The 56269-nt window shown below is 68.3% G+C and carries 51 protein-coding genes and 5 pseudogenes; 23 read left to right on the forward strand and 33 right to left on the reverse strand.

The genetic code is table 11. The features are described from left to right. Window positions 1-204: 204 nt before the first annotated feature. The 3 genes from ACZ4EG_RS43095 to ACZ4EG_RS43105 form a co-directional block, all read right to left on the reverse strand. Window positions 205-1740 (reverse strand): DUF1254 domain-containing protein, encoded by a 1536-nt coding sequence (locus ACZ4EG_RS43095; RefSeq protein ID WP_467794528.1) that lies wholly within the window; start codon window positions 1738-1740, stop codon window positions 205-207. A 971-nt stretch (window positions 1741-2711) separates the two neighbouring features. Beyond that, window positions 2712-3836 (reverse strand): ATP-grasp domain-containing protein, encoded by a 1125-nt coding sequence (locus ACZ4EG_RS43100; protein ID WP_467794529.1) that lies wholly within the window; start codon window positions 3834-3836, stop codon window positions 2712-2714. Window positions 3837-3957: 121 nt separating this feature from the next. Next, window positions 3958-4197: an aldo/keto reductase gene (locus tag ACZ4EG_RS43105; protein WP_467794575.1), complete on the reverse strand. Its 240-nt coding sequence runs from the start codon at window positions 4195-4197 to the stop codon at window positions 3958-3960. Between the two features lie 224 nt (window positions 4198-4421). Here ACZ4EG_RS43105 and ACZ4EG_RS43110 point away from each other — a divergent pair, with 224 nt between their 5' ends. From ACZ4EG_RS43110 to ACZ4EG_RS43140, 7 genes are all read left to right on the forward strand, one after another. Further along, on the forward strand, window positions 4422-4670 hold the full coding sequence (locus tag ACZ4EG_RS43110) for a DUF6207 family protein (RefSeq protein ID WP_467794530.1): 249 nt from the start codon (window positions 4422-4424) through the stop codon (window positions 4668-4670). A gap of 315 nt (window positions 4671-4985) precedes the next feature. After that, window positions 4986-5735 carry a hypothetical protein gene (locus ACZ4EG_RS43115; protein ID WP_467794531.1) on the forward strand — a complete coding sequence of 250 codons (750 nt, stop codon included), beginning with the start codon at window positions 4986-4988 and terminating at the stop codon, window positions 5733-5735. A 477-nt stretch (window positions 5736-6212) separates the two neighbouring features. After that, entirely contained in the window at window positions 6213-6593 is a 381-nt protein-coding gene (locus tag ACZ4EG_RS43120; protein WP_467794532.1) for a helicase associated domain-containing protein, read from the forward strand. A 230-nt stretch (window positions 6594-6823) separates the two neighbouring features. Next, window positions 6824-7054, forward strand: a complete 231-nt coding sequence (locus ACZ4EG_RS43125; RefSeq protein WP_467794533.1) for a hypothetical protein — start codon at window positions 6824-6826, stop codon at window positions 7052-7054. Window positions 7055-7574: 520 nt separating this feature from the next. After that, on the forward strand, window positions 7575-8945 hold the full coding sequence (locus ACZ4EG_RS43130) for a helicase associated domain-containing protein (RefSeq protein WP_467794534.1): 1371 nt from the start codon (window positions 7575-7577) through the stop codon (window positions 8943-8945). A gap of 371 nt (window positions 8946-9316) precedes the next feature. Next, entirely contained in the window at window positions 9317-9628 is a 312-nt protein-coding gene (locus tag ACZ4EG_RS43135; protein WP_467794535.1) for an STAS domain-containing protein, read from the forward strand. 133 nt (window positions 9629-9761) lie between these two features. Further along, entirely contained in the window at window positions 9762-10091 is a 330-nt protein-coding gene (locus tag ACZ4EG_RS43140) for a WhiB family transcriptional regulator (RefSeq protein WP_467794536.1), read from the forward strand. On the opposite strand, the gene ACZ4EG_RS43145 is transcribed toward ACZ4EG_RS43140, so the two are convergent. The 3 genes from ACZ4EG_RS43145 to ACZ4EG_RS43155 form a co-directional block, all read right to left on the reverse strand. After that, a complete protein-coding gene (locus tag ACZ4EG_RS43145; RefSeq protein ID WP_467794537.1) occupies window positions 10054-10266 on the reverse strand; it encodes a pyridoxamine 5'-phosphate oxidase family protein in 213 nt (70 codons plus the stop codon). The two genes, ACZ4EG_RS43140 and ACZ4EG_RS43145, sit on opposite strands and share 38 nt — an antisense overlap. A 540-nt stretch (window positions 10267-10806) precedes the next feature. After that, window positions 10807-11538 carry an HAD family hydrolase gene (locus ACZ4EG_RS43150; RefSeq protein ID WP_467794538.1) on the reverse strand — a complete coding sequence of 244 codons (732 nt, stop codon included), beginning with the start codon at window positions 11536-11538 and terminating at the stop codon, window positions 10807-10809. Window positions 11539-11635: 97 nt separating this feature from the next. Beyond that, complete coding sequence (locus tag ACZ4EG_RS43155) at window positions 11636-11845, reverse strand: hypothetical protein (protein ID WP_467794539.1); 210 nt, start codon at window positions 11843-11845, stop codon at window positions 11636-11638. A gap of 71 nt (window positions 11846-11916) precedes the next feature. Between ACZ4EG_RS43155 and ACZ4EG_RS43160 the strand changes: the two genes are divergently transcribed. From ACZ4EG_RS43160 to ACZ4EG_RS43170, 3 genes are all read left to right on the forward strand, one after another. Beyond that, window positions 11917-12378, forward strand: a complete 462-nt coding sequence (locus ACZ4EG_RS43160; protein WP_467794576.1) for a recombinase family protein — start codon at window positions 11917-11919, stop codon at window positions 12376-12378. Further along, the gene (locus ACZ4EG_RS43165; protein WP_467794540.1) at window positions 12375-12689 is read left to right on the forward strand and encodes a helix-turn-helix domain-containing protein; all 315 of its coding nucleotides are present in this window, start codon (window positions 12375-12377) and stop codon (window positions 12687-12689) included. The genes ACZ4EG_RS43160 and ACZ4EG_RS43165 overlap by 4 nt, the downstream gene beginning before the upstream one ends. Window positions 12690-13089: 400 nt before the next feature. Beyond that, window positions 13090-13275 carry a hypothetical protein gene (locus ACZ4EG_RS43170; RefSeq protein ID WP_467794541.1) on the forward strand — a complete coding sequence of 62 codons (186 nt, stop codon included), beginning with the start codon at window positions 13090-13092 and terminating at the stop codon, window positions 13273-13275. A 433-nt stretch (window positions 13276-13708) separates the two neighbouring features. Here ACZ4EG_RS43170 and ACZ4EG_RS43175 read toward each other — a convergent pair whose 3' ends face one another. Genes ACZ4EG_RS43175 through ACZ4EG_RS43185 form a run of 3 tightly spaced genes read right to left on the reverse strand, consistent with a single transcriptional unit; the run spans window position 13709 to window position 14836 of the window. Further along, the gene (locus ACZ4EG_RS43175; protein ID WP_467794542.1) at window positions 13709-14029 is read right to left on the reverse strand and encodes a hypothetical protein; all 321 of its coding nucleotides are present in this window, start codon (window positions 14027-14029) and stop codon (window positions 13709-13711) included. Between the two features lie 31 nt (window positions 14030-14060). Further along, window positions 14061-14486 carry an IS3 family transposase gene (locus ACZ4EG_RS43180; RefSeq protein ID WP_467794543.1) on the reverse strand — a complete coding sequence of 142 codons (426 nt, stop codon included), beginning with the start codon at window positions 14484-14486 and terminating at the stop codon, window positions 14061-14063. Beyond that, on the reverse strand, window positions 14483-14836 hold the full coding sequence (locus tag ACZ4EG_RS43185; RefSeq protein ID WP_467794544.1) for a transposase: 354 nt from the start codon (window positions 14834-14836) through the stop codon (window positions 14483-14485). The genes ACZ4EG_RS43180 and ACZ4EG_RS43185 overlap by 4 nt, the downstream gene beginning before the upstream one ends. A 179-nt stretch (window positions 14837-15015) precedes the next feature. Here ACZ4EG_RS43185 and ACZ4EG_RS43190 point away from each other — a divergent pair, with 179 nt between their 5' ends. The 3 genes from ACZ4EG_RS43190 (at window position 15016) to ACZ4EG_RS43200 (ending at window position 19421) form a co-directional block, all read left to right on the forward strand. Continuing rightward, the gene (locus tag ACZ4EG_RS43190; protein WP_467794545.1) at window positions 15016-16434 is read left to right on the forward strand and encodes an aldehyde dehydrogenase family protein; all 1419 of its coding nucleotides are present in this window, start codon (window positions 15016-15018) and stop codon (window positions 16432-16434) included. 34 nt (window positions 16435-16468) lie between these two features. After that, window positions 16469-18028: a GMC family oxidoreductase gene (locus ACZ4EG_RS43195; protein ID WP_467794546.1), complete on the forward strand. Its 1560-nt coding sequence runs from the start codon at window positions 16469-16471 to the stop codon at window positions 18026-18028. Window positions 18029-18176: 148 nt separating this feature from the next. Next, window positions 18177-19421: a PucR family transcriptional regulator gene (locus ACZ4EG_RS43200; RefSeq protein WP_467794547.1), complete on the forward strand. Its 1245-nt coding sequence runs from the start codon at window positions 18177-18179 to the stop codon at window positions 19419-19421. A 1358-nt stretch (window positions 19422-20779) separates the two neighbouring features. Here ACZ4EG_RS43200 and ACZ4EG_RS43205 read toward each other — a convergent pair. Together ACZ4EG_RS43205 and ACZ4EG_RS43210 are read right to left on the reverse strand one after the other, a co-directional pair. Further along, window positions 20780-21550 (reverse strand): ZIP family metal transporter, encoded by a 771-nt coding sequence (locus ACZ4EG_RS43205; RefSeq protein ID WP_467794548.1) that lies wholly within the window; start codon window positions 21548-21550, stop codon window positions 20780-20782. 1 nt (window position 21551) lies between these two features. Next, complete coding sequence (locus ACZ4EG_RS43210; RefSeq protein ID WP_467794549.1) at window positions 21552-22982, reverse strand: selenium-binding protein SBP56-related protein; 1431 nt, start codon at window positions 22980-22982, stop codon at window positions 21552-21554. Between the two features lie 536 nt (window positions 22983-23518). On the opposite strand from ACZ4EG_RS43210, the pseudogene ACZ4EG_RS43215 reads away from it, so the two are divergent. Together ACZ4EG_RS43215 and ACZ4EG_RS43220 are read left to right on the forward strand one after the other, a co-directional pair. After that, a pseudogene (locus tag ACZ4EG_RS43215) lies at window positions 23519-23798 on the forward strand (transposase); the annotation flags it as partial. Window positions 23799-24465: 667 nt separating this feature from the next. Continuing rightward, complete coding sequence (locus ACZ4EG_RS43220) at window positions 24466-25197, forward strand: dienelactone hydrolase family protein (protein ID WP_453562078.1); 732 nt, start codon at window positions 24466-24468, stop codon at window positions 25195-25197. Window positions 25198-25620: 423 nt separating this feature from the next. Here ACZ4EG_RS43220 and ACZ4EG_RS43225 read toward each other — a convergent pair whose 3' ends face one another. The 5 genes and pseudogenes from ACZ4EG_RS43225 to ACZ4EG_RS43245 all read right to left on the reverse strand — a co-directional run bounded on the left by ACZ4EG_RS43225 (window position 25621) and on the right by ACZ4EG_RS43245 (window position 33509). Beyond that, the gene (locus tag ACZ4EG_RS43225) at window positions 25621-26820 is read right to left on the reverse strand and encodes a hypothetical protein (protein ID WP_467794550.1); all 1200 of its coding nucleotides are present in this window, start codon (window positions 26818-26820) and stop codon (window positions 25621-25623) included. 14 nt (window positions 26821-26834) lie between these two features. Continuing rightward, a complete protein-coding gene (locus ACZ4EG_RS43230) occupies window positions 26835-30242 on the reverse strand; it encodes a CHAT domain-containing protein (protein WP_467794551.1) in 3408 nt (1135 codons plus the stop codon). A gap of 481 nt (window positions 30243-30723) precedes the next feature. Further along, window positions 30724-31090, reverse strand: a pseudogene (locus ACZ4EG_RS43235) (helix-turn-helix domain-containing protein); the annotation flags it as partial. A gap of 42 nt (window positions 31091-31132) precedes the next feature. Further along, window positions 31133-31981 carry a fibronectin type III domain-containing protein gene (locus ACZ4EG_RS43240; RefSeq protein WP_467794552.1) on the reverse strand — a complete coding sequence of 283 codons (849 nt, stop codon included), beginning with the start codon at window positions 31979-31981 and terminating at the stop codon, window positions 31133-31135. Window positions 31982-32432: 451 nt separating this feature from the next. Further along, the gene (locus ACZ4EG_RS43245; RefSeq protein WP_467794553.1) at window positions 32433-33509 is read right to left on the reverse strand and encodes a PP2C family protein-serine/threonine phosphatase; all 1077 of its coding nucleotides are present in this window, start codon (window positions 33507-33509) and stop codon (window positions 32433-32435) included. Window positions 33510-33640: 131 nt separating this feature from the next. Here ACZ4EG_RS43245 and ACZ4EG_RS43250 point away from each other — a divergent pair. Further along, window positions 33641-34128: pseudogene (locus ACZ4EG_RS43250) on the forward strand (glycoside hydrolase family 65 protein); the annotation flags it as partial. Between the two features lie 719 nt (window positions 34129-34847). Here ACZ4EG_RS43250 and ACZ4EG_RS43255 read toward each other — a convergent pair. Continuing rightward, a complete protein-coding gene (locus ACZ4EG_RS43255; protein ID WP_467794554.1) occupies window positions 34848-35588 on the reverse strand; it encodes a hypothetical protein in 741 nt (246 codons plus the stop codon). Window positions 35589-36262: 674 nt separating this feature from the next. On the opposite strand from ACZ4EG_RS43255, the gene ACZ4EG_RS43260 reads away from it, so the two are divergent. Next, window positions 36263-36622 (forward strand): hypothetical protein, encoded by a 360-nt coding sequence (locus tag ACZ4EG_RS43260; RefSeq protein WP_453561405.1) that lies wholly within the window; start codon window positions 36263-36265, stop codon window positions 36620-36622. Between the two features lie 199 nt (window positions 36623-36821). Further along, window positions 36822-37746 (forward strand): annotated as a pseudogene (locus ACZ4EG_RS43265) (IS5 family transposase). A gap of 9 nt (window positions 37747-37755) precedes the next feature. On the opposite strand, the gene ACZ4EG_RS43270 reads toward ACZ4EG_RS43265, so the two are convergent. The 15 genes and pseudogenes from ACZ4EG_RS43270 to ACZ4EG_RS43340 form a co-directional block, all read right to left on the reverse strand. Then, window positions 37756-37986 carry an e9imm peptide gene (locus ACZ4EG_RS43270; protein WP_467794555.1) on the reverse strand — a complete coding sequence of 77 codons (231 nt, stop codon included), beginning with the start codon at window positions 37984-37986 and terminating at the stop codon, window positions 37756-37758. A 43-nt stretch (window positions 37987-38029) separates the two neighbouring features. Next, window positions 38030-38203 (reverse strand): annotated as a pseudogene (locus ACZ4EG_RS43275) (IS5/IS1182 family transposase); the annotation flags it as partial. Between the two features lie 223 nt (window positions 38204-38426). Beyond that, window positions 38427-39491 (reverse strand): LLM class F420-dependent oxidoreductase, encoded by a 1065-nt coding sequence (locus ACZ4EG_RS43280; RefSeq protein ID WP_467794556.1) that lies wholly within the window; start codon window positions 39489-39491, stop codon window positions 38427-38429. Continuing rightward, the gene (locus tag ACZ4EG_RS43285; RefSeq protein ID WP_467794557.1) at window positions 39488-40465 is read right to left on the reverse strand and encodes an alpha/beta hydrolase; all 978 of its coding nucleotides are present in this window, start codon (window positions 40463-40465) and stop codon (window positions 39488-39490) included. The genes ACZ4EG_RS43280 and ACZ4EG_RS43285 overlap by 4 nt, the downstream gene beginning before the upstream one ends. Beyond that, entirely contained in the window at window positions 40462-41145 is a 684-nt protein-coding gene (locus ACZ4EG_RS43290) for an SDR family oxidoreductase (protein WP_467794558.1), read from the reverse strand. Before ACZ4EG_RS43290 ends, ACZ4EG_RS43285 begins: the two co-directional genes overlap by 4 nt. A 102-nt stretch (window positions 41146-41247) precedes the next feature. Next, window positions 41248-41517, reverse strand: a complete 270-nt coding sequence (locus tag ACZ4EG_RS43295; protein ID WP_453561415.1) for an acyl carrier protein — start codon at window positions 41515-41517, stop codon at window positions 41248-41250. Window positions 41518-41812: 295 nt separating this feature from the next. Then, window positions 41813-43246, reverse strand: a complete 1434-nt coding sequence (locus ACZ4EG_RS43300; protein WP_467794559.1) for a cytochrome P450 — start codon at window positions 43244-43246, stop codon at window positions 41813-41815. A gap of 65 nt (window positions 43247-43311) precedes the next feature. Beyond that, entirely contained in the window at window positions 43312-43710 is a 399-nt protein-coding gene (locus ACZ4EG_RS43305; RefSeq protein WP_467794560.1) for a hypothetical protein, read from the reverse strand. Further along, window positions 43707-44957 (reverse strand): beta-ketoacyl-ACP synthase II, encoded by a 1251-nt coding sequence (fabF, locus tag ACZ4EG_RS43310; protein ID WP_467794561.1) that lies wholly within the window; start codon window positions 44955-44957, stop codon window positions 43707-43709. Before fabF ends, ACZ4EG_RS43305 begins: the two co-directional genes overlap by 4 nt. Continuing rightward, window positions 44954-45433, reverse strand: a complete 480-nt coding sequence (locus tag ACZ4EG_RS43315) for an SCP2 sterol-binding domain-containing protein (RefSeq protein ID WP_467794562.1) — start codon at window positions 45431-45433, stop codon at window positions 44954-44956. Before ACZ4EG_RS43315 ends, fabF begins: the two co-directional genes overlap by 4 nt. After that, window positions 45430-47124 (reverse strand): FAD-dependent oxidoreductase, encoded by a 1695-nt coding sequence (locus tag ACZ4EG_RS43320; RefSeq protein ID WP_467794563.1) that lies wholly within the window; start codon window positions 47122-47124, stop codon window positions 45430-45432. The genes ACZ4EG_RS43315 and ACZ4EG_RS43320 overlap by 4 nt, the downstream gene beginning before the upstream one ends. After that, window positions 47121-48110, reverse strand: a complete 990-nt coding sequence (locus ACZ4EG_RS43325) for a hypothetical protein (protein ID WP_467794564.1) — start codon at window positions 48108-48110, stop codon at window positions 47121-47123. Before ACZ4EG_RS43325 ends, ACZ4EG_RS43320 begins: the two co-directional genes overlap by 4 nt. A gap of 4 nt (window positions 48111-48114) precedes the next feature. Then, the gene (locus tag ACZ4EG_RS43330; RefSeq protein ID WP_467794565.1) at window positions 48115-49230 is read right to left on the reverse strand and encodes a 3-oxoacyl-[acyl-carrier-protein] synthase III C-terminal domain-containing protein; all 1116 of its coding nucleotides are present in this window, start codon (window positions 49228-49230) and stop codon (window positions 48115-48117) included. A 40-nt stretch (window positions 49231-49270) separates the two neighbouring features. Further along, window positions 49271-49534, reverse strand: a complete 264-nt coding sequence (locus ACZ4EG_RS43335; RefSeq protein ID WP_453561430.1) for an acyl carrier protein — start codon at window positions 49532-49534, stop codon at window positions 49271-49273. Between the two features lie 1138 nt (window positions 49535-50672). Further along, window positions 50673-50867, reverse strand: a complete 195-nt coding sequence (locus tag ACZ4EG_RS43340) for a hypothetical protein (RefSeq protein ID WP_467794566.1) — start codon at window positions 50865-50867, stop codon at window positions 50673-50675. A gap of 331 nt (window positions 50868-51198) precedes the next feature. On the opposite strand from ACZ4EG_RS43340, the gene ACZ4EG_RS43345 reads away from it, so the two are divergent. The 5 genes from ACZ4EG_RS43345 to ACZ4EG_RS43365 all read left to right on the forward strand — a co-directional run bounded on the left by ACZ4EG_RS43345 (window position 51199) and on the right by ACZ4EG_RS43365 (window position 55063). Next, on the forward strand, window positions 51199-52014 hold the full coding sequence (locus tag ACZ4EG_RS43345; protein ID WP_467794577.1) for a class I SAM-dependent methyltransferase: 816 nt from the start codon (window positions 51199-51201) through the stop codon (window positions 52012-52014). 165 nt (window positions 52015-52179) lie between these two features. Further along, on the forward strand, window positions 52180-52590 hold the full coding sequence (locus ACZ4EG_RS43350) for a transposase family protein (protein ID WP_467794567.1): 411 nt from the start codon (window positions 52180-52182) through the stop codon (window positions 52588-52590). A 92-nt stretch (window positions 52591-52682) separates the two neighbouring features. Next, window positions 52683-53099 carry a transposase gene (locus ACZ4EG_RS43355; RefSeq protein ID WP_467794578.1) on the forward strand — a complete coding sequence of 139 codons (417 nt, stop codon included), beginning with the start codon at window positions 52683-52685 and terminating at the stop codon, window positions 53097-53099. Between the two features lie 48 nt (window positions 53100-53147). Continuing rightward, on the forward strand, window positions 53148-53747 hold the full coding sequence (locus tag ACZ4EG_RS43360) for an ISL3 family transposase (RefSeq protein WP_467794568.1): 600 nt from the start codon (window positions 53148-53150) through the stop codon (window positions 53745-53747). A 437-nt stretch (window positions 53748-54184) separates the two neighbouring features. After that, a complete protein-coding gene (locus tag ACZ4EG_RS43365) occupies window positions 54185-55063 on the forward strand; it encodes a universal stress protein (protein ID WP_467794569.1) in 879 nt (292 codons plus the stop codon). A gap of 268 nt (window positions 55064-55331) precedes the next feature. Here ACZ4EG_RS43365 and ACZ4EG_RS43370 read toward each other — a convergent pair whose 3' ends face one another. Beyond that, entirely contained in the window at window positions 55332-55766 is a 435-nt protein-coding gene (locus ACZ4EG_RS43370) for a hypothetical protein (RefSeq protein WP_467794570.1), read from the reverse strand. Between the last annotated feature and the right edge of the window lie 503 nt (window positions 55767-56269).

Here is a 56269-nt window from a genome sequence, read left to right on the forward strand (position 1 = left end):
GGGGCCCTGCCTTCATGCGCGTACACCGGGAAGATCACCCCGGCGGGAAACCTGTTCGACCTGCACGTTCCATGATCGGTTGAGATACGGCTTCTAAAGCCACACTCGACACCCCTGGGTGATCCAGCCCTACGAATGGCTCGCTCTGCACGATCAAGAAGGTAGGACGGTCTTAAGACGGCGCCAGGGGATTCCGCAGCGTCGTCAGGCGACGCGGCGGATCGGCGGGCACTCCCATCGTGCGTCGATGACTTCGGCGCGTGGCAGGTACATGCGCAAAGCGATGAACCAGATGCTCTGTTCCGGTGTGGGCAGCCAGTTGGGCTCCCGGGCGGGACCTGGAGACTCGGGCTGTAGATGGATGGTCAGGCTTCCATCGGCGTCCGTGCCCAGCCCCGGGGTACGGTCGCCGATGGAGTAGCGGTCGATCGGGTTGGGGACCAGGTTCCTGTCCTCCCCGTAGACGGTCAGGGACCAGAACGCGTCGACGGGAGGCAGGTCCCCCGGTTCGAAGCGCAGTTCGTAGCGGCCCGTGGACAGCTTGCCGCCATCCGCGTCATGGAAGGCGGCCAGGTAGACCGCTTCCTCGGGATCGTTGGCGGCGACACCGACCAGGGACTGCTCCGCGGCTCGCCTCAGGAAATCGTCCCCGAACCTTCCCAACTGTGGTGGCGGGTAGCGCCAGCCGTTGATGACATGGGCCCATTCACCACTGAGCAGTTGTTGTTCGAGCATCGGTGCGCCGGTGGCCGCGGCCCGGATCAGGCTCTGCTTGACGGATTCGGGCTGGGCTTCGACGTCGAGACCGGGTCCGATGCCGATCTCCGCGAACTGCTTGAGCAGGACCTCGTGGTGTCGCGGTGGCGGATTCTCGGCCAGCATCGAGTTGAGAGTCTTCCACGGCCCAAGACGATCCTCTGCCGCGTCGATCGGTTCCAGCACGTCGCGGCGTTCCGGGACGTGCGTTCCCTCCTTGCCGAAAAGGTGGAGCGGGGTCAGCCGGTACCGGCGCTGAAGCGCATGAACGTTCGGGAGGTCGCGCTCGCCTGCGACAAGGGTCCGGCCGACGATCACGATCCAGGGACTGGGTGCGGTCTCCGTGCGGCGGATCCCTTGGGGGAGGTCTCCCGTCCACCCCGGCCCGACCAGGGCGAAGTCTCCGGCGTGCGGTCCGGTGGCGCGCTGTCCCACGTAGTCGTAGTTGTCGGAGGTGATGCCGACCAGTTCGAAGGTGAAGTAGCGGTCGCCCATGTCCGGGTGCGAGAGAATGATGGGTTCCTCGCTCAGGTCGACCCAGGCGAACGAGTACAACGTGTCGTTGTTGGGGGTCAGGCCCTCCCGGTCGGAGGCGTCGAAAAGCCTGCCGGCGTGCCAGAAGTGGTTGACGGCGGCATACGGTGTCGCGTCGGTGTCGGGCTTCTGGGTCACCCACCGGTGGCGGAGCCGGGCGTTGTAGATGTACGGGAAGCCATAGACAAAGGCCTGTTCCCCGAGGGTGTAGGCGTATTCTCGTCGCCAGTCGCTCACACGGCCCGTCAGCACCGGCTTCACCGACTGCCACATCAGCGGCAGCACCTGCGATGCCTCGCGGGCGCGGCCAACAGTTGCTCCTGGGTGGCGCACGGCGTCCGCCGTGGCCCTGCCTGTCGCCATCGCCGCTTGGCCGATGCCCGACGCCACTTCCGTGAGTTGGTGGCCCAGTCGCTGCACGGGACGGCTGCTCGTGGATGCAGAGGCCATCACTGCGCTCCTCTCCAGCACGGCCTCCCACATCTCCGGCCGGACACCGAACACCGTCGGCGACGCGATCCCGGCTCCTCGTTGTGGGCCGACAGGCTGCGTCGTTCGCCGTGCCACGTCGAGTATCGGGCAGGTTTCTTCATGCGGCATGACCTGCCAACTCGAGTAGATCACCGCAGCCGGAGCCCGGCAACCGCACTCGGCCTCACGGCAGCATGTCGTCGTCAAGATCAGCAGCGAGGCGTTCGCCGAGGCCGCCGAGCAAGGGACAAATCCGGTCTGTCCGCCCCGATGGGCGGACGAGGTCGCCTCGGTTCACGATCTCGGCGTCCAGCTCGCCGTGGTCGTCGGGCGGCAACTTTGTCCGGGGACGGAGGCGGGGAACGGGGGCATCGGGCGGCCCGAGGCGGATGACATCGGCATGCTCGGGACGGTGATGAGCGCCTGATGCTGTGCGGTGCGCTCACCGCACGGAGTGCGCCGGACGTGCGGGGCGTGACGCCCATGGCGCTGGAGGGCATGGCTGAGCCGTTGATTCGCCTGCGTGCGGACCGGCACCTGTGGCGACGCCGGATGGTCTTGCTGACCGGGGCACGCAGCAGCCGTCTGCGACCGACTACGCCCGCGGTGCAGCGATCCCTGGAGCTGTCGGCCGATGCACTTGTGGTCACCAAGTGCCGTGTTGACGGCGTCTACGACAGTGACTTCAAGACCGATCCGGACGCGAAGCGGTTACACCACCCGAACGACCGCCATGCACTGGAACGGCAGGTGGAGATGATGGACACCAGCGCCTTCGTTCTGTCCGAAAGGAAGGGGCTTGTCATGCGTGTCTTCGACGTCACGGCGGTGGGAGCCTCTGCAGGCGCTCTGCGAAGGATGCGACTTCGGCACGAACAACATCACCTGCTGTTGACCGCCCCGCGGAAGGGGGCCGGGAACCGCTCGCTGCGTCGCCTCGCTTCGGGACGTCAGACGCCACCGGTGAATCCGTCCGCGTCACGGACAGTGGTCCGGCCCTGGCGGGCACGTGTGAGGACACCGGGACGGTGCCTCGTCAAGTCGCGGACGAGTGCAAAGAGTTCGTAGCCGAGCGAGCGCTCCGCGGCAGCGAAAAGATCGGGGTAGAGCCCCGGGTAGGTGTTCTCGTCCACGATGATGGGTCGGCCCTCGCACACAATCAGGTCGAAGCCGACCAACGGCAGGCCCAGAGCCAGCTGGGCGCGCTGGACGAGCCGGGCGTGCGTCGGGGGGACGTGGCAGCCGTCGACATCGCCGCCGATCCCCTCGGGGTCGTACACCTTCCAGGCGTCGGCGGACAAACGGGTGAAGCGGTGGCCGCGCTTGCGATAGCCGTACATCAGGGTGCCGTTGATGAGGGTCGTACCGATCCAGTCGGCAGGGCTGTTGGGATAGAAGCGCTCAAGGAGGAAGGTGCTCTCCGTCGTCCGCGCGAGCGTGCTGTTCAGGTAGTCCGCCAGGTCCCGCAAAGTCGCGAAGTCCTCGATCAGCAGGACCCCCTGTCCAAAGGAGCCGAGCCTGGGTTTCAGCAGGGCGCGGCCCCATTCCGCGAGTACGGATGCGGCGGCGGCCGTGTCACGGTGGTCGAGCAGGACAGTGTCGGGGACGGGGAGGCCGGCCCGGGACAGCCGCAGGTGAGCCCGGTACTTGTCGAGGCCGGTCGAGAAACGTGTGGGGTCCGGGACAACGGGTATGTCCAGGCTGAGCGTGCGCAGGGCCTCCAGGGAGTAGCTGCCGGGGTCCCGGGGCAAGTTGGCATGCCAGACGAAGAGGTCGAGGTCGTTGAGGCAGACCTCACCGCAGTGCACCTTGCCGTCGCGGACCCAGGTGCGACGGATGTCCAGGTCGTGCAGGAACTCGACGTCGGTGAGATCCGCCAGCAGCCTCATCAACAGCGCGTGGTCCTGGGGCGGAATCTTGCCGACCTCCGACTGCGCGCGCACACCCGGCGCCGCCATCGTCGAGTCGCAGGCGGCGGGCGGCAGGAAGGTCCCTACTCTCAGCGTGGGGCGGTGCCATCCCGGCAAGGGGCCGATGGGTGCCCGCGACGGGCTCGACCGAAGACTCTCGCTCATGCGTGGTGTCGCCTTCAACACGGAAAACGGCGCTCTCTCCACCCCAGCACATCTCGTCGAGAGGCGCACTTCGGTGACACGGACGACGATCGGCTCCAGACTGGCCTGACGCGCAGGCGGATCAGTAACGCTCGCCGTGCGGAGCGGGCAGGGCGTCCAGGTCGGCGAGGTCCGCCGCGCCGAGATTGACGTCCGCCGCATCGGCGTTGTCCCACAGGTGCGCCGGGGTCCTGGTCCTCGGGACGGGCACCACGCACTGGCCCTGGGCCACCAGCCAGGCCAGTGCCATCTGTGTCAGGGGGACTTCCAACCGTTCGGCGACCTCCCGTATCCGGCCGACGATGGCCAGGTTGGCACGCAGCGCGTCGCGCTGTTAGTTCCCTGAGTCAACCTCTATGCCGCCGGGCCATCTCGGGAGCTCGTTTGATCTTGTTCTGGATGGTTGCCTCCAACGCCCACGCACTGTGACGGGAGTTCGGCGAACTGGTCGTGCCAGAACGGCAGACACCCCACTGACAACTCCTCCGGTCAGGTGAATCCGCATTCTGCAGAGAACCTCGCCCTGCACGAAGACGTGCTGAAGACGTGGACCCGATCCAAGAAACGCCTCTGTCCGAACCCGGCCTGCTCGTCATCGACGTGGCGGGTCTGGACGATGACACCGTCTTCGCCCTCCAGAACGCGATCGCCCAAACGGTGGGGACCTCGCCCGCCGACCGCACCACCCGGGATGTCGGCCGGCCCGGTGTGCGGCTGCGCATGCGCACCGATCTGCGACAAGTCATCGCCCAGGCCTCCCCGCCGGAGCGGGCGCGGGACACCGGCACAAAGTGAGGCCGGGTCCGGCACCACGGGGGACTGACAGACCAGGCCTCAAGGCAACGGTGCCACGCCCGTCCCCGACACGCGCAGTCTCGGGCCAAGTCGTCGCAGGAGGATGCGCCCTTGAGGACCGTGCCGCCGAGCTCAGATTCCGCGATGGCGGTGTCCACCGAGGCCGAAGGCGGCGGCCACTACAGAGGACCACGCAGCCTGACGCGAACCTCAGCGCCTCCGGGCCCAATCCGCCTGTGTGATGGGATGTCCACCAATGCTCGAAGAGGGCGGGATACGTCGCAGCAACGAACGAGGGAAGGGAACAGGGGGGCCATGACGAGCGGGCACCAGACTCACGGGGCAGGCTCCGGCCAGCAGCCGTTGCAGACGCGCGCCCTGACCCGTGAGGCCGGGCGGGCACGGCAGCTCCTGGCCGCCGGGGAGTGGCGCCCTGCCGCGGCGGACTCCGAAGCAGCAGCGCGCGTCCTGGCCCGCCTCACGGCGCCGCTCCCAACCCGACGGGCAGCGACCACACGGACGCCGGCCACGGACCGGGACCGGCGCCTCCAACGCATCCTGCGGACCACCCTCCACCACCTCGACGCAGGCGCAGTCAGCCCGCCCGCAGCCGCCCTCCTGGCCGCCGTCGCCCGCGCCTTCCTGCCTTGGCACACCACCCCGAACCCACCGCGCGCAGCGGCGGCCCCGAGATACGGGACCCCGGTGGGCACAGCGGACGGCCCGGCCGTGCCACCGACAGAGGCGGGCGAGGCCCTGCTCCCCGATCTGATCGCACTGTTCGCCGCGCTGGCCTCGGCGAGCCCACCCGGGACCGTCCCGCTCACGCCCCCGGTCGAGCCCTGGCAAGTCCAGTACACGGGCCGCTTCCGTCGTTACGGCAGACCCGCTTTCGGGGTGTGGACGGCCGAGACCATCGGTTGCCCGGCATGCGAGGGTAGGGCCGGCCCGTGGACGGTGACCTGCGACTGGCGCCTGATCTCGCTGGGCTGCCAGTGCGGGGTGGTGACCCACAAGCACGGCCTTGCCTTCTCCGAAGTCTGGCTCCTCTTGCCAGACCTGTGACCGAGTGTCGTGACCGCCCGCCTGCCCGTTCGTCCTCAGTTGGCCAAATCAAAGCTCACTGGGCAACTGAAGCGCTCAGCAAGGCCTGAAACGGCGACCCGCGAAGTCCGGGGCTAGACGCCCTGCACAAGTTCTGCAGCTTCGCCCCCGCCGAGCGCGCCTGGTTGCGCCGGCAGGTCACCCGCTACAACGACCTGCATTCCGGCCAGCAGAGCCTCCTGGCCGACATCGGCCTCACCGATGAGAGCACCCACGCCCGGCCCCTCACTCCCTACGCCGAAACCGCACTGGCCACGCCCGCGCCTACACAGCCTCGCACGGCAGTCTGGCAACGCCGTACTGCGCCGTCCGCGACGACTTCCCTCTGGGGCCCTGGCTGGCCCGACAACGCCTCCTGGCCCAGAGCGCGAACACCCCCTACGCCATCCACCGCGCCCTCACCACGCTCGACCCCTGGTGGAACCCCCGCCCTGGCCCATGCGCTGGCAGCGCGCTTACCACCACGCGCGCACCACCCCCATCACCGCGGGCACGAGTCGTTGGGCGGCCGCCCAACGCGCCGCCTGGCACCGGCTGCACCCGCAACAGCGCAGCCTCCTCACCGATATCGGCATCACCCCCGAAAACCGGACAACCGCACAGCGCCGCGAAGCGACCCGCTCTTACCCGCCAAGCCCCCAACTGGCCCACGCCCACGCCCGCGCCTGGGCCGACGCGACCGGCAACCTGTGCGTCCCCAAAGGCACGCGCCATGAGGGCTTTCCCCTGGGGGCCTGGCTGATCCAACAACGCCGCAAGGCCGGCCAAAGCCGTCTGTCCCCCGCCACCCTGCACGCCCTCAACGCCATCGACCCCTGATGGAACCCGCCCTGGCCCTACCACTGGCACCGCACCTACCACCAAGCCCGCGAACATCACCGCACCGGCCAGCCGCACACATCACGGATCACCTCATGGGTCCACACACAACACAACAACTGGCCACAACTACACCCCCAGCAACAACACTTCCTCACCACCATCGACATCCACCCCGCATAGACCGACGCCCGGCGAGTCCTGTCAGACCCATGCGGAACAATCCGGCCATGGGCGAATCCATCGCGACACAGTTCCTCAGCGCGGACCTCGATACGGCCTGCCCCAGCTGCGGCTACCAGATGTGGGTCCGCTACTTGGAGGTCGTAGCCCAGACCGCCGTGACCTGTCCCCGCTGCTACACCCAGATCTGGCTGGTCGACGAGACCGGCAGTGCGCAGAACGCAGGCGACGTCCTCCAGCGGCAGATCACCCAAGCCCTGAAAGGCCTGTTCCGGTGAAGTACCAGCAGCGTCTCCAGGTCGCCGTACGGGAACGCCTGCGCAAACTCATGACCGCGCCCTTCTCCAGCGCCGGCCATGAAGTCCACCTCGCCGTCACCTGGATCAACAGCCAACCCGCGCTCAGAGGCCTCCTCGAAGAGGCTGCCCGAAAGGAACCGGATCTGGACCGGGAGCGATTCCGCACCGGGTTGACCCGAAGCGGTCAATTCGCCTGGCCCAGTCGGACCGAAGAAGGGCGAGCCACACTCATCTGGGACCTGATGCAGCACATTGCTGAACAGGAAGCGGGCAATCCCGAGATCGGGTGGCAGACCGCCATGGGCTACAGCATGAACAGTCGCCCCCAAGACAGCTGGCGGGAGTTCGCCGAAGACATCCTGCAGCCCCTGTTCGACTACCTCAGCGAGCGCGTCGGCGCCGAAAGCCAGCGTTCTGCACACCCTCGAACGCTACCGAACCCGCATCGAATGGTTCGATCGGGAAGAGCTACACACGCGGTTCGAAGCCGACCACGCCAATGGCGAAGAGGCCTACAACCTCGACCTGCAACGCTTCCTCTTCCTCGAAGGCGACCACATCACCCACGCCAAGCCCCGCTCAGCCTCCGGCGAAGCCGACCTCACAGGCGACCAAGTCGGCCACGACCCCCTGGTCTGCGACGGCAAGATCTTCGACGGCAAGGCCCGCGGCAAGGGCTACCTGGCCAAAGGGCTGCACCAAGTCGTCAAGTACGCCCACGACTACGGACAGCACACCGCCTACCTCGTCATCTACAACATCACCGACAAGCTCCTCGAACTGCCCACCGACGGCGCCCCCGGAGCCTGCCCCCCTACACCGAACTCTCCCACGTCCGCGTCCTGCCACCCAGCACCACCGCCAGCAGAGCCGGCAAAGCAACCCGCGTCACCCTCACCCGAGACGACCTCACCAACCCCGACACCCTCTGACACCACATCAGTGCCAAATAGCGGCCCACTGGAACTGCACCACGATCAACCAATCTGCACAGACGACATACAAGCAGGTCAGACAGCCACCGCCCGCTCAGAACCACACCCCGAGCACCCCAGCACCTCGAAGACCATCCCGAATAACTGAGAAGTCCCAGCTCACAGCCATAGCCACAGCTCAGGAAAACTGGGCGACGACAGCCGTGCTCCGCTCCTACCACCGCGCCCACGGACACCTCGCCCCACGGCATGACGCCCTGTGGGAAGGCCCTGACCCCGACGGCCCAGACGGCACAAGCTCCCCCATCGGCCAACTCATCACCAACCTCCGCCGGCCCCACGGCCTCGGCAAAAACCCAGAGCGCGCCCAGACCCGGGCCGCACAGCTCACTGTCATCGACAACGACTGGAACTGCCCCTGGCCACTCAACTGGCAACGCCACTACCGCGTCCTCGCCGCTCTGGCAGGCGACGAACCCGGCCACCGACTCCCCGATTTCAACCCCGGCGTCACCTACGACGGCGATGATCTCGGCACATGGCTTCATCGGCAACGCCGCAACTGGACAGAACTCTCCAACCAGCAGCAGGAACGACTGTCCGCACTGGGCGTGACACCCATCCAGCGGCCCGAACCTGCCCCAACGACAAAGGGAGGCGCCTGGAAGGTGGGTGCAATGCCCTCAGCAGCCTTCCAAAGGGCATTGCCGCACTCGCGCAGACGTCGCCCGCGAAGGACACCACCGCGTACCCAGGGCCCACACAGAGACAGTCACCGTGGAAGGTCCCGGCCACGGAGAAAGCACGTCGGTATCCGTACGGCTGGGCGTATTCATGAAGCAACACCCGCAGCCGCCGCGACAAACTCACCAAACCCCAGCGGGCCGCACTCACCGAACTCGGAGTTGAGTGGGCCTAGCAGCAAGGTCTCTTGAAGCAGGTGTAGGCACCTCGGGTCGCTACGTAGCAATCCAAGCAGGCTGACGTGCGCGGCAGGGGTGCTGGCCACTGCGGGCGGCGGAAGGCTACTACGAGCCGGTCCGCCGGCGCACGGTGCCCTCGGCGCCGACTCCGCGCGCCCGGCCGTACAACAGCCGCGAACAACAGCCGCGCCGGGACTCTTGGGCCCTGCGGTGGGGGCATCTGGCCCCTGTCACACGCCCCCCGCAGCTGGTGGACTCTGACGCGTGGCCGCGAGACACCAGGACCGCGGGCGATTCGGCCACCGAGCTGCTGCCGACACCATCCGAAAGGCTGCCACACCATGACACAAACCATGCCGCACGCCATGACTTGCCGTATGCCGATGACAGCTGCGCTGGTCTCACCGGCGATGGAGGATGGAGCGGTGAAGCTGTCCGGCGAGCTCGATCTGGACAGCGTGCCACGCATCGAGCCCGAACTAGCCCGTCTCGCCGCTGCCAGCGCACCCGAGCTGGTACTGGATCTGGCCGACGTCACATTCTGCGACTCCTCTGGGGTCACCATGTTCCTGCGCCTGCACGGCCATTGCACTGCAGCGAACACGCGTCTGCGGCTGCGGTCCGTGCCGCCGCGGCCGGGCCGTGTGTTCCGGCTGCTGTCACTGGATCAGTTCATCCCCTGCGCCTTCCAGTGACCGGACGGCTCCGCAACGGCGGCATGACCACTGCGGAGCCCCCGGAAGCCGGGAAGCCTGGCGGTTACAGGCATGCCTCCCTCAGACATCAGGCACATCTACACATCAGATCCATGGAAGGCGATGAGCAGCGGTGGACATATCCCGACTCCCCGGTCCCAACGCCAACCTATGGACCTGGCAGCTACTCGCCGCCTGCCGCGAGGTCGACGACACACTCTTCTTCCACCCCGAGGGCGAACGCGGCGCGGGCCGCGGCGCACGGGAGACGGCGGCCAAGGAGGTGTGCATACACTGCCCGGTGCGCGCGGAATGCGCCGCGCACGCACTCGCGGTCCGCGAGCCCTACGGAGTGTGGGGCGGGCTCACCGAGGGCGAGCGCGAGTCGATGCTGGGGCGCCGCCGCAGCCGGGCGAACAGCCGCGTCATACCGGCCGGTAACCAGCCAGCAGGCAGCCGGTGACCAGGTCTGGACTGATCCGGATGACGTGGTCCGTCTCGCCGACGCCCCACGGTGCCAACGCCCGTCGACAGACGACGAGCCGGGCCGGATCACGCACGAGTTCGGCGGCCCCGGTGACGATGACGCTCCAGCCCGTGGCGGTGTCCGGATCGAGCCGGTCGGCCTCGTAGGCCACGACTGCGCTGTTGCCGCCTGGCCGCGTATCGCTGCGCCGACGCCATCGGCACGGATGACAACGTGCCTGCTGCCGACGATGTGACTGACCGAGATCGCCGCCGTACTGGAGGCCGAGGGTAGCCGAAGCGCACGGAACGCTGGCACCCGGAGACTGTCCGTCCGATGCTCGCCAACCCGCTGACCCTCCGGAAGCGGACGACACGAACGCCCCGCGAGCCTCAATCGTCACCCATCCCCCATAGGAGACTATGCACGCTCCGGCGTGTCGCCGAGGGCCGCCGTGTCCAAGAACCGATCGGTTGTTGGACAACGACGCCAGGACGTCGACGCGCCGGGCCGGAACCGACTTCCGGTTGTGACCTTCAGAGCTTTACGGCGCTGAGTCTTCACCGTATCTGGCGCCGTGGACCGGCAGCGAGCCCGCCTGAGCCGAGCCACGGTGGTTCGAACCTGGCCATGATTCTTGGAACCAGCTGATGCGCGCCCCAGGGGAAGGCGTTGACCCGGGTCGCTCACTGACGACGGCCGTGAGAGCCGGTCAGGCGTTCGTGCGTGATAGGTGGTCGGGGAGGTCGGTGAGCCGTTCGATGCGGAGCACCGTCTCGTCTGCCGTCGGCGATGGTCCACCGGTGACGAAGTCGATGCCGCGGTCCAGCCAGATGCCGGTCAGCCCGGCGAGGGCGGCTGCGTTTACATCGCTTTCCAGCATGTCGCCCACGTTGACCGCCTGCGCGGGGTCCGTTCGCATCCGTCGGCAGGCGGTGGCGTAGGCGACGGGCTTGGCCGCACCGAGCTCGGTCGGGGTCAGGACGGCTTCGAAGTATTCGAGGAGGCCGAAGCGCGCGAGCTTGGCGCGCTGCTGCTCGGGGTCCCCGTTGGTGAGAACAGCCAGACGCGGTCCTCGGGGAAGCCGTTTCAGGGTCTCCAGGCATGGCTGGACATCGGGATAGCACCGCCAGGACTCCTCGAACACGGTGAGGTAGCGCTCGGCTATCCAGGCATCCAGAAGGCTGGGACTTTCAGGAACCGGCTCGCCGAGCATCGGCAGGAAGGAACGGAGCCTGCGTCGGTGGTGCTCAGCGAAGGAGCACTGACCGGCCAGGTATTCCCGCATGTGGCGCGCCTCCAGCGTCCACCACATCGTCACCAGCTCCTCCGGTGGAGCCGTCGCGTTCGGCGCGGCCTGGACGATCTGGCCGATCGTTTCCAAGACCGCGCTTCGATGATCGACCAGGGTGCCGTCCAGATCGAAGAAAATCACATCTGCCATAGGATGATCATCTCGTGGTGCCTGTCCCTTACGACAGAAGGCAGGTATCGCGATCTTCCTTTCGGGATGGTTGTCCAGGTCGGGCTCGCTTCGGGGACTACAGCGCGAGGTGCTCGCGAAGTCTGCCCATCTGGTTGGGCAGTTCGTCGTCGAGAGAGAAGCCCAGGGTCGGGAACTGCTCGGCGATCTCTTCGGGGCGGAAAGGTGCGGTGACAGGGATCTCCCAACTGCCGTCCTGGGGAGTCCAGGTTCCATGGGGCTCGATGCCTCGGATGCGCTTCACTGCGCCGTCGACGACGTAGACCATGGCTTTGGCGTGCGGGCGCTTGTGGTCGGCCAGGGAAAGTACATGCGGTCTGCGTCGTGCCGGGCCTGGCTGTGCTCGCCCTGCCCAGTCTCGCCCATGGGGCGCCCGTAGGCGTCGGTCTTGGGCTTGCCGTTCCGGTAGACGACATAGACGAAGTCGCCGTCTATCGGCAGATCGCGGCCCTGAACGCGGCTGGCTGCGCACGCGTCTTCGCCGACAAGAAGTCGGGCAAGAACGCGGAGCGCGAGGAACTGTGGAAGTGCCTCGACTACCTCCGGCCCGGCGACACCCTGGTGGTGCCCTCCCTCGGCCGGCTGGGCCGCTCGATCCAAGACCTGATCTCCATCGTCTCCGGCCTGCGCAAGCGGCGGCATCGGCTTCCAGTCGCTCCACGAGGCGCTGGACACCACGGCCCCGGGCGGCCGCCTGGTCTTCCATGTGTCCGCGGCCCTCGCGGAGTTCATCCGGGAACCACGAGGGACTGGCCGCGGCGCGGGCCCGCGGTGAACGCATCGGCCGGCCACCCGCGATGACGGAGCAACAGATCCGGCACGCCCGCGCGCTGCTCGCGCAGCCGGAGAACACCATCACGTCCATTGCGAAGCTGCTGGGAGTCCCCCGTACGACGCTCTACAAGTACGTGCCGGAGCTGGTAGCGGGCCGGGACGCGCTCGTGGCACGTGACTCCCGTCCCGCATTGCCGCAGCCACGGGTTGAACGGCGCGGCCCGACCGCGTTCACGAGTTCTGCCGGACAGCAGGGGCGGGAATCGGTCAACCAGCGAAACCGCAGGCTAGATGTACCCAGCCGAAGTTGGCTGTGGTTCGCGGATGCTCACCTGTGACCATGTGTGGGCACCGGATGACGTGCAGAAATGCCGACATGGCCGAGAGCAAGAGCAGTGCGGTGCAGCTGCTGATCCGGTCCCCTACCGTGTTCGTCGTCCCGATACGGACGGCCGATCCTGGCCAAAAGTGACGGACCCCACAATCAGGCGGGTGAAGTCTGCGTTCCGCCGGGTTCGTTGGGCGTAGATCCGGATCTGAGTGGTTGTGAGTGGTGCGCCACCCTGTGCGGCAAGCGTCGCGTTCCGACGCTGAACGTCCCGTTGTTCGACCCCGCAGATAGACTCTGCTCAAGCAGAAGGAGCCCATCCCCAACGCGAGTTGTCGAGGCCCGGCGTTGGGAGGGCTCCCTGCGCGACGTCCAATCACCTGCATAGAACTGGAAGGAACTGGAACATCGTGAAAGAGCGTAACAAGGACCCCCTGCCCGGGGACAGCCGACTGCGCCGTATGGTCCGCCACCTGCCGGAACGGGTGACCCGTCCGGGACGAATCGTCTACCAGCAGGCACTGCGCGGCGCGTCGTACAGCCTCGGCAGCTGCGCGGTGACCGTGGCCGTGTTCTGGCTTCAGAACCGTCACTGACCTGCAAAGGGATCGGCGATTGCCCCGTGGGCGTCACGCCTGCGGGGCCTTCGCATGCGCGGTCTCCATCTTGCCAGTCGCTGGAGGTCCATCCCGCTCTCCACTGGGTGCCTGCCCATCGCCCGAGGGAGCCATGCGTCGTCACTGTTACCGGCATAACTGTGACACCGGAGAGACCTATCGAGCCTTGAGCGACTGCCACCGAGGCCTCGTCAGGCAGGAAGGTGGGGCGGTTCCTCCTCGGCGCGGCCGCCAGTCTTCTTGGCAGCCTTCCTGGTCGGGGCGGCCCGCTTGGCGGCCGCCTTCTTGGCCGGAGCCACGGGGCTGCTGGTCTCCTGTGTGCAGCATCGCTGCGTGACCGGAGCCGGGAGACGCACCTCCCGATCAACGAGGTCTTCCTGACCTGTCACTCCCCTCGGACTGTAGAGATCTTTCAAGCGGCCAACTCCACGGCGGGGTCGGCCTGATGGTCTCGGTCATAGTCGATCGGGCTCCGGTACCCATACACGCTGTGTAGCCGTCGGCTGGTGTAAACGCTAGTGATCCAGGTCGCGATCCTCAGCCGGGCCTCGGTGCGGGTGGCGAAGGTGTGCCGGTAGACGCCCCTGTCGCCATGAAAGATCACGCTCTTCACGTCGCCGCCCCGGATAGTGGAGGCCATGTTCAAGGAAGCGACGACGAGTTCGGCGTCGTGACGCTCACCCATCGCGTAGCCGAGCAGACGGCGCGAGAACAGATCGATCACGCAGGCCAAGTACAGCTGCCCTCACTAGTGACGATCTCGGTCATGTCACCGCACCACACCTGGTCGGGGCGGTGGCGCGGAAGTCACGGCGGACGAAGTCCGGGAACGCAGCCCGCTTGCCGGGCCTGGTCAACCCCCGGCGTCGGCGGATCTTCCGTCCGGCCGGGCCGAGCTCGGCCATCAGCTTCGCGACGGTGTTCACCGACACCCGCCGGCCCTCGCGCCCCAGGAGGATCCAGGTCTTCGGAGAGCCATAGGTGCCACCGGACGCCGCGAAATTCTTCTTGATCGCGTCGATCGGCTTCCCGCGCCGGACCTCCCGCGCGGTCGTGGGCTTGCCCCGCCACTTGTAGAGCCAGGGCTCCGACACACCCACCACCCGGCAGGCTGCACGGCGCGAAATCTTGTACTCGTCCCTCTGGTCACCGATGAACGCGGCCACCACCGCGGGATCGGACTCGGTCACTTCACCCAGAGGGCCGTGCATCGATTGAAGACATCACGTTTCATCTCCAGCTTCCGTATCCGCTTGATCTTCTCGCCCATCTCCCGCCGCAGCCGCTCCAGTTCGGCCCGCTCACTCTCCCGCAGCCGCCCGCCGGCGGCGGCCTCCACCGGCCGGGCCGACGTCGTCGACCCGTTGCGCCGCCACCGCGACACCCAGCTGTGCAGCGTGCCCAAGTGCACGCCGAGCTCCTCGGCGACCTCCGGGATCGGCCTCCCGGCCTCGATCACGATGCGTACAGCACCCTCCCGAAATTCAGGCGTGTACGTCCGTTGCCCTTGGACCCCATGAAACCCCAGCTCTCCCTGCAATCACGGGCTCCACGCCACGAGGGGAGGGACAGTACTCGACTCCCGGTAAAGGGGCGGAAACTTCCGCCCTTGTGCAGATGCACAATCGGGTGAGCCGATCCGGTTTCACCGCTCCATCGCCCCCGTCGTAACGGCTCGCGCACACTGCCGGGAAACCGGGCCGAGCAAGGAGCGCAGCCATGAAGACATACAGCGGGCACTTCATCGACGGGGAATGGACTCAGGCCCCGAACCCCGAAGTGATCGAAATCGTCAACCCCGCGGACGAACGTGTGATCGGCTCGGTTCCGGCCGGTACGCCCGAGGACGTCGACCGGGCGGTGCGTGCCGCCGCCCGGGCATTCGAGAAGTGGTCCCAGTCGTCCCCCGAGGTCCGTGCGGACTGTCTGCGGCGTATCCACCGTGCGCTGGAGGAGCGCGGGGAGGAGATCGCGCGCCTGGTGGCGAGCGAGGTCGGTACTCCTGTCCAGGAGAGTCGGGTCCTGCAGTCGGGACTGCCCGTGTTCACCTTCGGCCAGGCCGCCGAGCTGGCCGCCGGTTTCGACTTCGGGCCGGAGGAGGTCGGCAACTCGCATGTCGTCCGTGAGCCCGTCGGAGTCGTCGGTTGCATCACGCCGTGGAACTTTCCGCTGCACCAGGTCTCGCTGAAGGTGGCGCTGGCGCTGGCCGCGGGCTGCACCGTCGTGCTCAAGCCCTCCGAGGTCGCTCCGCTGTCCGCCATGCTCCTTGCGGAGATCGCCGAGTCCGTGGGGCTGCCCGCCGGAGTGCTCAACGTGGTGACCGGTTACGGGCCGGTGGTGGGTGAGGCGCTGGCGGCCCACCCCGACGTGGCGATGGTCTCGTTTACCGGATCGACCCGGGCCGGCCGGCGGGTGGCGGCGCTGGCGGCGGAGACCGTCAAGAAGGTGGCGCTGGAACTGGGCGGCAAGTCGCCCAACATCATTCTGGACGACGCCGACCTGGAGGCCGCGGTCACCGACGGAGTGGCGAAGTGTTACCTCAACGCCGGCCAGACATGCATCGCCCTCACCCGCATGCTCGTCCCCCGTGACAAGCTCGAGGAGGCCAGCCGGATCGCTGCCGAGGTGGCGCGCGGCTACCGCGTCGGCGACCCGCAGGACGAGGAGACGCGGATCGGTCCCCTGGTCTCCGACGTCCAGCTCAAGCGTGTACGCGACTACATCGCGGCTGGAATCTCCGAGGGCGCCACCCTGCTCACCGGCGGCCCCGACGCGCCGCAGGACGGGCCCGGCTACTTCGTCGCTCCGACCGTCTTCACCGACGTCACCAACGACATGACCATCGCCCGCGAGGAGATCTTCGGACCCGTGCTGTCGATCCTGCCCTACGACTCCGAGGAGGAGGCCGTGGCCATCGCCAACGACACGCCCTACGGCCTCGCCGGCGCTGTGTGGTCGGGCGACCCCGAACGGGCGCGCGCGGTTGCCGGCCGGATCCGGGCCGGGATGGTCGACGTGAACGGCGGCGCCTTCAACCCCCTTGCCCCGTTTGGAGGTTACAAGCAGTCTGGCGTGGGCCGAGAGGCCGGGCGCCTGGGCTTCGAGGAGTTCCTGGAGACCAAGGCCATCCAGTACTGACCGCCTGGCCGGCCGCCGAGAGAGAGGGCACACCATGTACGACTACATCATCGTGGGTGCTGGATCCGCGGGCTGTGCGCTCGCCGCCCGGCTCAGCGAGGACCCCGACGTGCGCGTCCTGCTCGTGGAGGCCGGCCCGGCCGACGACGCCCAGGAGATCCACGTTCCGGCCGCGTTCTCGAAGCTGTTCCGGACCAAGTACGACTGGGACTACCTCAGCGAACCCGAGCCCGGCCTCGAAGGCCGACGGCGCTATCTGCCGCGCGGCCGCATGCTCGGCGGCTCCTCTTCGATGAACGCCATGATCTACATCCGCGGCAACCGCCGCGACTACGACTCGTGGGCCGCCGCCGGCGCCAAGGGCTGGAGCTGGAACGACGTCCTGCCGTACTTCCTGCGGTCGGAGGACCACCACGCCGGTGCCTCCGAATGGCACGGCGCCGGCGGGCCGCTCCCGGTCAACCCCGGGCGCTCCCGCAACCCCCTCATCGACGCCTTCCTGGAAGCGGCTCAGCAGGCGGGGCACCCGTTCAACCCCGATTTCAACGGTCCTGAGCAGGACGGCGTCGGGTACTACGAGCTCACCCAGCACGGCGGCCTGCGGTGCAGCACGGCCGCCGCCTACCTGCGGCCCGCCATCGAACGGCCCAATCTGTCCGTGCTCACCGGGGTGCAGTGCACCCGCATCCTCCTCGAAGGGGAACAGGCCGTCGGTGTCGAGGTGGACCGGGACGGAGCGACGCAGGAGCTTCGGTGCGAACGGGAGGTCATCCTCTCAGCGGGCGCCTACAACTCACCCCAGCTACTCATGCTCTCGGGCATCGGCGTCGCCGACGAACTCGCGGCCCTCGGCATCACCCCCAAGGTGAACCTGCCGGTCGGCGAGAATCTCCAGGACCACCCCCACCTGGCCATCGTCCATCTCACCGACACCGAATCCCTACTCACCGCTGAGACCTCCGAGAACCTGCGACTGCTGGAAACCGAAGGCCGCGGGCCCCTCACCTCGAACGTCGGCGAGGGCGGCGGGTTCTTCCGCACCGCTGGCGGTCTCGACGCCCCGGACATACAGATCCACGCCGTGCCGGCAATGTTCCACCAGGAGGGGCTCGGAGCAGCCACCGATCACGCCTTCCACATCGGAGCGGTGCTGCTCGCGCCCACCAGCCGCGGAAAGGTCACGCTGCGCTCGCCGCTGCCCAGCGCGAAGCCGCGCATCCTGCACAACTACTTGTCCACCGGGGAGGACCGGGCCACGGCGCTACGCGCGCTGCGGCTGGTATTGAACATCGTCGGACAGCGCGCCCTGCGCAAGCACCGCCGGGCGGACTTCCTGACGCCGCCGTCCGACAGCGACGCCGACCTCCTGGCATACGCGCGGCGCGAGCTGCAGACCCTGTACCACCCAACGAGCACCTGCGCGATCGGCCCGGTGGTCGACCACGAACTGCGCGTGCACGGTGTGGCAGGGCTACGGGTGGTCGATGCCTCGGTCATGCCGACCGTAATCCGGGGCAACACCAACGCGCCGACGATCATGATCGCGGAACGGGCGGCGGACCTCATCCGCGGCACAGTATCCGCCGACGTCTGACGCGCGCGGATTGTTGCCGTGAGCGGGCTGTCGCCACTGCCACCTCGTGTGGTTACTCTGCCAGTGGCCCGGCCGGCTCCGGGCCACTGGCCCGTCGTAGTGGGACAGCCGGCGCGGCGGTCCCGCCGACCTCACTGCGGGAGCCCGAATGACTGTCACCCCTCAGTACAACGGCGTACGCGAGAGCGGCGTGGACGACGGCCTGCGCAGGCTGGTCGATATCTTGCTGCCCGGGATCGACCGTTTCGCCGACCTGCTCACGGACCGGATCACGGAGGAGGAGGACGCCTATCGCGACCACGGCCACGTGAATCACGCCCAGTTGCGCACTTCTTGCGCGGACAACCTGCACTCCATGCTCACCCAGCTGGGCCGGGACGATCTTGACCTGCGCGTGCCGCACGACACCGGCCGGTTCAAGGCCGAGCACGGAGTGCCGCTGTCCGCGGTGACGCACGCCTACCGGGTTGCCGGACGGTTCCTGTGGGAGTGCGTCCTGACCGAGGCGGGGGACATCGTCGCCCGAGAGATGCCGCACGTCGCCACCGCGGTCTGGTCGGTCAGCGACACCTTCACCGACGCGGTGGCCGTGGCCTACCGCGAAACCATGTCCGAAAGGGCCCACCGTGACCGGCAGGTCAAGAGCCTGCTGCTGGCCGCGCTGCTCGACGGCAGGTTGGATGAGGGCACCCACCTGTGGGAGTGCGCCGACGCGCTGCGGCTGCCGCAGCGAGGAGTCTTCGCCGTGGTCAGCGCCGAGAGCACGGCCGTGGGCCGTCCGGCAGACGAGGACGCCCTGCACGACATGGAGGGCGCACTGCGAGCCCTCGGCGTCTGGTCGGTCTGGCGCCAGGAGGACGACGCACAGGTGGGGCTGCTCTCGCTCAGGTCGCCTGGGAGCCTTGCCCAGGCCGTAGAACTCCTTCGCGGGCGGAGCATCGGGCGGGTGGGCGTGAGCACTCTCTTCCACGGTCTGGAGCAGGCGCCCGGCGCCTTTCGCCAGGCGCGGCTCGCCTGTGCCTGCGTCGAGCCGGGCGCTCGCGAGGTGGCCTCCTACGGTGACTCACCGGTCCGCCTGATGGTGGTGAGCGCCCCCGACTCGGCCCAGCACGCGGTGCGCAAGGTGCTCCGCCCAGTTCTCGAACTCCCGCAGCACGAAAGGGAGCTGCTGCTGGAAACGCTGAGCCGGTGGTTCGCATCGGGCGGATCCGCCACCGAGACCGCTGCTCGGATGTACTGCCACCGCAACACCGTGACGTACCGTCTGCGGCGCGTGCAGGAACTCACGGGGCGCTCGCCCACCGACCCGTTGGGAGCGAGCGAGATCCACCTCGCTCTGGAGGCACACCGCCTGCTGACGGGCCTCGCGCCCGCCGGCCCGGCCAATTCCTGAGACAGGTGTCATCTCCCCTCCATCAGGAACTGGGGGGCCACAACGGTCGGTTCAGCAACTGAGTGCTTCGCCTCAGCAGGGGCAGCATCGACGAAAGCAGCCCGCGTAGACACCCCAGAATGCGCGCCTGGTGGTGAAGTCCGTCCAGTACGGGTGGTACCGCAGTGCCGACAGCAGCACACCGCGCGGATCCAACGCCCCGGCCATCACGCAGAACGCCACCGTCCGGTCGGTGGCCCACTGCAGGTGAGGCGGCTGCGCCGCTCGCGGGAGCACCGCCAGTTGCAGTGTCACTGAGTCGGGCCGACCCACACCTACGCTTCCGTATCCCGCCCGGCCGGAGGAAGACTTCCCGTAGACCGCCACGGTCCGCCGCCCGCTCAGCAGGACCGCAGGGTGACAGCCGCATCGCGGCATGACCAGGAGAGCCAAGCGGCCGCTCCGTGCGAGCGGCACGGCGGACGCCATCCCAGGCTGTCACCGATGGCGCCCCGTGCTGTGGAACGTTTGGGCGATCCGCGGAGCATCACGACCCAGGCGATGACCAGCTCCAGCAGGTAGGGGATACCGTCGTAGCCCGCCGGCGCGACCACGGTGGGGACCGACCATGGTCGCGGCCGACATGGGTTCCCGATGGGGGGCGACACCACCACGTACCTGCGTGAGCCGCTCGTCGCTGACGTAGAAGCCGCCCGGGGGTGACCCGGTCCGCCGTGACGGCCAGGGAACATAGCGCCGGCCACGGAACCGCGAAGACCACGAACAGGGCGAACGGGGGCGGAGCCGACCACGAAGCACCAGCGGTCACGCGCCTCCCCCACTCCTCGGGCCGGTCCTTCAGCAACGAGCCGTGCGGATTGCCGCGGGTCCTGGCATGGCGGGCTTACCACCGGACCGCCCAGACGGAGGTGAGGCACTGTAGGAGGAAGACCGGGCGCCGACGTGCCGCCCGGCAGGCGCGGCAGGGCCGGATCGGCCTGGAGCTGCTGGAGAATGGACGGGGCCGGTACCTGGTACGCGGCAGAGTGCCAGTCATGGCGCCGCGGAGGTATCGGACCCCACGAAGGTTCCTCACCGGGCCAGGGGCGAGTCCCCTGGAGGCCCCTGCCGTCCATGCGAAATGTTCCATGGTGTACGCGAATTCTTCCGAGGCCCGCGAACCCACCCACCCGGCCCCGGCCCACCCCGCGACCGGGCCGCAAGGTGGGGCCGCTCTGCTGCCACGAAACACTGTCGCATCGCCGCGGACACCGCTGGGTGCTCGGTGGACGGGCTCGTCGGCTCGGTACGCTGCCGCCCCAACAAGACCGTCCCAAGCACCGGTACTTCGCACGTTGGCGCCGACTGCCCCCTCGGGTTCAGTGGTTGTCTGTCCCGACAAGGAGGACGAGCGCGGTGAGGGCGGCGGCGAGAGTCATCGCCGCCGCGGCCGGGACTGCGAGGACTCGCCGGTCCGCGGGCCGCTGCTGATGGGCGAGTACGAGCGCCACCCAGGCCGCCTGTGCGAGTACGCCACCGATGAGGGCGAGCAGCAGTGGCATGAGGCCGGCCGGGATGGGCAAGGCACTCGTCACGAAGGCTCCCGCGACCGGACTCAAGCAGGCCAGCCCGATCCATGGAGCCACGCGCCTCTTCGGGTTCACCCCCAGCAGGGCGGCCAGCGCCAGTCCCTCGCCGGCCGCGTGCACGAGGAGCGCCGCCATCACGGCGACCGACGACGTCAATGCCAGGGTCGCCCCCTCCAGAAAGCGATGCAGACCGAGCCCCGTTGCCGAGCCGATACCGCCCGCACGACCCCGCTCGCACGGGCAGCCGATACGGGCCACTGCGCCCGTCACCCCGTACGAGGCGAGCGCCGCCAGCAGCACTGCCCACTGCGGCACGCCGACCTGTTGCGCTTCATCCCACGCGGCGGGCAGAAGATCGAGGACGGCGATGATCAGCAGAATCCCTGACGCCGCGGCAAGCAGAAGCTCCGACCGGCCGGATCCGTGCCGTGCCAGCCAGGCGCCGGCCGTAGTGGCCACAACCACCAGAACTACGGCCACCAGCGTTTCGGTGGAGGGCAGCTGCCACCCCGTCCCCTCGTCGGTATGCGCGCCTGCCGCGCAGAGCAAGGAGATCAGCATGTCATCGGCGGTAGCAGTACGAATCCGAGGAGGCGTCGCCGCCTTGCAGGCGGGTCTGGTGCACGCGCAACCCGGAGAACTCCGTGCCGTGCGGGAAGAAGCCGCTGTCGACCAAGAGCCCGCCGTGCGCGGTGTCAGCGTCGAGTTTGACCATCCACGGGTCGATGCCCTCGGGATAGAACTGTTCGTCCCAGGCGGCATACAAGGAGTTCGTCAGGTACACCCGCCGCCCGTCGCGGCTGAGCTCGACCATCTGTGCTCCGCCGGTCAGCGGAGTGTCGGGCTCGGCGGGGTGCGGCTGTCGGCCGATGATGCCGCCAAGACGCACGGACGCGGTCTGCTTCGGATGGAATGGGTCGCTCACGTCGTACTGATGCAGATCGCCGGTTCCCCATGCGGATACGTACAGCCACTGGTCGTCCACCGACAGGTCGATGTCGGTGATCAACGGGGGCACGGCGCCGAACGGCTGCAGCGCCGGGGGCAGGTCCTCCGGTTGTGCGGGCTCGGCAGGGATGGTGATCACCTTGTGGACCACGAAGTCGTCGCCCTCCCGGTTCCACAACCAGACCGATGCCGACAGGTCCTCCACGTTGACCACGGTGTTCGTGAACCCCCACATCGCCTCGGGATCGTGCGCGGGACGAAGTTCCAGCACCATCTGGTTCTCGTCCCCGAGGTCGAGGCTCTGCACATGCCGGCCGGAATCCAGTTCCCAGAAGTGCAGTGAGTGGCCGTACCGGCGACCCAGCAGCAGTTCGGGGACAAGGCCGTTCTCGATCATCGAGGGGGACCCCCACTCGCTGGTCACGGCGATGTTCTGGCGCAGATGCCACCAGACGTCGTAGGCGAGCCGCTGCGGTCCGCGCTCGCTCTCCCAGGCACGCAGCACTTCGAAGCTTTCGTGGTCCAGCAGCGCGACGCCGCCAGGCCCGTCCGCATCGTCCGCGCCACCCAGGCAGGACAGGAACATTCCGTCGGGGCCACAGTGGAGTGTGTGCGGGCGGGAGTACCCGGCCTTGGCGGCCAGCTCCTCGGGCTCGACCACCTTGACCAGGTGAGGGTGGTCAGGATCGGGGCTGGTGTCGAAGACGTGCAGCCGCGATGAGCGGAGTCCCGGGACGATGAGGTAGCGCCGCGCGGCGTGATGGTGACCGGCATGGGCCAGCGCACTCGAGCAGGCGTTCCAGCCGAAGTGGTGCAATTCGTTGCCCGGGTCGGGCAGCTCGGCGTGGGAGATCACGCGGCCGTAGTCGGGGGATTCAGGATCGGTACCGACGGTGAACAAAGCGTCGGCGCGCTGTGCGGTTGGGTCGAAACCGACGACGTAGGCGACCTTCTCCGGGGGCGCGGCGACGGCATCGGCCGGAGTGCGGTACAACGTAGGGTCACTGTGATCGTCACCGGGGTGAGCGTGCTCGGTCGTCGTCATGGCTGTCCTCACTCCCCGAACAGGAGCCTGGACCCGGCTGGACTCCCGACAGAGCAGCCGGGCTCACTCGTTCGAGATCGGCGTGCAGACGGGGGCATATGTCCCGGATAAAGCGTTTCACACCCACGCAGCCCTGCCAAGGCGGCAGCGCGCACGCCCCAGCGTCCCTCCGTGGGATGCCGCGTAACTCAGCAGCATCCGCCCATCACAGAGTGCAACACCAGCCTCCCTTAGAGGTCGGGAGATCGCGTCGCAGTCCTTCGTTCCTGGGCGGTCCAGTACGCCAGGCGAGGTGTCGAGTGCTGCCGGGACTCATATGGGGCGGGCGCTGTTCCGCTCTGCAGGAAGCCGGCTCTCGATGGGCTGATGACGGGGAGAGATCGCGTCCCATGAAGTGGTGTAGCCGGGCGTGGTCCCCGAACGCGCGGGTGTCTGCCCGGGGCGTGCATCCGCTGACCGTGCATGCTCCCTGAGCAAGGACAGGCCATCGCGCAAGTCTCCCTGGTGAACGGGCAGTTCAACCGGAGGAGCACGCGGTGACCTTGTCCCAGTCCGAGCTGATGCGGCTGCTTGAGTCACTACGTCGGGCCGACGGAGTTGAGGCAATCAGGGTGGTGTGCGAGCGCATCCTGCAGGAGCTCATCGAGGCCGAGGCCAGCGGCATGATCGGTGCCGCCCCGGGCGAGCACTCCGACAAGCGCACGACCTGGCGCAACGGACACCGCGAACGCCTGCTGACCACGCAGGCCGGCGACACTTCATCTGAAGATCCCGAAGGTGCGGACCGGGTCGTTCTTCCCCTCCCTGCTGGAGCGGTGGTGAAGTTCCGGTTGGCCGTTCCCTTGCCCGCACCCTTGTTGCCCTTGGAACGGGTGCGGATAGTGGTGTCGAAGAAGAACTGCCCGAGAGCCTCCTTGTGCTGGCTCAGCGCCTGGGACGCGAACTTGCTTCGGTGACCTTGCATTTGCCCGCGCAGGTGCCCTTCCCGTTCGCGCTGCTGCCCACAGCGTCGCCCGAGGCGTTCACCTGCAGGACTTTGCCCCGCAGGCGCAGCAGGTCGGCGGCCAAGTCGAGGGCCCGTAATCCGTGACCACTACCGGCTCAAGGGTGCCGTCCAGCCCGAGACCTGGCCCACCGCAGACGACCGCGACCACGAGGACCAGGGGCCGGGCACGAGCCCTCCGAAGACCGTACGACGATGCTTCACCCGCCGGGACGCTGGTGTCGCACCGCAGCCCGAATGCCGGCGCGGCGAAACTCCACCGCCAGTACCCATCGGTAGAGGCAGTGACCGTGGTCTTCTGGGCTCCAGCGCTTCCGATGTTCACCGTCTTCAAGCAGCAGCGCAGCTCTGTCGCTGGGCAGCGTGGACATCGACCACCTGGAAGCCCGCAGACGCGGCATCGAGAAATGCCGAGGGTGAACGCCGATGTCACACACTAGAGTTGAGCCGAAATTCAACGCTTGGCACACGGGGGCAGTGATGACTGGTCGGTGGGAGACACTCGGCGAGGCAGGCGGCATCGAGGCGTACGTGCACCGCCCGGCGGGTGAGGTGCGGGGCGCCGTGGTGGTTTGCTCCGAGCTGTATGGAGTCAACGCCTACGTCCGCGGAACCTGCGCGGAGTTGGCGGCGGCCGGGTACGCGGCGCTGGCGCCCGACTACTACTGGCGCAATGCTCGCCGCACCGAACTCGGTTACTCCGCCGAGGAGCGCGAGGACGGCCTGGTGCTGATGCGCGCGCTGGACCGGGACGAGCTGGTGGCTGATGGATCCGCGGCACTCGCGGCGGCGCGCGCCGAAGCCGGAGAGCGGGGCGTGGCGTTCCTCGGCCTGAGCATGGGCGGCCACATCGCGGTGCGGGCGGCGACAGAGCTGAGCTTCGAGTTGGCCGCGGTCTTCTACCCTGGGTGGCTGCTGAACAGCGGCTTCCCGCTGGTCGGTCCCGTGCCACCGCTGGAGACCAGCGAGCGGATCGCCGCCGGCGGCGCCTTCGTGCTGGGCTTTCGCGGCGAGCTGGACCACATCATTCCGGCCGAGGAGTGGGAGCAGGCCGAACAGCAACTCACCAAGGCCGAGGTGCCACACGAGCTGGTGACCTACCCGGGTGCCCGCCACGGCTTCGCCTGCGCCGACCGCCCGGCCGACTACGACCCGCAGGCCGGCGCCGACGCCTGGCAGAAGGTGTACGCCGCCTTGGAGTCACACCTGTAGCCCCGCGCCATCACCAGGGGGACTCTCCGGCTGGTGGTCACTCAAGTGCACAATGCCACTGACACTGACACTGACACTGACACGGCTGTGGCACGAGGCTTCTCTCCCCCGAACTACGGACGCGGTCATTGCTGATCTCTGCCGAAGACGTCGGCCTGTGGTCAACACTGCAGTGGACTCGGTTCACCGGAGCGAGGAACTTCACCCTGCCGACGTGGCATCCGGGCCAACAACCAGTCGAACTCGGCCTGCCCGCCGACCAGGGCCTGCTCTGGCCTGCAGCTGTGCACGGCTACGCCCTCGCGCCGTACGGCAATGCGGAACTGGCCCGCCTGAGCTTCCTGGGGATCACCAGCACAGAAGACGACCGACTGTGCTCGTTGGGTCGGCAGACGGAGGGCCTCGTGCCCGCAGTACTACTTCCTATCGCCTGGCCATTGCCGTGCTGATCTCCGAAGCCACCAACGGTAGGTCCCAGTAGGAGGAGTGGGTCCACACGCCGGCGCTCGCCGTGTGCGGAACGGAAACGTCCGCGGGAGCGCTGCCGTCATGGAGCCGGAACACTCGGGCGGCGACGAAGGCCAGTACGTCGAGCGGTTCCCAAAGATTCGTCCAGCGGGCCAGGGAAGGCGGCAGGACGACCGGTCGGCTTCCCGAGAATGGCAGAATTTGGCCGCCCCGCGGGTCGCACACGTGGAAGAAGGCCGCCTGGGAACCGAACGTCACCAGTGAGGACGTCCACAGCGGCACGGCCGCCGTCGCCATGTCGACCGCAATGACGCCGCCGAGACTATGGGCAACCACTCGCACCGGGCGGTCAGGGCTTCGCCCCAGGGCGGGATCGACCCCGTCGATGCAATTCCGCACCCGTTCATGGATCGCCTCCCGGTGCCGCTGGTAGACCAGTACATCTCCCAGGAACCGTGTGGTTCCGGGCCCAAACCTGGTCCGCAGCGTGTTGTTCAGGCGCCCAGCGGCCGCCTGGATCGCAGCCCCCGCCACCCGGTCCAGGTCGCGCAGTCGATTGCGCATCAATGTCCGTAGCCGTCCCTCGTCCTCGTCGCCTGCGCGTAGTCCGTCGTACGAGCGTGCGCCGTCAGCCCAGAGATCCGCAGCGTCGATCAGGGCCTCGGCCAGGGAACGGCTCGCTTCGAAGAGCAGGAGAGGATCGTCCGTGCGCCGCAGCCACTCGGTCATGGGCCATTCCTGTGCCAGGAATTCCAGGATCCCGTCCGCGTCGCCGTAATGTGGGCGGAATCGTAGGCCCGAACCGGATTGCTGCTCTTCGCTCGCGAGTCTCTCGCGTACCGCGGTCTCCACTCGTTGCCACTGGTTGGGGACCTCAGGACCTGATGCCAAGGCTGAGGCAAGCACCGACTCGGGCACTGCGGCAGCCAGTGATTCGTCCGCATCCCGCAGCCCGCTGCCCTTCCGGGCGCCGGGATGTGTCACGGGACAGGCAGGGAGCGCCGCCGCGACGAAGCGGTCGTCGGCGCCAAGGTCGCCCCAGTAGACGGGCACCATGTCGTGGCCGGATGCGGTTTGCAAGTCGGCAACCATCGCTGTGAAGCCCTGCGGATCGCGGTTGGCTACTCCATGAATGACGAAGACGGGATCGTCCATACTCTGCCGCTCCTTTAGGTTCTGACGCCTGTGCTGCCGGGAGTCGTGGTGTCTGCGGAGGCTGCCGGACTGCCGTATACGGCGTAGGCGAGCCAAGATGGGTCACCGTCCTGATCGCTGATGGCTCTACGAGCGGCAAGCGAAGCTTGCCCCAGCGGCTCCTTGGCGACAATGAGCTGGTGATAGAAGGCATCGGCAAACATCAGCGCGGATTGAGACCGCACCGGCCACAGCGTGCCGACGAAGGCCCCGGCCCCGGCCTGCAGGAACTGCGGGGCCCACCCCAGGCTTGAGCCGAACCAGTCGATCTCGCCGGCACTGCGGCAGGCGTTGAAAAATACGAGCGGGCTGTACGGGCGCAGGCTGCGCAACTGGGCAGCTGCGGCAAGGTCGATCGGATCGAAGGCACCGTCCGCCATCTGCACACAGGAACCAGCACCACTGAATGTGTTGTGGCAGGCGAAGTGCAGGAGTCCCGCATAACCACCTTCGATCAGCTCCCTCAGAGCCTCGCCCTCGGTCAACACCCCCGCGTCGACGACATCGATACCGAAGCTGGCCCGCAATGCGTCGACTTCGTCGTGAGCATCGGCCGGAGTTCCGGGAGGTACTACGAAGGCGGCACCGGGCAGAGAGAGTCTGCCGACCCGCTCCTGATCGAATACACGGCGCACCACCGGGAGCCACTCCGCCAGGAAACCTTTGTCCTCACAGCCCTCATTGAGGGGATACAGAAGTTCCCAGGGCACGATGTCGTGCTCCCCCAGCACGGTGAAGGCGGTGATCCGATCAGCCTCAGCCCAGAACTGGTGCTGCACCGCATCGGGGACAGCAGAGGTCCACAGCTGGACGCCATGAGACCGCAGTCGCCGCCGGAGCCTGGCGCGATCCACGCTGCGGTCGCCGTCGGCAGCCGCCTTGGCAGCCCGCTTCAGCTCATCGAAGATCTGCCGGGCGGCCGCTCGAGGATCCCCGGCACGGAAACTGAAGACCTCCGGAGGGTGGCAATTGGCACTGAGCAGTTGAAAGGTGAAGGTGCCGGCCTTCCTGTCCTTCTCCAGCACCTGCAACGTGACCTCCCCAGGCTCGAACGCCAGGCTCGGCAAGAGCGCGGTCTGCGTTCGGCCGTCCCTGGTCGGCCCATCGTCCTCGACCGAAATCTGACAGTGCACCTCCCCGAGAAAAGTGCCGCCCCGGAAGGCCCGTGCCGTAATCCGGTGTAGGCCAGTGGCCGCTGTCCGCAGCCCGAAGCGAACCACGTCCGAGTCGCGTCCCGGATAGACCGTGAGCTCCTGCTGCAGGTCGCCCAGAGCCACCAGACCTGGGGCATGGACGGTGATGTGCAATCGCGCACCCTCTGCCGGTATTGCGAACGGCCGTAACGCGACACCCCCGTTTGCCTCGCACACGATCTGGACGTGGAGGGGGACTTCGCGGCCCGGAGCGGCCTGTTCCGCGAGCTCTGCCACCAACCGCCGTTCCTCTGAAGCCGGGCCATCCGTCTCTTGTGCGGCGAGACCCGTCTTGCGTCCCGCCACGGGCCCGTGAAACGTTACCGACGCGACGTCCACATGGTCGCCCTGCACATAGCCGGATACATGGTCGCTCCGCCCAGATGGTGTACGGGCGGCCGAGAGATCATCGGCGTCGCGGACTTCGGCCCGTGCCGGTTGTAACGTGCTCGAGTTGATCTGCTGGTGGGTACGCAGCTGCCGCAGCCGTGCCAGGAGGTCCTGCATCGCGGGCAGCGGCAGCGTCTGGAGGTAGGCCGAAACGTCGCCGCCCCCGCCGATGTACTCCGGGACGTCGAAGCCGGCGAGCTCACGGACGATGCGGATCATCGCCACGTTGTCCTTGCCCAACGCCTCCACCTCGGCCTTGAGTTCGAGGCCGGCGCGGCGGGCCTCCGCGCGCGCCCGGTAGGCGTCGATGAGGTCGTCCAGCTTGGCGTTCTCGACGGTCACGCCGAGCTCCTGCTCCCCGCCTTCCTCGACGAACGTCGTTTTGAGGGTCTCGGGCAGGTCCGGATCGGTGGAAATGAACCGGCTGAGGCTGGTACCCAGCGACTCCACGCCCCACTTCTCCAGCGCTTGCCTGACCCGGTCGGTGAGATCCTTGCGGATGTGCTCGTAGCCGGCGAGGAACTCCAGCACGGAGTTCGTCATGGCGATCTCATTGAAGTAGCCGGCCACGACCGCGCCGAGGACGTCACGGACGAACCGCTTCACCGGCGCGGGGTCGTCGACCGGGCCGCCCAGTCCGGCGGTGTTGACGCCGCCGAACCCGCTGACCAGCCTGGGCGCCACGTGGGGCGGGATCCGCAGGTTCTGCGAGAGGTCCGCGGACAGGTCGAAGCCCTCCACGTTGACCGTGATCCGCCCGAGATCGGTGTCGTAGTTGTCGGCCTCGGATTTCTGCTTGTCGTGCCACTTGAGGATCAGCACCCGGGTGGGGATCACCATCACCCGTACGAACCATGGGTTGAGCGCGCAGGTGGTGCCCTTGCCCAGGGTCTCCTCCTGGACGCCCCGCTGTCCGCCCTGCTCCAGGAAGATCCAGGGCAGCCGGAAGCTGCTGTGCCCCGGCACCCTCGGTGCCACCGCACCGTCCAGGTCCTGGCCGGGCTCGGCGCCGTCCAGGGTGATGACCACTCCGGTGCAGTCGTCCCCGATGGAGATCTCCCTCAGGTGGGCCTCGGTCAGCCCGTCCCGCGATGCCGACACGTTGTCGACCGTAATGACCTCGAAGAGTTCCGGGTTGATGTCGTAGTACGCCCCGCCGCCGAGGATGGCGAGCTGCCGGCCCTGCTCACCGCCGCCCGCAAGGAAGGCTTCCCCATCCTGGAAGTTGTCGCACTCCACATGCCGGCCGAACATCCGGTCCGGCGGCCGTACGGCGCCCTCCTTCGCCTGGACGAGACCAATCGTGCCCGGTGGCACATAGGTGCGCGGCCTCATCTCGACTCGGAACAGCCGGGGATTGATGTAGTACGACTGACCTCCGCTCAGAGTCTGAACCTGGAGGCCCTGCTCCCCCTTGCGTACGCCGTCGCCGAGCAGGAATTTCTCGCCGTCCTGGAAGTCGTCGCAGTCGACGGGCGCGGCCAGACCGCCGCGTCCGGACCGGTTGTGCCCCTCCAGGGCCGTCACCACACCGACCATGCCCGCCGGCACATGTACCCGTGGCACGCAGTCCACCGAGTTGACCACCGGCCACATCCAGTGGCACCCGGGCAGCAGCGTGCGGGCCAGTACCCCGCGCCTACTTGCCGGATTGATCTCCTTGAAGCCTGGGTTGCGGCTCAACGGGCCGAACCGCCGGGTGACTATCCCGACATGGTCGGCAGGCACCACAACGCGAGCGGCCCAACCGAGCCAGGCGGCGGCTACGAGCAGCACCACAAGCACGATGACGATCAGCATGGCGAGGGTCGACCTTCCACTCTCGCAGCCGCGCAGGCACGCACGGCCCACAGCAGTCGCACCAGTCAAGATGGCGCCTTCAACCTATCGAATGCGTCAGCCGGAGGCGGATGGTCCGCGGCTGATCCTATGAGCTGAACACCCTGCAAATGGATCTCAAAGGTCCGGGAACGCGGGCATGTTGGGGCGTGAGTCCCCGGACCCGGAGGAGTTCCGGAGGGATGCTGTCGCGCTGTACGCGTGGCCAGGGCCGCAACACGCACGCGACGGTGGCGACTGAGCCCGAGATCGCTGGGGCAACATTGCGGACACGGGCCCGCAGGGACAACAGCGGCCAACCGTCGGCCCCGACGAGCGGCGGCCCGTCAAGAGAGTCCGGCCACAAACCTGGCCCGGCTGCGGGCGAAAACGGCTGCGGTCCGTGCGCAGCTACGCGAAGGAAACAATATGGAGGACGAGCAACTGCGAAACCGCGGCCCTCGCCGTGCCGGCGGTGCTTGTGGGAGCAGTCGGTCCGCCCGTCGCCGACCAGGTCGCACTCGGCGAGGTCCGTCCAGCAGGACGGAGTCCGCATCGGCCTCGCGCAGGACCTTCAGCAGACCCGGCGCACGTTCAGCGAACAGGTGGATGACCGCGCTGGTGTAGGCGTGGGCGGTGGACTCGCTGATCCCGAGCCCGGCAGCGATCTTCGCCGGGATGGTGTGTTCGCGCAGGTACACCAGTGCCACCATCGCGCGCTGAGACGGGCGCAGCTTGCAGCGCCGGTCACCCTCACAGGTGACGACGAGCATGGTGACCCACTCCACGAGCGCATGGGGCAGGTTGAGTGCGGCAGGATAGCTGACCAACGCGGCCCCCAGGCAATGCGGTTGAGACGTCGGACATCTCGATCAACAGCCCGGGGGTCTCGCACGTTGCGCGTCGTGGACCGTCACCTGATCGGTGGCCAGCTCAGAGAAGCTCAGAGACCGCGGTTCCATCCACCCGCGGTCACAGGAAAGTTGCCGGCCAGCGGCTGGTCCCAGGTGTCGCCGACCCCGTCGACGGACTCGGCGGCGCCCACGGAGCGCTCGTAGTCGGCCAAGGAGCACCGGCCCCGTCACCCTGGTTGGGTCCTGCGGGTTCGGCGTGGTGGCTTTGGTGACGCCGTTCATGCAAGTGAGATCGGTTGGATTGATGTTGCTGAAGGTGTACTTGAGGTGGGTGAGCTTCGCCGCCACCCCGACGGTGTCCAGCTTCGTCACTGGGTACTGGCGGCCGTATACGCCCCACTGGGTGAAGTAGCCGATCTTGGCGTACGTCGAGGGGGTGCTGCCTCCTCCGGTGCGCACGGGGAGCGCGCCGCTGGGCGGTCCGACCTGGTCGGCGGTGTCGCGTGCGCGCACGGTGAACGTGTAGTCGGTGTCCGGGGTCAGGCCGGTGACGGTGGCCGTGGTGCCGGTGACCGTTGCCTCGAGGACGGAGCCGCGGAAGACGTCGTAGTTCTTGACGCCCCGGTCGTCCGTCGTCGCCGTCCAGCTCAGTTTGATACTGGTCTCGCCGATGTCGTCCGCGCGGGGCGTGCCGGGGGCGGACGGAGGCCGATCGGTGCCGCCGTCGGTGGCGGTGCGGATGCGGGTGGCGGGGCTGAGCGGACCGGTCCGGCGGTGCAACTCGTCCGTCCGGTCGTCGTCCTTCTCCAGCGCGGTCGTGGCCAGGCCGATGGCGGCGCCGACCAGGTTCGATCTCCACCAGGCCATCAGTGATCGAGGCAAGCTCCTCGTGACAGGCGTCCCGTAGCGCGTACCCACCGTCCCCTCGTGTCGTCGCCGGCCTCCGTCAGGCGCCAGACTCGCACAGGGATGAGCACGCGACGGCCCCCGATTGCCGGGAAGGGATCGGGGGGCCGTCGAGCACAAGCACCGTGTCACGGGGCCCACGCACGGGGTGTTCACCACCCACAACGCACCCCCGAACACGAGGTCACGCCTACGTCGCAGTGCCGGGCACCCACACCAGCAGGGTCTTGCCGCCCCGCCCTATGCGGCGCCTACTATCACCGGCCGTCCACACCACGACGCGATCCGCCCCATCGCACGTTCGTGAGGGGCGAGGTCATTGTGATCGGCGGATTCGGCCTGAACAGTTCGCAAGGACTCTGCGGCATCGTCGTGAGTATCCACACGCTGCCCAATGGCTGCCCCCAAGGTCTCAGATGACCGGCATGCCGACTTCTTCGTCGAACCGGTCGACAAGGATCATCGCCACGTCGTCCGTCAAGCGGCCTTCAGTGTGGCCGATCAATGCGTGGTGCAGTTGCTCAAGAAACTCGTTAGGGGTGGTGCTGAAGCCGATCGACTCCATGGTCTCCGGCAGAGGGAAGAAGTCGTTGCCAGGGTTGCGGGCTTCGATCACGCCGTCGGTGTAGAGGAGCAGACGGTCCCCGGGTACGAAGGGATAGCTCTCCGGCTTCTCGGGAGGGCCGGAGATCAGACCCTCCAGACCCAGAGGCGGACGCGGCAAGGTGGGCATCAAAGACTGAGTTCGGCCCTCGTGGAGTACCAGCGGGGGCGGATGGCCGCGGTTGACCAACTGCACTACGGGTTCGTCGTTCGGCACCTGGGCGATGAGTGCGGTGGTGAATCCCTCCATCAGAGATTCCTCGGGATAGGCGCCCGGCACAGCGGCCTCCCGGCGCAGCGCGGCCGCGCAGTGGTTCATGACCCCCACCAGATCGTCCTCGTAGTGCACGACCACCCGGAACGCGCCGAGCACCACCGCGACCGCGCGCATGGCAGTCAGCCCCTTGCCGCGGACGTCCCCCACGATCATCCGGACGCCGTACCGCGTCTGCACGGCCTCGTACAGATCACCCCCGACCAGCGCACCGGTCCCGGCGGCGAGGCACAGGCTTCCCGCCCGCACCGGGCCCAGGCGCTCGGGGACTGGCCGCAGAATGACCTCCTGTGCTGCCACGGCGATCCGACGGACCTGCTTGAGCTCGCTCCTCCTGTACGCACGCACGGCGCTGCTCGTGATGAAACCGGCGACGGATACCAGAGCCAGAGCCAGGAAGTTGGTATAGACCTGCAGGGTGCCCCATGCCTGGTTGTAGGTGGCCGTGGTCACGCTGACCGCCAGCGCGAGAGCCACCGCCAGGGCCGTGCGCTTGGGGCCCATCGTTACCGCCGCCAGCGCCGGCACCGCGGTGAGAAAGGGGCCGGTATAGATGAAGTGAGCTGGGGTGAGCTCGATGATCAGCACGGCCAGCGCGATCACGAACGGCACGCACTGCGCCAGTGCGAGCAGGCCCCTGCTTTGACCGCCCGCTCCTGGTCGAGAGGGTGGGCGAAAGAACGACACCATACATTCAGCCTGCCTCGCAGACGCTCTGGTGGCCTCCTAGGGCGGCCCGGCCCCAGAGCAGCAGCGACGGCCGCGAGGAGACCAGGAGTGGCACCTCAACCCCCACTCGGGGCGCTGGCTGCCCGACCGCTCCCGGCTCCAGCACCACGTCGGCTCGGCGATCGCCTACAACGTGTGTCAGTACTGCGAGGCCACCGGTGACACGGAGTACCTGCACACCAAGGGCGCGGAGATGATGCTGCAGATCGCCCGCTTCTGGGCTGACCTGGCCGTCTTCGACCCCGGCCTGGGACGCTACCGCATCCGTGGTGTCGTCGGCCCCGACGAGTACCACGACAGCTACCCGGGTGCCGCCGTGCCGGGGCTGGATGACAACGCGTACACCAACGTCACCGCTGCCTGGGTCCTCACCCGCAGCTTGGGCCTCCTGCAGCGCCTTCCCGTGTGGCGCCGCGAGGAACTGTTCGAACTGTCCGGCCGGACAGCGGCGAACTCTGCTGGGGATGACCTTCGCTGGTGGCGACGTCGCGCACACGGCCCGCCTTTGGCAGTACTGCGGCAGTCGTCACTACCGCCCCCTCGATGCCGAGAGCGTCCGTGTCGTCGGCGAACAGTTCACCGTCTCCTCAAACGAGCGTCGTCTTCCCACACCGGCCGGCATCGCCACGTAGGAGCGCACCCTCTCCGCACGACGCCGGCCTCGAGACCCAGCTGTGATCACTGTATGAAGTCGCGCCATGGCACAGAGCCCTCGAACATTCAGCACGCCCGGCGAGAATTTCGGCAAACAGACGCACGCCTGTTCCCGAACGCCCACGGCTACCCATGAGCGCCGCCTGGTAGCCCGCTGTTCCCCTCGCGCTCCTCGGCGCTGATCTGGTCGATGAGTACGCCTGAACGAGGCGGTGCAGTTGGATGCTGTTGGTCCGGTGGTCCATGCGCGTGAGGGCGTACCGGTTGACCTCGCGCAGTGCCTGGCCGAGGCGAATCGGTCGCTCAACACCCCGCCGAGCAGGCCGGACAACGCGGCGTTGCGGCCGGCCATGAAAGGGCTGCGCGAGACCGGCTACGGCCGAAGTAGGCGCAGACCTGTAGCAGTTGGGGTGCGCCGGGATCGGTGTCTTTCAGATGGTCCGGCGACACATTCCAGGCCGCGGCGACGGGCAATTGGTAGTCCATCGGCGGCGCGAGCTCCAGCCGCTGCGTGCGGCGGCTGACGAACTCCTCTTTCTTCGGGAAGACGGCGGCGAGGCCCAGTGACTAGGACTGCCGGGCGGTCTCGGAGCGGGTGCGCTCGTACTCCGCGGGGTCCAGGATCTCCCAGACCGCCTGGCCGATGGCAAGGACGCCGCGGGCCGGCAGGGTCGCGGCACCGATACGCACGCAGTCCGGCAAATGAGCGGGGCGGCCGAGGCCGACACCGTCGAACGTGGCTCGCGAGGTTTCGACAAAGTAGATCCGCTGCGGCATGAGGATTCCGGTATGGCCGCTTGGCATGACGCCGGAGAAGCGCATGTCGCCCATTCCCAGCGCGCGGGCCAGTCGCTGCCGTGCCCGAAGCCAGACAGGAGTGCGCCAGGTGGAGAGCGGCAGCGCCGCGCTGACGCTGTTCAGAAGGTCCAGGAGCCGGGTCGAGGTGGCGGTCAGGGTCCAGTCCAAGGAGGGGGAATCCATCGTCACCCGCAGGGAGGCCGCTCCCGTCCAGGTGACCTGTATGTGGGCGTGTCCCGTGCGGTCGCATGCGGCGCCGTAGTACCTGGGGCACGCGGTGTCCAGCCGTGTCCCGTCAACATCGATCGACCAGCTGCCGGCTGGATCGCGATGCCACAGCGTGCGGTACGGGCCGAAGTCGTTCTCCGGGAAGACGCGCAGCGCGAGCACATGACCGGAGTCGAAAGGCAGCCCGAACACACCCCAGCCCTTGACGTATTCATGTCCCGGCCAGGGGGCTCGGCCCCGTACCGCCGGGAGGTCCGACAACCTGGCGGACAAATCGAGCATCTCCATCACCCCGGAGCGTCGTCCATATGCCTCGATGCCCCCGACACCAGCGTAGGGGTTGCCCAAAGTACGGGCACTGTGCGGCGGCAATGGCGTGTGCCGCGCTCGGCTTCACTGGGCGGGCAGCGTACCTGCGTCGGCACGCCGACGCCTACGAGAAGCCGATCGGCGCGACCTCCGCGCTCGTCACGCGGCAACGGCACACCGATCAGCGTCACGCGGGCAATACGGTCACTGGGATGCCACATCCTCCTATCAGGCCACAGCGCACCCGACCGGCACCGCAAGGCGGTGTCTCCCAGCCGGCCGACGCGTCGCTGACAAGGCACGGAGCCGATCTGTCTTTGGGTCCGACCAGCCGGAGAACACCGCGAGGGTGTTGTGGCCCGATGAGTAAAAGTACTCATGACGCCCACCGGGCTGCGGGGAAGGATCGGGGGATGACGACGCCAAGGAAGACGAGAGCCCGGCTCGGGATACCGCCGTTGGCGGTGATGGTCCTGCTGGCGGCGGGGTGCGGAACGCAGCGGGCAGGGGATACCGCCGACGCGTACCGGCGTTCGCATCCAACGCCAACCGGCATATCGACGCCGAGTACACCAGCGGACTTCCCCTGCCCCGGCGAGAGCCCCAAGCCGACGGCGCCAAGGGACGCCACCACCCCCAGCTCAACCGTGCCGCCGACCGACCACTACGCCGAAAACCACGGCTTCAGAGTTCCTATCCCGCTCCACGGCCAGAGCCGCTGTGACGGACTCACCGCCGTCGGACACGTCAAGCATGCACTCGAACCGCTGCGCCAGAACGGCGACTTCACCCCGGACAGCGTCCGCAACGCGCTCACCAGCCTCGGCTACTCCCCCGGGAAGGTGCAGGCGTACCAGGACGGGTCCGCCGGTGTCGGCTTCCTCATCGACATCGGCGTCTCTCCCTGGTGTGTGGAGGGCACAATGAGCAGTGACTCCACCAAGGCGGATGCCTTCGGCGGCTACCCCGACGGCACCGGCTGCGAGCCTCCGAGCGGCGGCCACTGACCACAGTTTCCGCCAGTGGCAAACCATCAACGTTCGCTGTCCCAGGTCACTCCTCACCGCCTGCCCCGACTCCCCCACCACCGTCACCCTCGCCCGCTGACGAAACAGTCCCGGGCCGCCACTACGAGGGAAAGCGACAGACAGGGCCCTCTGTCCGGCCGATCATGTGACGGCGCCGTCCGAGAGTCGTTCCCTTGGTATGGGGCGGGGTGATCTGACAGATGCCGAGTGGGAACGGCTGCGGCCGTTCCTGCCGACCAGCAACCGCCGTTGTGGCCGATGGCGGGATCATCGGCAGGTGATCAACGGGATTCTGCACCGAGTACGCACAGGAGTGCAGTGGCGAGATCTACCCGAACGCTTCGGACCGTGGAAGACCGTCTACGAACGCCATCGCCCGTGGTCGGCCGATGGCACATGGGAGCGTCTGCTCCAGCAGGTCCAGGCTGCGGCGGACGCTGCTGGTGAAATCGACTGGGACATCTCGGTGGACTCCACCATCGTCCGTGCTCACCAGCACGCGGCTGGCGCTCGCACCGATCATCCGCCTGCTCCAAAGGGGGCCGACAACGCAGAACATCAGGCCGAAACGGCGTGGCAGAGTCTCGTCGCCCGCCTGGTGGAGGTGGTTCAGCACGTGAGGGCCTGGGCCGCTCGCGGAGTGGGTTCACCAGCAAGCTGCATCTGAGCGCCGATGGCCGTTGCCGACCGCTGTCGCTGCTGGTCACAGGCGGACAGCGGGCAGACTGCACCCAGTTCGTGGCGGTGCTGGAGAAGATTCGGGTTCCCCGGCTCGGTCCCGGCCGGCCCCGCACAAAGCCTGACAGCCTCGCTGCTGATAAGGCGTACAGCAACGGGCCGTGCCGTGATTACCTGCGCCAGCGCGGGATCCGCCACGCGATCCCGGAGAAGACCGACAGCCAGGCCGCCCGTCGGCGAAAAGGCTCACGCGGCGGACGGCCACCGCGCTTCGACGAGGAGCGTACAAGAAGCGCAACACCATTGAACGCGCAGTCAACAGGCTCAAGCACTTCCGAGCCGTCGCCACCCGTTTCGACAAACGCGGTTATGTCTTCCTCGGCACGGCCACCATCGCAGCCCTGGTGATCTGGATCCGCAGCTGAGCGAGGCCTTCACAGTGCGATCGGCCGATACGCCAGCGCCTGATCGACCACCTCATCGGCCGAGAGTTCCCGCTCCGGCCGCCAGAAGATCAAACCACTCACATATCCAGTCGGACATGCCAGGGCTCTGTCGAGCATGTCCAGCCAGCTGTCCGCCTCCTCTTCGAAGGCATAGTCCGCATCCATGATCCTCTGCACGAGGGCAACCGCCTCGGCCCGACTCATCTCTGCTGCGCCCATCACGGCACCTTAGCCACACGCATGATCGCCCGGACAGGTCCTCGTACACCGCAACCAACAGCACCCGCTCGCCCAGCGGCAGAGACCACGGCCGGCCCCGCAAGGTCCCGTTGCCGCCCCGCTCCCACACCACCTTCAAGAGGCGTGCAAACTGCGTCACCTGCAGCCCGGTGAACGTCTCCACCCACACCCGCTGAGCCCTTAAGACCCCCGCCATACAACGGAGATGCCCAGATCAGAGCCTTGTGCAACACGCTTTAGCGGATCCACCGGATGGTTCCGCCGCAAGCCGTAAAATCCTGATCAATGCCGCATATGATGCCGACCTCCTGCCCCACGCGATGCCGGCCCCGTCGGCGCGCCCGCCGACACCAGACGGCGCACCACTGAACTCGTCCCTTGAGCCGCGGATGTCGCGGTGAGGACGTCGTAGTCGAGCCTCAGTCTCCCACTCCGGCCTTGTCCATGGCCTCCGCCAGGGTGCGCAGGGTCGCGATGCCCTGTTCGGCGTGATCCGGAAAGACCATGGCCGAGAGGGTGGTGACTCCGGCTTCGGCGTACGCCTGCAGCCGGTCCGCGATGCGGTCGGTGGAACCCAGCAGGGCGGTGCGGTCGAGGAATTCCTGCGGCATGGCCTCGGTGGCCGCACGCAACTCCCCGTCCAGGTAGAGTTTTTGCACCTGTTCGGCCTCATCGGGGAAGCCGGTGCGGGCCATGAGCCGGTTGTAGAAGTTGTCCTGACGTGAGCCCATCCCGCCCACGTAGTGGGTGGTGAATGCGCGAACCCGGTCGGCGCAGTCGGCGAGATTGCCGCCGGTCGCGACCGGCACCGCCGCCGCCACCACGTCGAATCCCCGCAGATCCGCCCCCTTGCGCTCCCGTCCGGTGCGCAGTTCCGCCAGGGACTCCTGCCCGAACTCGGGCTGAAAGAAGACGGAGAGCCAGCCGTCCGCGATCTCGCCCGCCAGGCGCATGTTGGCCGGGCCGACGGCCGCGAGGTAGACCGGTATGTGCTTGCGCCGAGGGCGCATGCCCAGCTGGATGGCCTTGCCGGGGCCGTCCGGGAGCGGCAAGCGGTAGTGCTCTCCGTCGTAGGCGACGGTCTTGCGCTGCAGGGCCATCCTGACGACGTCGACGTACTCGCGGGTGCGCGCCAGTGGCTTTTCGAACCGGGCGCCGTGCCAGCCCTCGGCGACCTGTGGCCCGGACACTCCGAGTCCGAGGCGGAAGCGGCCTTCGGAGAGCAGGTCGAGGGTGGCGGCGGTCATCGCCGTCATCGCGGGGGTGCGGGCGGGGATCTGCATCACCGCCGTGCCCAGATCGATGCGCGATGTCTGCGCGGCCAGCCAGCCGAGCAGCGAGACCGTGTCCGAGCTGAACGCTTCGGCAGTCCAGGCCACCGAGAAACCCAGGCGCTCGGCCTCGCGAACGTACCGAGCGGATTCCCGCGGCGGGGCTCCGGCGCCCAGGTTGCCGAGGTAGCGGAGATTGAGTCCGAGCCTCATCGGTCCGGGTGTCCTTCCTGTGTGGTCAAAGAGCGATCGAGGAATTCCAGAACGGTGCCGCGGTACAGTTCGCGGTCCATCGCCATCGTCTGGAGATGGCCCGCCTGCGGGATCACCAGCAGCTCGGCTCGTGCGTACGGCCGGGCCAGCCGTCTTGCCTCCTCGGTCGGCACGATCGGGTCGGCGGCACCGGAGACGAACAGCATCGGGGTCCTGTCGCACACGGGGTGACCTGCGGGCGGCGGCCACGGCGCGGGTGTGCCCATGGTCACCCTGCCGATCTGCCCGAACAGCGCCTGAACCGCATCGCGTGTTGGCCGGCCGCGGGCGATCGCCGGCAGCGGCAGTGCGCCGGCGCTCAGCAGCCGGCGTGCGGTCGCGGATACGCTCAGCGCCGGCCCGCCGTCGAAGACCGCCGCGTCCACCGCACCGCCCGGAAGCGTCATGGACTGCAGCATCGCGAAGGTGGCCAACGAGAACCCATAGAGCACAATCCGGCACCCTGCGTGCTCGGGCAGGCTCCGTACGTGGTCGACCACCGTGCGCACGTCCTCGACGTAACGGTTCAGGAACCGGGTCAGGCCGCGGTCCCTTGTGCTGCCGCCGTGGTTGCGGAAGTCGAACAACACCACGGTGAATCCGGCGCGGTGCAGCATGCGGGCGTGTGAGAGGGCGTGAGACTTCTCCTGCCCCAGGCCGTGCCCGAGGATGACCACGCGCCGCGGGTCCGCCTGGCACACCCAAGCGGCCAGTGAAAGCTGCCCGTTGCGGTGCGGGATCCGGATCTCCCGCGGGGAGAGCCGGAAACGAGCCGGGGTGTGGTGCGGTGCGGCGGAGGCTGGGTGGCAGACGCGATGGGCCATGTGCAGGGCCACGACAGGCGCCAACGGCAGCGCCAGCACTCCGCGCCACCAGCCACGCCTGGCGTGGTCGCGAACGGGCGAAGCAGGTGCGACAGACACGGTTTCTCTCATGATCGATGGACCGGGGAAGGGTGTGCTCCGATCACCAGGCCGCCGTCCACGCCCAGGACCTGGCCGGAGATGTGGCGGGCGCGGTCGGAAACGAGGACGAAGACCAGGTCGGCGACGTCGTCGGGGGTGCCGAAGCGGCCGGGCGGAACGCCGTCGAGGATGTCCTCCCTGACCGCCTCGGTCAGGCCGGCGGTCATGTCGGTCTCGATGAGGCCGGGCGCCACGACATTGGCGCGTACGCCGTACTTTCCGCACTCCTTGGCCAGGGACTTGGTGAAGCCGATGATCCCCGCCTTGGAAGCCGCGTAGTTGGTCTGCGTGGCGTTGCCGTAACCCCCGGCCATGGACGACAGCGTCACCACACAGCCGACGCGGCACTTCATGAACGAGAAGACGGCCGAGCGGCACATGTTGTAGGTGCCGTCGAGGCTGGTCGCCATGACATCGCCCCAGTCGGTGAACGCCCGGACCTCCTCCGGAGACGCGACGTCGACGCGGTGGGGGACGACGCGGGCTCCGGTATCGGTAGCCGACTCGACGACCTCATCGGCTGCGTCCGCGTCCGAGCGGTAGCGGAACAAGCCATCGAATCCCTCGTGGGCCAGCCGGGACACGATGGCGCGGCCAATGCCGCGGGAGCCGCCCGAGACGAACGCCACCGGTCGCTGGGTGTCTGGCATGTCTTTCTCCTGAAAAGCCCTGTCAAGCAGCGTCTGTGAGGGTGCGGCCGGGTGTGTGCCTCCGCTCTCGGAGGCACACACCCGGCCGCAGCCGCGGGCAGGTCAGGATGCGGCCTGCGCGGTGCGCTTGTCCGTGAGCAACTGAAGGACTTCGATGAGCGACGAGACCTGCCTGAAGTCGCTCTCCTGCAGCTTGACGCCGTACTGCCTGTCCAACCGGACGATGATCGCCAGCGCCATCAGGGAGTCGACCTCCAGGTCCTGCACGAGATCCGCGTCGTCCGTGACCTCCTCCACGTCGAGCTCGAGGACGTCGGCGACGAGGGAGCGCAGTTCTTCTTTGTCGAGTGCGATCTGGGTGTTGTTGGACATGTGCGGGTATTCCCTTCGGATTCGTGTCAGTGATGCTGGCTGGTGATCACGGCGAGGGTGGTCGTCGCGGGGTCAACGGAGAGTCCGGCAGGTCAAGGTCTGCAACCTTTCCGAGAGGTTTCACGGTCGCTTTGAGCGCTACGCCTGGAACCAGTCGGCAATGCGCTCGCTGATGTTGTCTTTCTCAGTTGCTCCCCTTCGTGTTGATCGGGTCCGGCCGGACCGATCAGTCCGAGGAGGGGGGTGATGAGGTGTCCGGCATGACTGCGCGAGATGCCCCAGGAAGCCGCCGGACTCATTCGTGGACGCAACCCGCTCCGCGGCGCCTGGCGGTCACCGGCAGACCGTGCCGCGGCCGGATTGTGATCCTTGCCAGCGGGTCGACCGCGAACCCGGGAACGGGCTCGAACTCCCAGTGCCGCCCCAGGGTGGCCAGCGCCATGACGCCCTCCATCCGCGAGAAGGTATTGCCTATGCACTGCCGCGGACCGCCGCCGAAGGGAAGATAGGCGAGGCGCGGGCGTCCGGGCCGTACCGCATGACCGGTGAGCTCGTCCGCCGCGCCGGCGGACCGCGGGGCTTCGAGCCAGCGCTGCGGGGCGAAGAGTTCCGGCTGCGGCCACCATTGGGGATCGCGGTGGACGACCCACGGGATGATCCCGACGAAGCTGTCCTTGGGGACGCGGTGGCCGCAGACCTCGAAGTCGTCCAGGGGACGGCGGGCGAGGCCCATGATCGACGGGTAGAGGCGCATCGCCTCGGAGAGGACCGCGTCGGTCCAGACGAGGCGGGGCAGGTCCTCGACCGTGGGCAGTCGGTCGCCGAGCACCTCGTCGATCTCCTCGTGCATGCGCTCCCGTGCCTCGGGGTGGCTGCCGAGCAGGTGGTAGGCCCAGGTGAGAGCGCTGGCCATGGTCTCGTGGCCGGCCATGAGGAGGGTGATCGCCTCGTCCCGTACCTGACGGTCCTCCATCGGCTCCCCGGTGTCGGCGTCGCGCGCCGCGAGCAGCAGGGAGAGCAGGTCGGCGCCCTGGCCGTCGCCCTGCCTGCGCTCCGCCATGAGCCGGTAGACGATGGCATCGAGGTTGTCCCGGGCCTCGTAGAAGCGCTTGTTGCCGGGCAGCGGCAGCTTGGCCAGATGGCGGGCGAAGGGCAGGGAATCCCAGCGCAGCGGACCCTCGTGGCGCGGGATGGCGGCGATGGTGCGGGCCACATCGCTGTCGAGCGAGACGTCGAAGAGCGTGCGGGCCACGATGGCGAGGGTCAGCTCGGTCATCTCTGCCTGCAGATCGAGCCGGTCCCCGTCCTTCCAGCCCGATTGGATGTCGTCGGAGAGCTCGGCAAAGGCACGGCCGTAGCCGGCGATGCGTTCGTGATGGAACATCGGCTGTATCAGCCTGCGCTGCTTGCGGTGGAACTTGCCATCGCTGGTGACCAGGCCGTTGCCGAGGATCACCTCGAGCGGGGCGGCCCACTTGCCGCGTCCGGCGCTCATGACGTCTTTCCCGAAGTTGCGGTGCGACGTGACCAGGACCTCGTGGACCGCCTCCGGGTCGCTGATCATGTACAACTCGCTCGAGGCGAGCGGGATGCGCACGACGGGGCCGTACTGGTCGCGCAGCCCGGTGAGGTAGTTCAGCGGATTGCCGGACATCGCGATCAGCGCGCGCAGCCGACCGGTGGGACCGGGGGCTGCGGTGGCCATGGGGGCGGTGGAGACCTGGGTCATCGAGGTGCCTTCCTGAGGTGCGGTCACGAGTGGCGCCGCGGGCTCGGCCGGCGGTCCAACGGGACTTAGGTGCCTTGGTGGTTGAGGGCCCGGCCCACCGGTGCGAGCAGGCCGAGAACCAGGTCCTGGACCCACTTGGGGGGCCTTGCGAGGGCGAACTGGTCGAACTCGCCGGCGATGACCGTGGCCCGGAGCACATGGGGGTGGCCATTGCGGTTGGTGTGGCCGTCGCCGGCCAGGCCCCAGAGGGTCTCCAGGAGTTCGTCGGCGCGCAGAGCGGGCGTCAGGGTGCTGAACATGCCTGCCGCGGCGTCCTGGTGGCGGTTGACGATGCGGTGCGAAACGCCCGGCGGTACGACATGGACCTTGCCCGGCTCGGCGAGGATCTCCTTGCCGCCGATCTCGATGCACACCGAGCCGTGCGGGTGGCTTCCGGCGTGAGCTCCATGGACACGGGGGGTCACTCCCTGACGAAGCGTTGGAGGGCGAGCGAGACGTTCTGCCCGCCGAAGGCGAAGGAATTGGAGAGGGCTGCCTGGACCTCGTACGGACGAGCGGTGTTCGGCACGTAGTCGAGGTCGCACTCGGGATCGGCCGCGTCCTGGTTGATGGTGGGCGGGATGACCCCGCGGTCGATGGACAGGGCGCAGAACGCCGTCTCGGTCGCGCCGGACGCGCCCAGCAGATGGCCGGTCATCGACTTGGTGGAGCTGACGGCCAGGTTCCCACTGTGCCTGCCGAAGGCGGACTTGATCGCCTTCGTCTCAGCGGCGTCGGAGAACGGGGTCGAGGTGCCATGGGCGTTGACGTGGTCGATCTCGCCGGGCTTGAGGTCGGCCTCGCGCAGCGCGGCGAGCATGGCGCGGGCGGCACCCTGCCCGGTGGGATCGGGGGCGGTGACGTGGTAGGCGTCGCTGGTCTGACCGTAGCCGCAGATCTCGGCGTAGACGTACGCGCCCCGCGCCTCGGCCGACTCCGCGGTCTCCAGGAGCAGCATGGTGGCGCCCTCCCCCATGACGAAACCGTCCCGGTCCGCGGTGAACGGGCGGGAGGCTCGGCGGGGTTCGTCGTTGCGGCGGGACAGCGCGCGCAGGTTGGCGAAGCCCGCGATCAGCGGCGAGGCGATGCATGCCTCGGAGCCGCCCGCCAGTGCGGCCCCGGCATAGCCGTCGCGGACCATGCGGTAGGCCTGCCCGATCGCGTCGGCCGAGGAGGCGCAGGCTGTGACCGGTGCGGCGCCGGGGCCGCGGAAGCCGAAGCGCTGGGCGACCGTGCCCGCGCCCATGTTGATGATGGAGCTGGGCACGAAGAACGGGGAGACCATCCGGGGTGCCGCCGCGTCCTTCAGCACCCCCTCCCTCATGGTGGCGGCGCCGCCGATGGCGCTGCCGATCACGGTGGCGGCGCCGTCCCGGTCGATGCCGTCGAGGCCCGCGCGCTCCACGGCGAGTTCGGCCGCGGCGATCGCGAAGTGGCAGAACCGGTCGAGGCGTCTGGCCTCCTTGGCGGTCAGCCAGTCGGTCGGGTCGAAGTCCGTCACCTCGGCGGCGATGCGCACCGGCAGCCGGTCGGCGTCGAAGCCCTGGATCGGTCCCACGCCGGAGGTTCCGGCGAGCAGCCGCGTCCAGACCGTCTCGGTTCCGACGCCGAGCGGGTTGACCATGCCGATGCCCGTCACCACCACCCGGTGGCGACCGGGGACGGTGCTCATACGGGCTCACCCGTCTCGGCGAGCCCGAAGAGGGACTCCATCCGCATCGCGAGGCGCACATCACCCTGGATGTGCAGTCGGCCCTTGAGCAGCAGATCCATGCCCTGGGCCGCGGCGGAGGCCATCTCCACGAAGCTGACCGCGTCGAGGGCGAGGGTGACCGCGGGGGCGCCCGAGATCCCCGTCTCGCGCACGTCGCAGGTGTCCTCGGTCAGTACGAGGTCGTACGCGACGGTGTCGGCCGGCGGCCTTCCGACCTCCCAACGGGCGGTCTGCGGACCGTCCATGGGGCCTCCGGTGTACCGCTCGGGCATCTGCTCGAAGACCGTGCGCAGCACGGCCTCGCCGTCGGGTGTGGCCAGCCAGGCCGCCAGGTCCTCGCGCGGCAGCCCGGCGAGGGCGGCGCGGACTTCGGAGAGCGTGCCGGAGCGCAGTCCCGCGAGTCGCTCCGGGGAGAAGGTGGGTCCGGCCGTCATGAGGGCCCTTCCGCTCGTGCGGGCACCGGCCCGCTGTTGACTGTTCGGTCGACGGCCTGCCGGAGTTCCTCTCGTGGTGCGGCGCCGGGCAGCCGGGCGAGGACATGGCCGTCGGGCCGTACGAGGACCGCTTCGGCCCCCTGCAGGGCGTAGCTGTCGGCGAAGGCCCCGCTGACATCGCGCAGTTGGGGCCCGTCCGCAGTGATCACGGCTGTTGTGAGGGGCAGGCCCAGGACGGTCGGGCTCTCCTGCGCCACTTGCTGCCAGACGGCTCCCTCGGCCCCGGTGAGCAGGGCGAAGCCGGTGCGGGCCAGGTCGGTCGTGGAGATCCGGTCGCCGGCCCGGTCGAGCCAGGCGTGCGGGGCCCGGTGGCCGGCCTGGGCGGTCGGCCGGTAGTTCACGATGTCCTGGACCACCGGCTCGCCGGGGCCTGGTGCGTAGGTGAAACCCAGCGTCTGCCCCTCGAAGTCGAAGTGTGGCCGGTGCTGTTCGATGTTCCGGGCGAACTCCGCCGGGTCGGCGTCGGATTGGAGCAGCGCCCGCTTCTGGAGGGCGTTGCGCTCGCTGTACCGGGCGTTGAACTCCGCGACCGGGCGCCGCTCACGCTCGTACGAGTCGAGCAGCGTGTCGGGGGCACCGCCGCGCAGTACCGCGGCCAGCTTCCAGGCGAGGTTGTGGGCGTCCTGGATGCCGGTGTTCATGCCGAAGCCCCCGGTGGGCGGGAAGGTGTGGGCGGCGTCTCCCGCTGCGAGCACCCGGCCGTCGGCGCTGCGCCAGGAGACGAGCCCGGTGGAGCCCATCACCCAGTTCCGTACGGAGTGGATGCGCAGCCCGCCGAGCGCTTCGCCCGACTCACCGATGGCGGCCTCGATCAGCTTGTGGTGATCGACGTCCGCCTCGAAGTAGGTGTGTTCCTCGTCGGCGGTGAGGGCGGGGATCTCCAGGAGCCATTCGCCGCGCTTGGGGTCCACGGTGATGAGGACGCCCCGCACGGTGTCGTTGAGCACCCAGTACAGGGCGCTCTCCCGGCCCGCCGTCCAGGGCGAGAGGTCGGCGCTGAAGTGGATGTCGAGGAGCCTGCCGAGGGGCGTGGCCGTGGTCCGCCGCAGGCCCACCGTCTCGCGCAGCGGGCCGTGCAGCCCCTCGGCCAGGATGGCGTAGCGGGCCTCGACGACGGTGGGGCGCTCGCCCCCGGCCGTCACCCTGACACCGGTCGGAGTCCGGGTCAGCTCCTCGGCCCTGACGCCGCGGATCACTCGTGCGTTCTCGGGGAGCCGGTCGACGAGCAGCGCCTCCACCCGGTTCTGCGAGCAAATGACGGGAAGTGCAGGGCTGTTGGCCACGCGCTTCATCAGAGCGTGCGCCGAATCGATGATGTCGAGTCCGGCGAGTTCGGTGCCGGCGAGCTCGGTGCACCAGGTGATGCGCGCCGTGTTCTCCAGGGACACGCCGGCACGGCGCACCTCGGCATCGACGCCCAGGTGCCTGAGCAGCTCCATGGTGCGCGAGTTGATCACCGTGGCGCGTGGGTGACCGGACGGTGCGGGGCGCTGTTCCAGGACGACCGTGCGGACGCCGTATCCGGCGAGGAAGTGGGCCGCGGCGAGGCCGGTGGGTCCGGCACCGACCACCACGACGTCGGCCTCCAGCTGCGTGGCCGCCTCCGGCGGATGCGGTACGGCTGCGGTCATCGGCGCACCTCCGCAAGACGGGCGACGACCGGCGCAAGGCGCCGGGCCACCGCGGCGTCGAAGCCGGCCTTGAACAGGACGCGGGCGACGACGACCGCGGGCAGCCCGGCCAGGATGGCGCCGGCCAGCCAGAGCACGAACACCCCGGTGAGTGCGGTGCGTTGGGCCTCGACACGCCGGCCGGCGGCGCGGATGACCGGGCCCCAGACCCGGAAGACCTTCCCGGCCAGGAGGTCGGCCGCGGCCAGCGGATAGTGCACGGGGGCCGCGTCATGGGCGGCAAGAACGTCGCGGACCCGGTCGGCCAAGGCCTCCTCAAAAGCGGTGCGGGACGCGGGTCCGTCCTGTTCCGGGGCGAGTTCGGGTTGCGTCGGGGCGAGTTCGGCGATGCGCTCGCCGAGGAGCGCGAGCCGGTCCAGCTCGTCCATGCCGACACCGGCGCGCGGGAACCCCCAGGACGCCTCCCGCTTGCCGGCGAGCAGCCAGCGCAGCGTGGTGACGAAGGTGACCCCGGCGGAGGCGGTGTCCACCGCGGCGATCGTGCCCAAGTAGCGCCCGCCCGCGGCCTGGAGCAGCCGCTGCACCTCGACGGCGGCCGAGTACCACATGCTCCGGCACGCCACCAGGCCGACGACGGCACGCCCGTCGAACGCCTTCGGCTCGGCACCGACGAGCGCCCGCATGGGCAGCGCCGGAGCCAAGTACCAGACGGGGAAGGCAAAGACGACCAGGTCCGCATCGTCATCCTCGGCCACCGGAGGCCGGGCGGTGATCTCGGGTGCCCCGTCGGGGTCGACAGAGGCGGGGAAGACACCGAAGAAGCGGCGTACGGGCCAGGGGAAGGGAAAGGGTTCCCGCGGCCTGATCTCGACCTTGCGTATCTCCCAACCCGCCTTTTCCAGCGGGTCGGTGACGGCGGAGACGGACTCCAGGAGCTGACCGGTCTGTGAGTACCAGTAGACCGTCACTCGGGGCTGTGCACCCACGACGTCAGGCCTCCCCGGCGGATACGGCCGTCAGATGCGCGAAGGACACCGCGAACCGGCCGGACTCGGGGACCATCACCAGGAGCTTGTCGCCGGGGGACACCAGGCTCTCGCTGAGCATCTCCTCCAGGATCACGTAGATGCTGGCGGAGCCCATGTTCCCGACCCGGGGCAGATTGCTGTACCACTTCTCGAGGGAGGGTCCCCTGACCTTCTTGTGCTCGATCTCCTTGACCACCATGGACTTCATGCGCTCGCTGGAGTAGTGCGCGGGGAACCAGGCGAGCTCGTCCGGGTCGAAGCGGCCCTCGTCGAGCAGCCGCTGGTACTCCTTGACCCCGACCCGCACGAGATGCGGCAGCAGGCCCAGGTTCTGGCGCAGCGCCAGCGCGCCGTCGGCGGCGGCCTCGGACGCGGAGGGGTAGTCCCACCAGACCTGCTCCGCCGAGTTGTCGGCCGAGCCCATGTACATGCAGGTCTGCTCGGTGTTGGCGTAGGAGGTGAGCGAGATCCAGTCGATCCGCAGGCTCACCCCGTCGGCCGCCGGGCGGTCCTGTACCACCGCGGCACCGGCGCCGTCCGAGAGCATGTAGCGCAGGAACGCCATCTCCATGGCGATGGCACCGTCGTCCGAGACCGGCCGGACGTCGGCGAACCGGTCGCTCCTCAAGAAACGCGAGGCCAGTTCGGACGCTGAGGCGACCGCGTTCTTCTTCTCCCCGGCCGCCACCTGGAGGTAGGCGTTCTTGAGCGCCATCATCCCGGAGCTGCAGATGCCGTGGGTGGTGACGATCTCGCAGGGTGGGCTGCCCAGTTCGCCGTGGATGCCGCTGGCGATGCCGGGCGCGATGAGATCCGGGACGGTGGTGGCCGCCGCGATGAGGTCGATGTCGTCGAGGGTGATATCCGAGCGGTCCACCGCCTGGCGGATCGCCGCGACCGCCATGTCGGTGGTGGAGAACAGGGTCTTTTGCTGCTTGTCGATGGCGTAGTGCCGTGACTTGATCCCGCAGTTGGCGAGTGTCAGTTCGCGCAGCCCCGAACTCGCTTGGCCCACGCTGCCGATGTAGTCCTCGATCTCCTCGTTGGGCACCGGTTCCCCGGGCAGGAAACGTCCCATGGCGGTGATGTAGGCAGGCAATGCAGAGTCTCCCCGTGATCTAGGCGATTGCTGCGGTTTCGATCTTGGAGACGGCGAAGTCCAGGACGTCGCCGACGGTGCGGATCGAACCGAAAAAGCGCTCGTCGTCCATCGAGATGCCGTACGCACCCTGAAGGGTCTGCGCCATGGCGACGAGGTCGAGTGAGTCGATGCCGATGTCGTAGTACAGATCGGATTCCACGGAGAGTTCATCCGGGTCGGCATCGCACTTGGCCAGGAGGAATCCCGTGATATCTGCGTAGAGGTCGGTCCTCAAAGACATGTTCACCTCCCGTGCCCCACCCTCTGTGCGGCACGGGATGCACTCTGGCCCAAGCCGCTAGGCGCTCACTCTCGGTGCCCTTGAGCGGACCGATCACGCAGGCTCCGGCGAGATGGTGGAGCTGCTGGAAGTGGTGCGCGTCAACGCCGCTCGTCTCGACCTGGACGGGGAACATGGGGAAGCCGTGGACGGCGCCCTCGCGGCCGTCCTCGGCCGGCACCCGGCCACGCCCCTCTTCGGCCCCCCTTCGGGGCCTCCACCCCTGCCCTGGCCAACAGCCGAAGGAGCCCGTTGACCACTCCGCCGACGGGGCGGGCACGCGGCACACCAAAGAGGTGGGGAAGAAGGGGGTCGGCGGGGCAGTCAGCGGGCACGGTCCGGACGTTGTCCCTGACCCGAGCCCACAGGGCCAGGGCGCGGGTGCGCCGCTGGTGCGCATCCATATCTACTCGTACTCCAAGTCGTTCAGCAGCACGAGGACGTCGGTCTGCTCGTCCGGGCTGATCGTCGGGGCCGTACTCACGGCGTCTGTGGACGAGGGGACAGCTGTGGAGGGCTGTGGCTCGTGGTTGTGCCGGTCGACCCCACCGGGTCACGGCCAGGGCAGGTCCTTCGGCCGGCGCCATGGCTGCGGGCCGGTGGGGTCGGGTGGCCACCGGGCCGCGGGTACCAGATGACGTGGTCGTGGTGGACAGCCAGCCGGCAGCTTGCGGATCTCCTCTGCCTCTCGCCGTAGTTCTGCGAAGTGCCGCTCGGTGCACGCGGGACAGGCGGGTCGGCCAAAGGGGGGCGACACTGGTGTGGCGTGGACACGGGTCCTCCTCACAGCCCGCGAGGTGGAGGAGCACTGACTGGGGGAAGTCGTCCTCGACGCCGGCGCGGCGCAGCATCTCGGCGATGAGGCCGGCGAGGTGGCGGTCCTGCTCAGCCTGAGGCAGATCCAGGTACTCGCGGATCGTCATGGCCTTACCGGTGAGCGTCGCGGCCAACGCCTGGCGCATCACGCGGTCGGTGGTTCGCCTCGTTGATCTCACGGCTCGTGCCCTTCTTCGTCGTCATCAGCGAGCGCCTGGGCGAGTGCAGCGCGGGCATCAGGATGGTCGGTACGGGCTGTGTTGAGGGTGTCGGCGAAGGGCTGTCACGCATCCGCGCCGGCCAACTCCTCCAGACTCATCGGCTCGGCTTCGTCGGCATCCGGCTGCGGGCGGGGGATGAAGCCCTGGAGTGCGCGTGCGGCGGCGACGAGCAGCGTGCCGGCCTCCTTCGGCGTCACCTCCCGGCCGACGTCCGGGTCCGGCAGTTGCGGGCGCACGCCGTCGATCAGCAGCCGCATCCCTTCCAGGGCAGTGGTGATCGCGTTGGCATTCGTTCACTTCAAGCAGCAGCGTCTGTCCATCGGTTTGGGTGCCTATGGGCGGTCAGCGGGGCCGTGGATGTTCATGAGAAGTGACGTCAGATCTTAGGCTCTGGTCCACTTCGTGTGGTCGCGTACACAGGGTGACTGTTGATCTTCGCCTCATGGTGGTTTTAGCGGTCGTAGGCGGTCAGTGCGCGCATGACTGACTGGCCGCGCATGAACCTGGCTCCCCTCATCGGGCCCCTTGGAATCAATCATCTAGGCTGGCGCGGTGACTGATGAGCAGGAGCGGGTGCAGCCGTCGGGAGTGTGGGCCACGGCGGTGGGGGTGGCCAGGGTGCGGGCGCTGGAGACCGAGCGGGTGAACGCGTTGTTCCGCGACCCACTGGCACAGGCCTTCGCCACCGCCGGCGGCTTGTGGCCCTCCTTGCCGCCGCTGCCCGATGACGAGGCCGCGCGACGCCGCCGGCTGGCCGTGTCGTTCTCCATCGTCATCAGGACGAAGTTCCTCGACGACCTGTTGCAGCAGGCCTCCGCGTCCGGGGTCCGGCAGGTCGTGCTGCTCGGCGCCGGCATGGACAGCCGGGCCTTCCGGATGGACTGGCCCGAGGGCACCCGGCTGTTCGAGGTCGACACCGCCGCGCCACTGGACTTCAAGGCTTCGGTGCTGCGCCAGGAGCGGGCCGTCGCACGCTGCGAGCGGATCACCGTCGCGGTGGATCTGCGTGAGGACTGGCCAGGCGCGCTGGCCGCCGCAGGGCACGACCCGGCCTTGCCGACCGTGTGGATCGCCGAAGGACTGCTGATCTATCTGCCCGAGGACGCGGTGGAGCTGCTGCTGGCCCGGATCAGCGCGCAGTCGGCGGCAGTCAGTCGGATGGGGCTGACGTTGGGCTCGCGCGGCGTGATCGAGCGCTTCGGCGCGGACGCCGTGCCGGGATCGGCGGCGTCCATGTGGGTCTCGGAGATGCCCGACGACCCGGTGGGCTGGCTGGCCGGGCACGGCTGGGAGGCCGACAGCCACACCCTGCGCGAGCGCGCTGCCGCCTACGGTCGCCCGATCAGCACCCCGCCGCAGCGAGAGGAGCGGCCCGGCGGACTGATCTCGGCGGTCCGCCGGTAGAGCGCCTCCCGGTTCCCTGGGTGATCGATTCCAACCGGGTCCCTGATGAGTGGAGTCAGGTTCATGCGCGGCCAGCCGGCCTTGCGCGCACTGACCGCCTACAACCACTAGAGTTCGCCCGAAAATCGCCTGGCTGGATGGTGGTGTGGTCGACTGTCCTTCGCCGTGAACGAAGTGCTGCCGCAGTTGAACGAGCTGCTGTTTTCCTCGGTCGAGGGCGTGTTGGTGGAATCGGTCGAGGTGATCGACACGGTCGCCCCTACGACCGCGGGGCGGGCGGCCTGTCCGGGGTGCTGGTCGGGGCGAATACACGGCTCCTACCTGCGATTTCCTCGTGATCTGCCGACGGCGGGCAAGTTCGTCGTGGTGTCGTTGCGGGTGCGGAGGTTCGTCTGCGAGGAGGAATCCCGCGAGCGCATCACCTTCGCCGAGCAAGTACCCGGTCTCACCCGCAGGTTCGGGCGACGGACCGAGCGGCTGCAGTCGATGCTGGTGTCGGTCGGTCTTGCGCTCGCGGGCCGGGCCGGCGCCCGGATGACGGACGCCTTCAAGGTTCCGGTCGGAACACCCTGTTGAGGCTGATCGCCTCGCTTCCGGACCCGGCCACCGCAGTACCCCGCGTGGTCGGCGTGGACGAGTACGCCCAGCGCAAGGGCCCTTACGGAATCGTGCTCGTCGACGTCGAGACGCGTCGCCCGGTCGACCTCCTTCCCGATCGGGAAGCGGACACGCTCGCGGCCTGGCTCGCCGAGCGGCCCGGCATCGAGATCGTCTGCCGTGACCGGGCGCCCTTCCTCGCCGAAGGTGCCACCCGCGGCGCCCCGCAGGCCCTCCAGGTCGCCGACCGATGGCATCTTGGCACAACCTGGGCGAAGCCGCCGAGAAGTACGTCTACCGGCACCGTGGCTGCTTGCGTCCCACGCCGGCCCAGCCTGAGGAACCGCAGGAAGAGGCGGAGCCAGCTGCGTCGCCCTGGCCGACAGGACACCGGTTCGCCGAACGCACCCGCGCCAAGCGCCCCACCATCCACGCTCTCCTCGCCGCCGGGCACAGCAAGCGGTCCGTCGCCAGGCTGCTCGGGATGACCCTCAACACGATCTTGCGTTCCTCCCCGCGCCGCTACTGCGGAGGAGATGTTCACCAGGCAGTGGCAAAGCCGTGCGACCAGGCTCGATGGCGACAAGCCCTACCTCGATCAGCGTTGGCAGGAAGGCTGCACCAACGCCTGGAAACTGTGGGAGGAGATCAGGGAACAGGGCTGTCCCTGCGGCTACGCCAGTGTCCGTGCCTACGTCAGCAGGACGCTTCGCGGCAAACCGCAACCGGTCGGCCCCCGCCCGCCGTCAGCCTGGGCCGTTACGCGCTGGATCCTCACCCACCCCGACGCCCTACCCGAAGGCGACCGGCTCCAGCTCAAAGCCGTCCTGGCCAATTGCCGCGAGCTGACGGCACTTGCCGAGCACGTGCGCTCCTTCGGGCACATGGTCGCTCACCTCCAGGGTGACCAGTTGCCGACCTGGATCGAATCGGCTATCTCCACCACCGAACTGCCCAGCCTCCGGAGCTTCGCCCAACACCTCGAACGCGACCTCGACGCCGTCACCGCGGGCCTCACACCGCCCTGGAACTCCGGCGTCGTGGAGGGTCATGTCAATCGGATCAAGATGCTCAAGCGCCAGATGTTCGGCCTCGCAGGATTCGATCTCCTGCGCAAACGAGTCCTGTTGGCGTAACCGAGAGTCACGCGACCGCACGAAGTGGACCAGAGCCACGACTCGTGAATAAAGCCAGCGCGGCCCTGGCCGTGACCGGCATCGTCATCCTGGACAGGTCACCGCCAGTGCGCACGTGAACGTGGACACATCAGCGGGTGACGCACTGCACCAGCGCCCGCTCTGGTCGTCTTGGCCCGTCCCGGACGCACGCCGCGCGACCCGGTGCGGCTGACCGCCCGCACTGCCCGCCGCGAAGCCCAACGGTGCCCCGGCCGGTTCTTTCGGCGCCGTCGGAGGGCGCCCGGCAACGAGACCGGCCTCGCGCCGACGCATGAAACGGCACTGCTTGGCCGATGAGCCGTGGCGGCCCGATGCGCCGCGTGGCATGTTGGCAGAGGCTGGAAGGGAAACCGGACAGGCAGGCAGCAGTGGTCGCTCGACAGGGAGGCGCGGCAATGACTCAACCGGTCGTGGTCGGAGTCGACGGCTCACCGTCCAGCCTGGACGCGGTCGGGACAGCAGCACGCGAGGCCGCACTGCGCGGGACCGGCCTGCGGCTGGTGCACGCCTTCGGGTGGCCCTCGATCCACCCACCGCCCGGTGTGCCGCCCTGGACCCCTGCCGCGGCGGGGGTGCGTGAGCTGGTGGACGGCACTCTGGCCACCGCCGAACAGCGGGCCCGCGAGGCCGCGCCGCACCTGGACATCATCCGCGAGGTCACCGTCGGCGAGCCGCTGATGGTGCTGGAGATCGAGTCGCGCACCGCCTCACTCGTCGTGGTGGGCAGCCGCGGCCTGGGCGCATTCGGCAGCCTGCTGCTCGGCTCCACCGCCGTGCACCTGGCCGCCCACGGCCGCTGTCCCGTGCTCGTGGTACGGGGCGGGCCAAACCCGACAGGTCCGGTGCTGCTGGCGGTGGACGGCTCACCGGCGGGCGAGAAAGCCGTCGGTTTCGCCTTCGCCGAGGCAGCCATGCGCGATGCGGACCTGCTGGCCCTGCACGTGTGGAACACCTGGAACGAACGGGCCTACGAAGGGCCCGGCGACCAGTTGAACATGGTGGTCGACATCGAGCGGCTGCGTGCCGAGGAGCAGCACCTGCTGAACGAGACACTGTCCCCGTGGCAGGGCCGCTATCCCCAGGTCGCCGTGGAGCGGCGCCTGCTGCGCTCCCGGATCCGCACGGCCCTGATCGACGCAAGCCACAACGCCCAGCTGGTCGTGGCCGGCGCACGCGGACGCGGCGGCTTCACCGGCCTGCTGCTCGGCTCGGTCAGCCAGGCCCTGCTCCATCACGCACACTGCCCTGTCACCGTGGTCCGCGGTAACGAGTGACCACGCTCTCCTGCCCGTAGTGGTTCGGCTGTCCGCCTTGGAGGACCTGGCACAGGCACCGAAAATCCGGCCCGGATTCAGACAGACGACGAGGAACGCGTCGCCGACGGACGGCACGCTCGGAGCGGACTTGTAAGTCGGCCCAGCCGGGTGCGTCCTTGACCTGCTCGTAGCTGCGCTCAATCCACGGCCACTGCCGGTGGAGACGGGCGATTTCGGCGGCACGCCTCTGCCCGCCTGCGTCTGGCCAATGCCAGGCAGCGGGTGGTCAGTACGAGAGATACAGGGTCAGCTCGCCGCCCGCCTGGGCGGTGTGGGCGATGCGGGCAAAGCCACGTGCTGCTGCATACAGGCCGGTGCCGCCGGTGATGGCAACGCAAAAGTTCTCAGGCGGCGTGCCGACAGGGGTGGTCTGCATGTGCTGCCACGTCAGCTGGCCTTGGGGAAGGGCGAAGGTACCCACACAGTGGGTGGTGTCCGCCGCCACGCGCGTGCATACCGCCGCCTCGGTCCCGTATGCAAGGCCATCACGGAAGAGGTCCGCAGTGATGATGATCTGATCACCGATGCTCGTGTCGCCACTTCCGACGGCGACCCGACTGATGCCGGTGCTCTTCGAGGTCAGGCTGATGACGTCGGTGACCTCTCTCCCTTGTTCCGAAACGACGGGGTCGTCCTCGGCAGGGGCAGGAATCGAAGGCATGTACCACTACTTCCGTGTCCGGGCTCCTCCACAGGTGAGCCATCCTTGGCATGAAGACTCAGCTCTGACGCTCCCCGCTCACCACCATTGGTCCATTCGGGTCTGTGCATCACTTGGGACGGCACACCTTTCGCTGCGGCCGTCCTTCCCACCACCATCACGCCGCGCGAGGCACGATGCCACTCGGCGAACGCACAAGAGGGACGACCACTCGATGGTCATTGGTACGGACGGAGAAGGGCCCGCCCGCAGCCGTCGCCCAGAACCCGAACGCGACCGTTCAGGCTCCCGACATCCAAGCGCCAACCGAGCGCACCATTCCCTGCAGATCCGCAGCAGGCGCTTGCCCTCGTCGTCTTCGATCTCCCGGACGCGTACTCGTTCTGTCACCCGGACAGCCTGGCGTGACGGCGCTTGCCGGACCAGGATTCGAACGGTGGCATCCCGTCACAACAGGACGAAAGTTCTCTGATGCGGCGCTCTATCTGGCTCTTGAGGGGCAC

The sequence above is a fragment of the Streptomyces sp. NPDC025638 genome, from assembly GCF_055558775.1.

Coding starts and splice junctions, on each gene's coding strand:
- ACZ4EG_RS43365 (WP_467794569.1), top strand. CDS start 54,185: ATGACTCAACCGGTCGTGGTCGGAGTCGACGGCTCACCGTCCAGCCTG.
- ACZ4EG_RS43210 (WP_467794549.1), bottom strand. CDS start 22,982: ATGACGACGACCGAGCACGCTCACCCCGGTGACGATCACAGTGACCCT.
- ACZ4EG_RS43130 (WP_467794534.1), top strand. CDS start 7,575: ATGGCGAAGAGGCCTACAACCTCGACCTGCAACGCTTCCTCTTCCTCG.
- ACZ4EG_RS43360 (WP_467794568.1), top strand. CDS start 53,148: ATGTTCACCAGGCAGTGGCAAAGCCGTGCGACCAGGCTCGATGGCGAC.
- ACZ4EG_RS43285 (WP_467794557.1), bottom strand. CDS start 40,465: ATGAGAGAAACCGTGTCTGTCGCACCTGCTTCGCCCGTTCGCGACCAC.
- ACZ4EG_RS43220 (WP_453562078.1), top strand. CDS start 24,466: ATGACTGGTCGGTGGGAGACACTCGGCGAGGCAGGCGGCATCGAGGCG.
- ACZ4EG_RS43120 (WP_467794532.1), top strand. CDS start 6,213: ATGCGCTGGCAGCGCGCTTACCACCACGCGCGCACCACCCCCATCACC.
- ACZ4EG_RS43200 (WP_467794547.1), top strand. CDS start 18,177: ATGACTGTCACCCCTCAGTACAACGGCGTACGCGAGAGCGGCGTGGAC.
- ACZ4EG_RS43150 (WP_467794538.1), bottom strand. CDS start 11,538: ATGGCAGATGTGATTTTCTTCGATCTGGACGGCACCCTGGTCGATCAT.
- ACZ4EG_RS43205 (WP_467794548.1), bottom strand. CDS start 21,550: ATGCTGATCTCCTTGCTCTGCGCGGCAGGCGCGCATACCGACGAGGGG.
- ACZ4EG_RS43320 (WP_467794563.1), bottom strand. CDS start 47,124: ATGACCGCAGCCGTACCGCATCCGCCGGAGGCGGCCACGCAGCTGGAG.
- ACZ4EG_RS43125 (WP_467794533.1), top strand. CDS start 6,824: ATGGGCGAATCCATCGCGACACAGTTCCTCAGCGCGGACCTCGATACG.
- ACZ4EG_RS43290 (WP_467794558.1), bottom strand. CDS start 41,145: ATGCCAGACACCCAGCGACCGGTGGCGTTCGTCTCGGGCGGCTCCCGC.
- ACZ4EG_RS43335 (WP_453561430.1), bottom strand. CDS start 49,534: ATGTCTTTGAGGACCGACCTCTACGCAGATATCACGGGATTCCTCCTG.
- ACZ4EG_RS43155 (WP_467794539.1), bottom strand. CDS start 11,845: ATGGTCTACGTCGTCGACGGCGCAGTGAAGCGCATCCGAGGCATCGAG.
- ACZ4EG_RS43315 (WP_467794562.1), bottom strand. CDS start 45,433: ATGACGGCCGGACCCACCTTCTCCCCGGAGCGACTCGCGGGACTGCGC.
- ACZ4EG_RS43295 (WP_453561415.1), bottom strand. CDS start 41,517: ATGTCCAACAACACCCAGATCGCACTCGACAAAGAAGAACTGCGCTCC.
- ACZ4EG_RS43095 (WP_467794528.1), bottom strand. CDS start 1,740: ATGGCCTCTGCATCCACGAGCAGCCGTCCCGTGCAGCGACTGGGCCAC.
- ACZ4EG_RS43370 (WP_467794570.1), bottom strand. CDS start 55,766: ATGCCTTCGATTCCTGCCCCTGCCGAGGACGACCCCGTCGTTTCGGAA.
- ACZ4EG_RS43115 (WP_467794531.1), top strand. CDS start 4,986: ATGACGAGCGGGCACCAGACTCACGGGGCAGGCTCCGGCCAGCAGCCG.
- ACZ4EG_RS43195 (WP_467794546.1), top strand. CDS start 16,469: ATGTACGACTACATCATCGTGGGTGCTGGATCCGCGGGCTGTGCGCTC.
- ACZ4EG_RS43340 (WP_467794566.1), bottom strand. CDS start 50,867: ATGCGGCTGCTGATCGACGGCGTGCGCCCGCAACTGCCGGACCCGGAC.
- ACZ4EG_RS43190 (WP_467794545.1), top strand. CDS start 15,016: ATGAAGACATACAGCGGGCACTTCATCGACGGGGAATGGACTCAGGCC.
- ACZ4EG_RS43165 (WP_467794540.1), top strand. CDS start 12,375: ATGACGGAGCAACAGATCCGGCACGCCCGCGCGCTGCTCGCGCAGCCG.
- ACZ4EG_RS43255 (WP_467794554.1), bottom strand. CDS start 35,588: ATGCTCGATTTGTCCGCCAGGTTGTCGGACCTCCCGGCGGTACGGGGC.
- ACZ4EG_RS43300 (WP_467794559.1), bottom strand. CDS start 43,246: ATGACCCAGGTCTCCACCGCCCCCATGGCCACCGCAGCCCCCGGTCCC.
- ACZ4EG_RS43230 (WP_467794551.1), bottom strand. CDS start 30,242: ATGCTGATCGTCATCGTGCTTGTGGTGCTGCTCGTAGCCGCCGCCTGG.
- ACZ4EG_RS43280 (WP_467794556.1), bottom strand. CDS start 39,491: ATGAGGCTCGGACTCAATCTCCGCTACCTCGGCAACCTGGGCGCCGGA.
- fabF (WP_467794561.1), bottom strand. CDS start 44,957: ATGAGCACCGTCCCCGGTCGCCACCGGGTGGTGGTGACGGGCATCGGC.
- ACZ4EG_RS43100 (WP_467794529.1), bottom strand. CDS start 3,836: ATGAGCGAGAGTCTTCGGTCGAGCCCGTCGCGGGCACCCATCGGCCCC.
- ACZ4EG_RS43225 (WP_467794550.1), bottom strand. CDS start 26,820: ATGGACGATCCCGTCTTCGTCATTCATGGAGTAGCCAACCGCGATCCG.
- ACZ4EG_RS43270 (WP_467794555.1), bottom strand. CDS start 37,986: ATGGGCGCAGCAGAGATGAGTCGGGCCGAGGCGGTTGCCCTCGTGCAG.
- ACZ4EG_RS43330 (WP_467794565.1), bottom strand. CDS start 49,230: ATGGGACGTTTCCTGCCCGGGGAACCGGTGCCCAACGAGGAGATCGAG.
- ACZ4EG_RS43135 (WP_467794535.1), top strand. CDS start 9,317: ATGACAGCTGCGCTGGTCTCACCGGCGATGGAGGATGGAGCGGTGAAG.
- ACZ4EG_RS43240 (WP_467794552.1), bottom strand. CDS start 31,981: ATGGCCTGGTGGAGATCGAACCTGGTCGGCGCCGCCATCGGCCTGGCC.